Raw genomic sequence first — 52725 nt, forward strand, 5'->3', positions numbered from 1 at the left:
CTATGCCAGCCTGACCTTCAATGTCGGCTGGCGCCTGCGCGGCCTGCCCGCCGACCTCGACCAGAACGGGTTCGGCAACAAGGGCGCTTTCGGCACTCTGTCCCTGACCGTCGGATACTGACGGAGAGCATGGCCCCTGGACCGTGCGCCGCAAGAGAGCGCCGCGATCCGGGCCACCCCGCTCTCTTGAACGGCAGGGACCGGGCGGCATAAACCGCCCAGTCCTTGCTTACTTAATCTTCTTACTTCGCCGGCCCGACCACCGCGATCAACCGATCGACGATCGTCGCATCGGCCAGCGTCGACAGGTCGCCCAACCCGTCCAGTTCATGGCAGGCGATCTTGCGCAGCAGCCGCCGCACGATCTTGCCCGATCGCGTCTTCGGCAGGTCGGGCACCAGATAGACCCGCTCGGGCACCGCATAGCGCCCGATCCCTTTCGTCACCGCCAGCGACGCGGCGTCGGCCAGGTCCGGCACGGACGCATCGCGCGCCACCGCGAACACAATCAGCCCCTGCCCCTTGATATCGTGCGGCACACCGACCGCCGCACATTCGACGAAGCGATGGTCGGTCGCCACCACATCCTCGACCTCGGCGGTGCCGATCCGATGGCCCGAGACGTTGATCACGTCGTCAATGCGCCCCGTGATCCAGTAATAGCCATCGGCATCGCGCCGCGCCCCGTCACCCGAGAAATAATAGCCGGGACTGAAGCTGAAATAGGTCTGGCGAAAGCGTTCATGCCCGCCCCAGATTGTACGCGCCTGCCCTGGCCAGGAGCGGGCGATGCACAGGCAGCCCTCCCCTTCGCCTTCGATCACCTCGCCCTTGTCCGTCAGCAGCGTGGCGGCCACGCCGGGCAACGGCAGGGTGGCGGAACCGGGCTTCTGCGGCACCGCACCGGGGATCGGTGCGATCAGGATGCCGCCAGTCTCGGTCTGCCACCAGGTATCGACCACCGGGCAGCGCCCCCGGCCGACCGCCTCATGGAACCAGATCCACGCATCGGGGCTGATCGGCTCGCCCACGCTGCCCAGCAGGCGCAGGCTGTCCAGCGCGTAGCCCTTCACCACCGAATCGTCGTCACGCATCAGCGAGCGGATGGCCGTCGGCGCGGTATAGAAAGTGGTCACCTTGTGGGTGTCGATCACCTCCCACCACCGCCCCGGCGCGGGATAGGACGGCAGGCCCTCGAACAGCAGGATCGTGCCGCCATTGGCCAGCGGCCCGTAGACCACATAGGTGTGCCCGGTGATCCAACTGATATCGGCCGTGCACCAGAACACGTCCCCTTCTCGATGGTCAAAGACCATCTCATGCGTGAACGAGGCCCAGACCATATAGCCGCCGGTGGAATGGACCATGCCCTTCGGCTTGCCGGTGCTGCCCGAGGTATAGAGCAGGAACAGCGGGTCCTCGGCCTCCATCTCGGCGGGCGGACAGTCCGGCGATGCCTGCGCCAGCAGCGGTGCCAGTGCCAGATCACGCCCCTCCTGCATCGGCAGGTCGATGCCCGTCACCGACAGCACCAGCATATGCCGCACGCTGGGCACGCCGCGCGCCAGCGCCTCGTCCATGACGGTCTTCAGCGCGATCCGCTTGGGGCCGCGCCGCGCCTCGTCGGCGGTGATGATCGCCACCGCCCCGCTGTCGTTCAGCCGGTCGGCCAGCCCCTCGGCCGAAAACCCGCCGAACAGCACCACATGCAGGGCGCCAATCCGCGCGCAGGCCAGCATCGCCACCACGCCCTCGATCACCATCGGCAAATGAATCGCCACCCGGTCGCCGCGCTCGACCCCCAGCCCGCGCAGCACGTTGGCCATGCGACACACGCGCTCATGCAATGCGCGATAGGTCAGGCGCTCGACCTGCGACGCCTCCTGCCCCTGCCAGATCAGGGCGATCTGCTCGCCCCGTTCGGCCAGATGGCGGTCCAGGCAGTTGACGCTGGCATTCAGTTTTCCATCCGCGAACCAGCGGATCGACACGTCATCCGCGAAGGACGAGCCCGAGGCCAGCGTGGGTCGCCGCGTCCAATCCACACGTCCGGCCTGGTCGAGCCAGAACCGTTCCGGATCATGCGCGGCATCGGCGGTCATCCGCCGCAGGTGGGCACCATCAACGCCGGCCTGCGCGGCGAAGGAGGGCGGAATCTGGAAAATTTCTTTGTTTGACACTGTATTTTCAATCCGCCTATGCGACCGGTTCTAATGCCGATTTCTTGGTTGGGGGGATGTACATCTCTCAATATAAGAGCTTTGTCTCCATGACACGAGCCCAATTTCAGATCCGGGTGCCCTGTTGCTGAAACATCCGAGACCCCCGTTGGTTCATGGCTCCCATCGCGAGCTTCCATTCGATCATCCGCCGCCACCCAGCCGCTCCGACCCGGTTTCGAGCGTAAAGGGCAGCGCATCCCGCCGGTTGATATCCAGCGCCAGACGATGATGCAGCGGCGGATGCGCGCGCGACCGGCATTCGGTCCAGTCGCACAGATGGCAGGAAATACCGACGGGAATGGCCGGCGCCTGAAGATTCAACCGGTCGGAATAAACGATTTCCGAGGCGCGGGTGATGTCACACCCCATGGCGATGGCATGGACCGGTTGCAGGTCGTTCCAGCCGGTCGAAATGCCCGATACCGTCCGCGAGAAGCACAGGAACGTCCGCCCGTCGGTAAACTGGGCGACCTGCGCCTGCACCACGCCGGGGGTGGCGAAACAGGTATTGGCATTCCATTGCGGGCAGGAATGCCCTTGCCGGGGCACCGGAAAACCGCAGGCAGAGAAACTCTTTGTCATGTTGCCCGCCGGGTCGGTGCGCACGAAGAAGAACGGCACCCCCCGCTCGCCCGGCTTCTGCAAGGTCGAAAGCCGCTGCGCCGCCTGCTGGTACGACACACCGAACCGCGCCGAGAGGATATCCAGATCATAGCGCAGCGCCGTCGCCGCCGCGAGAAACGGCGAATACGGCATCAGCAGCGCGGCGGCGGCATAATTCACCAGCCCGATCTGGATCACGATGCGGGCATCCTCGGTGCTGGGCGCGATCTCCTGCAACAGTGCCTCGATGACCTCCCGCCCTTCCAGCAGCATCAGTTGAAAGGCAAGCTGGAATCCCCGGCTTTCCCGCGGCAGCAGGTCCGACAGCAGCAAGAGCCGACTGTCGGGATCGTAGCGGCGGAACGCCCCGTCCAGAGCGGTAATGCGCACCACGATGCCGTGATGCTGGCGCAACCGGGTCGCGATCATGTGGTTGCTTTCCGAGGGCGCCGCCGCCTCGCCATCGGGCAGGCGGGCCGTCCGCGCCATCTCCGCGCGCACCTGCTCGGCGATCTCTTCCAGGGGGGAGAAATGGTTCAGCCGCTCGTCATAGAGCAGCCGCGCCTCGTCCTGCGGCAGGATGACCCGCGTGCCCGTCGGCAGCATCAACCGGGTCGCGTCATGATGGGCCGCACGGAAGGCCTGATGCAGCGTCAGCACCGCCCGCGCGGCCTCGGGCTGGGCCGCCAGCGCCGCGATTTCCTGCGCCGGCACGCCATGCGCCCCCAGCAGCGGGTCGGAGAGCGCCTGATGCAGCAGCCCCTCCATCCGCTGCTCGTCCACGCCCGACAGTGCCTCGATCGAGACATCCAGCGCCCGCGTCAGCTTGATCAGCAGCGACGCCGTCACGCTGCGCTGGTCATGCTCGATCAGGTTGAGATAGCTGGGCGAAATGCCCAGCCTGACGGCCAACGCCTGCTGCGACAGAGACCGTTCGGTCCGAAGCCTGCGGATAATGCGGCCGATGCGGGTCGGGGACATGCTTATTTACCCGTTTTTACAAATATACAGATCAGTATGTAAATGGTTTTACACCATTCATGATTTAACGTCTTCTTTTGTATGGCATCAACTTCGTGGCTCTCCTTAACTGATCGCACAGGATCATCGAAGAGGAAGGTTCGTCAATGCCCGTCGAATCCATCGCCATCCACAAGGCCGTTCCGCACCTTGCCCGCCACCCCGCCGGCGTGGATGCACGCCTTGCCCGACGCATGATCATGGACAGCCACCGGACCCGGTTCTGAACCCGGCCCCAGCCTGTCCGCTCGACAGACCTGCCACCACATACATTCCGGACCCGAACCTGGTCCGCACCATCCTATCAAGGGGAACCGCCATGTCCCGCCGCACGATTGGTCAGATTCAAGTCGATCACGCTCTCGATGCCTTCGTCACGAACGAGGTCCTGCCCGGAACCGGCATCGCCGCCGACCGCTTCTGGGCCGGCCTGTCCGACATCGTGTCGCAGTTCGCGCCCAAGGTTCTGAGCGCGCTGGCGCGGCGTCGGCTGATGCAACAGGCCGTGGACCAGTTGCTGACTGCGCCGGGCTTCGACGCGGCCGATGTCGAGGGCCAGATCCGGGTGCTGCGCACCACCGGCTATCTCGAACCCCAGCCGTCGCATTTCGAGATCACGACCCGCGATGTGGATGCCGAGATCGCTCATGTCGCCGGCCCGCAACTGGTGGTCCCCGTCACCAATGCCCGCTACGCGCTCAACGCCGCCAATGCGCGCTGGGGCAGCCTGTACGATGCGTTCTACGGCACGGATGCCGAGCCCTATGGCCCTTCCGGCGCACCGGCGCGCGGCTATGACGAACAGCGCGGCGCGCAGGTGATCCGCCGCGTGCGCCTGCTGCTGGACGAAATCACCCCCCTGACACAGGGCAGCCACGCCGACGCCACCCGCTATCACATCGCGGACGGGCGGCTGTTCGCGACGCTGGAAGGTGTCGCCGAACCGGTCGAGCTGCGCCGCCCCGCCCAGTTCGCGGGCTTCCAGGGCACCGGCGACGCGCCGGAGGCGATCGTGCTGCGCAATCACGGCCTGCATATCGAGTTGCGCTTCGACCCCACCGCGCCGATCGGCAGCCGTGACAAGGCCGGCATCGCAGACGTGATCGCGGAATCTGCGCTGACCACCATCATGGATTGCGAGGACAGCGTCTCGGCGGTCGATGTCGAGGACAAGATTCTGGTCTATCGCAACTGGCTGGGTCTGATGAAGGGCACGCTCGCGGCCTCCTTCCCCAAGGGCGGCCGGATGGTGGAGCGCCAACTGGCGCCCGACCGCCGCTACACCGCGCCCGACGGCTCGTCGCTGGTGCTGTCGGGGCGCAGCCTGATGCTGGTGCGCAATGTCGGGCACCATATGTTCACCGACGCGGTGACGGACAGCACCGGCCACGCCATCCCCGAGGGCGTGCTGGATGCCGCGATTACCGCCGCCATCGCGCTGCACGACCTGCGCGGCAATTCACCCACCGTCAACAGCCGCACCGGTTCGATCTATATCGTCAAGCCGAAGATGCATGGCGGCGAGGAAGTCGCCCTGTCCAACGCGCTGTTCGACCGCGTGGAGCAGATGCTGGACCTGCCGCCCAACACGATCAAGATGGGCATCATGGACGAGGAACGGCGCACCAGCGCTAACCTGGCTTCCTGCATCCATGCCGCGCGCAACCGCGTGGTGTTCATCAATACCGGTTTCCTCGACCGCACGGGCGACGAGATCCATTACTGCATGCAGGCCGGTCCGGTGGTCCGCAAGGGCGAGATGCGCGCCGAGCCGTGGATGAGCGCCTACGAACAGCGCAATGTCGCCATCGGCCTGGCCTGCGGCCTGAAAGGCCGCGCGCAGATCGGCAAGGGCATGTGGGCGATGCCCGACCGCATGGCCGACATGATGGAACAGAAGATCGCCCACCCCCGGGCGGGCGCGAACACGGCATGGGTGCCCTCCCCCACGGCGGCGACATTGCATGTCCTGCACTATCATTATGTTGACGTCCGCGCCGTGCAGACCCGCCTGGAGACCACGCCGCCGGCAGCGCTGGAATCGCTGCTCACCCTGCCGCTGGCCCGGCAGATCACCTGGTCGGCGGCCGAACGCCGGGCGGAACTGGACAACAACCTGCAAGGCATCCTGGGCTATGTCGTGCGCTGGGTGGATATGGGGATCGGCTGCTCCAAGGTGCCGGACATCAACGATGTCGGCCTGATGGAAGACCGTGCGACCCTACGTATCTCCTCGCAGCATGTCGCCAACTGGCTGCGCCACGGCGTGATCTCGGAAGAGGACGTCCGGACCTCGATGACGCGGATGGCCGCGATCGTCGATGCGCAGAACCAGGGCGAGGAAGGCTACCGTCCGCTGGCCGAAAACCCCGACGGCCCTGCCTACCGCGCGGCGGCCGAACTGGTCTTCACCGGTGCTACCCAGCCCAACGGCTACACGGAGCCGACCCTGCATCGCTGGCGCCGCGTCGCCAAGGCCCAGGCGGCACAGGGCCAGGGCACCCCCGTGCTGGAACAGACGGGCGCCTGAACCACCATACCTTCCCTGCCCCGCCCCGGATCTGTCACCGGGCGGGGCAGGCCATCGGATGTCGGGTCTTTTTCAAAAAGATCTGATTGCCGGCGCCCCTGGCCCATCCAGGGCCGCCAGAAGCGATGCTGAAGACGCCTGGCGATTATCCGCCTGCGCCGCAGGATGTCGCCCGGATGGCCGTCTCGTCAGATGTTGCCATATGTCGGCATCGCGATTGTAGAAATCCGGCTGAAACTGCAACACCCCGTCAGCATCCAGAAACGCCGTCAGATAGACCACGAATACCGGCACGGGCACGGGCAACACATTGCGCGTGGTCGCGCCCTGCGCGATCCCCTGATTGATCACGTCGATCGGTTGGCGCATCAGCAGGGCGGCAAAGTCGCGGGGATGCTGTACCCGAATGCATCCATGGCTGATGCGCCGATTATCGCGTTTGAAAAGACCCTGGTCCGGCGTATCGTGCAGATAGACATCGAACCGGTTCGGCATGTCGAACATGATCAGCCCGAGCCCCGCATCGGGCCCCGCCTGCTGCTGTATCTCGCCATCCGCCAGCACGACCATCCTGTTCCGCGCCAGATAACCGGGGTCACGACGGATCTTCGGCACAATCTCCCGCTCCGCGATATCCTTGGGAATAACCCATGGCGGATTGTACAGACTTGCCTCGATCTCGGCGCGGAATTCAGGGCTCTGGTTCCGCTCCACATCCTGGCCGACAACCACCCGTGTGGAAAAGACCGGACGATCGGCACGATACAGCACCAGCCTCTCCTCGGCGACATTGACCACCACCCGATCAGGCGGCAGCGATCGCGGCAACCAGCGTTGACGTTCGAGATTCACCGCGAGCCTGCGCACACATGCCGGCTCGCCGCGCTCGCGGCCCGCGGGCAATTGGCGGCATGTGCGCAACGCCCGACGCAACGCCTGGTAGGTCGGCGTCGATGGTGCCAGCGCTTCGATGACCGCCGCCGGGTCTGAACTGTCGATCGCGGCATCGAGCCTGGCGGCCACATCGACCGGTTCGGGCGTCAGCGCCTCGTCGTCCCTCCGGTGTTCCACGGGCACGGCCCCTCGGGCCAGCGCATCGCCGTAAGACAGAAAAGCGTCGGACAGTAACAATTCGCGATCCAGCGGCGACAGATTTGTCCCCCGTCGCAGCAGAGCGGCATGGAACAATTCCGGGTCGAGACCGTTCTCTCCGGCAAGCAGCACGGCCTTGAGGAGTGCATTCGCCTCTGTCTGCCGCGTTGTCCATACGGGCTCGAAACCATGACGCGCATAGAAACGCCGCAGCAATGCGCCATTCACCGGCTCTCCGGAAACGGTCAGTTCCGGCGTGCTATCGATCAGATTACCAAGTTCAGTATTGGCATGTTCCGAATTCGTACCACATGCGGCGAGCACGCATGTGATGGCTAAAACCATCAGGCTGCGTGCGGCTGTGCTGCGGGTGGCAACCTGTGACCGAATGACGGGCGTTGCGTTCTGCCGACCTGACCTGACCACACACCATGATACCCGCACGAAACATGACTCCCGGATTGTCACGGATCACGCAAATAGTAGTTTGACTTTTTGTCAAGAGATGCGCCTAATTACCCGCTATCTTCTGAAATTCCAATTAGGGGGTGCCTGATGTTCTCGGTTTCTGAAACATTGTCCCGTTATAAGCGCCTGCGTGTGGTCACGCTGGTTGCCGCGGCGGTGCCTGTCATGCTTCTGGCGGCCTGTGCTGAGGACAAGCCCCCGCCGCCACCGCCCGCGCCGGTCGAGGCTCCGCCGCCTCCCCCGCCGCCGCCGCCTGTTACGGTTCCGCCGGCACGCGGCTAAGACTTTCATTTTCAACGATCTGATTGATCCAGGCTTCCGCCTCTCCACGGAGAGGCGGAAGTTTTTCCTGTCCATCGACAAGTCGTAATATGTAGCCACAAATCCTTAACAGGGCTGCGGCATCCTGACCCGCGCGCCCTTGGAATATGCTGACGCCATCGGGTGAACACCTCCCTCGCCGGCAATTCTGGCAAACCTGATCGTCATGCGTCAGCCTTGCTCAAATCCGGCGGGACACCCGACGGCACCTCCCCATGTCGTGAAAAATGACCTCCTTCACGATGACAGGGCGCACCCCACTTCCAATGGCGTCGCGCGATTCCGCACATGCCGGGCGCGCGTATTGCAGTGGGGACAACAGCCATGATTGCCGTATCGTCCTTTCACACGCCAGGCCGCTTCGCGGCACGCTCGCTCGGCAGGCCGCCTTTGCAAGCGGCCTCCAGGACCTTCCGCGCGCTTACCCAGAGCGCCTCCTGAAACATGCCTATTCAGCCTGATGGAACATGAAACCAGTTACCAATGGGAGGGTAACATGCCGTCGGATCGCTCCATACGCTTCGGCAACAGGCAGGAAGCCGGTCAGGCACTGGCTGCCACCCTTTTACCATTTGCCGCGTCCCATCCCCTGATTCTCGCCCTTCCGCGCGGCGGGGTGCCGGTCGCATTCGAGGTTGCAAAGGCGCTGGGCGCGGACATGGATCTGCTGTTCGTACGCAAGATCGGCAGCCCCGGTGATGAGGAATATGGTTTCGGCGCGGTCGTGGACGGCGCCATGCCACAAATCGTTCTCGATGAGGCTTATGTACGAGATTTTGGAATAGATGAAGAGACGATCAAAGGAATCGTGACCCGCCAACTCGCCGAGATCGACCGGCAGCGCCGCCTGTATGCAAAGGATCGCCGACCCGTTCCAGTCACCGGCCGTGTCGTAATCGTGGTCGATGACGGGGTCGCCACAGGCGGAACAATGCGCGCAGCCCTGCGCGCACTGCGGAAGAACCGCCCCGCCCGCCTCGTACTGGCCGTGCCCGTCGCAGCACCGGAAAGCGTCGCAACACTCGGTGCCGAGTGCGATCAGGTCGTCTGCCTGTCGCAACCGCAGCCGCTTCATGCCGTCGGTGCCTATTATCGCGACTTCTCACCAGTCGAGGATGCCGAGGTCATCCGGTTGGTCGCGGAAGCCCATGATTTGCGTCGCCACCGCACGACTGGCGGCATCAACTGGTATTCCGAGGCTATCTGATTTTTCGGCCGCGCCCCGTCCCGGTCACGTCGTCCGACGCGCGGCCGGAAGGGTGGATGGCATGCGTCCTTTGTCACGCAGAATATGAATCGTCATGATTTCCCCGATATTCGTCTGGGAAATCAGGCCGATGAATCGTCCCTGGTCATCATTCACCCCGACCGCCGGCACCTGGCTTCCCTCCAGCAGGCGCAGGGCCTCATCCACGCTCTGATAGGGATGCAGGCCGGGAATATCCGGCGTCATCACGTCGGCGGCCATCGTGTCCGTCCGGCCGGCATGCATCGCCTGCAGGATGGCCGCGTGGGTCAGCAGGCCACATAACCTGCCCTGTCCGTCCACGACCGGAAATTCCTGCTGCGGCGTATGGATCATCCTAAGAACGACCTCGTCGATCCGGCTGTCGGGTGATACGCTTTCCAGATGAGTGGTCATGACGTCGGCCACGATCATGCCATGCGCCAATTGCCGAAAAAGCGCACCCTGCGCTTCGCCCGTGGCCCCCAGATAGACGAAAAGGGCGATGAACAGCAGCAGCGGATTGCCGATCAGACCGAGGAATCCAAAGACAAAAGCAATCCCCTGCCCGATTGATGCGGCAATGCGCGTCGCCTGGGCATATCCCATCCGATAGGCCAGCAAGGCCCGCAGCACCCGCCCGCCATCCATCGGAAAAGCCGGGATCAGATTGAAGACCGCCAGAAACAGATTGATGTTTGACAGTCTCGACATCGGACCTGCGCCAGGCCCCTGGATATCGACGGCGGACAGATGCGGCACGGTCCGCGTGATGCCATACAGGATCGCGGCAATCATGAGGTTCACCGCAGGCCCCGCCAGCGCGATCACCAGTTCCTGCGTCGGCTGTTCGGGAATGCGCGCCATCCGGGCGACCCCGCCGATCGGCAGCAGCGTGATATCCTGCGTGCGCACCCCATAATGCCGCGCGGCGATCACATGGCCGAATTCATGCAGCACGACGCAAGCGAACACGGCCACGACAAGCAGAACGCCGTCAATCGCCGCCTGCGTGCCGGACCGCATGCCATAAGCCGCACCGATCCAGATCAGAAAGAACAGGAAGGTGAGGTGAAGGCGAACCGTCGTGCCGCCAAATCTGCCGATCGGGATGGACCAGGTCATTGCCGTGCCCTCGATGAACGATGGCCTGCCGCGCGAGCACGGTTAACAGAATTGCACGGCATAAGTTCACCGACGCCCGCACATCCCGCACGACAGCGTGCCGCCTTGCCCGATCACAGAGTCCGGAGGCGTATTGTGTCTCGCCGCACCGCACGCATCTCCACAGGAAAGCGAGACAGATCCATTTACAATAAGGATCAGGAACAATGAGTGCCCGAGACCGCATTCTGATCGTCGTTGCGGACGGAGAGCATGCCCGCTTTGTGCAGCCGGCCGAAAATCGCACGCTGCACACCATCGAATCCTTCGATGCCATATCCGCCCATCAACGAACGTCCGACCTCGGAGACGACGCACCAGGAGCGACCTACCACACCGGCTCCACCGCCCATCATGCCCTCAACCCACGTCATGACCGCCACAGGCTGGAGATAGCCTCATTCTGCAAATTCGTCGCCGAACAGATCAATGAACAGAACCATGAATACGAAAAGCTTCTCGTCATTGCGCCATCGTCCAGCAATGCGGGCATCGTCAGTCATCTCAGGCCCGAAGCCAGAACGAAGATGATCGGCAGCATCCGGAAAGATCTTACGAAAACGCCAGACCATTTCCTGAAAGATCACATTGAATACGTGATCTGACCGTACAGACCCGAAGATCGTGCCTCATCTCGCAATAGCCAGGCGGCCGTATCAACGCAGAAGAAAGCCGGTCAGGATATCGGTCAGCCGGCCGAAGGGCGGGCGCAGCAGCGTCGCGGCATTCCAGCGTCCCTGCCGATAGATGCCCCTGGGATGGGTCAGCGCCATGAAGCCTTCCCGCCCGTGATAGGCACCCATCCCGCTGGCCCCCACCCCGCCAAACGGCAGGTCGTCCTGTGCATAATGCAGCAAGGTGCCATTGATCGTAACGTCACCGGATATCGTCCGCTCCAGTACCCTGTCCTGCAAGGACGACTGCGTTCCGAAATAATAGAGCGCCAGCGGCCGGGGACGATCATTGATGAACGCAATGGCCTCATCAATCGTGCGATAGGTCAGCACCGGCAGCACCGGCCCGAAGATCTCTTCCTGCATCACCGCCATCTGCGGCGTGACATCCAGCAGCAGAACGGGCGCCATGACGCGCGCCCCCGCGGCTCGGCCACATTGCCCGCGCCCAGGCTCCTCGCGCCCCAACCGGACGATCCGCGCCCCCCGTTCGCCGGCATCCCGCACCAGACCGGCCAGACGATCGTAATGATGCGCGTTCACCACCCCGGTATAATCGGCCGAGCCGCTGAAGCCGCAGGGATAGCGTTTCGCCACCACTCTGCCGCAGGCCTCCACGAAGGCATCCCGGTCATCCTCATGGATCAGCACGTAATCCGGCGCGATGCAGGTCTGCCCGCCATTGGTCAGCTTGCCGAACACGATCTGCTCCGCCGCCCGCAGGGGCAAAAAGCCGGGCTCGATGACGGCCGGTGACTTGCCGCCCAGTTCCAGCGTCACCGGCGTCAGATTATGCCCTGCCGCAACCGCGACCTTCCGGCCCACCGCCGTACTGCCGGTGAACAGCAGATGATCGAACGGCAGGGCCGCGAACAGCGCCCCCACATCGGCATCCCCCGTCACGACAGCGGCCTGATCGGCCGGAAAGACCGCCTCCACGATCGTCCGGATCACAGCCGACGTGGCCGGTGTCAATTCCGAGGGCTTGATCATCGCCCGGTTGCCGGCCGCGATAGCCGTCGCCAGCGGCACCAGCGCCAGCGACACAGGGTAGTTCCACGGCGCGACGATCCCGACCACGCCCACCGGCTGGCGCACCACCCATGCCCGCCCGAACAGGAAATAGGGCGAAACCCGCCGCCGCTCCGGCTTCATCCACCCAGGCAGGTGCCGCGACAGGTAATTGATGGCCCGCACCAGCGGGACCAGTTCCACGATCGCCGTCTCCCGCGCCGAGCGCTGCCCGAAATCGGCATTCAGGGCGCGGGCGATATCCTGGCGCCGCCGCAGGATCTCGCCCTTCAGGCGCCGCAGGTCCTCCCGCCGCTGCCGCACGCCGGGCGGCCCGTCGCGCAGAAACGCATGGTGCTGACGCGCCAATATCCGGGACAGTTCGGCCTGCCGGTCTTCCAGCGATGCGATGACGGCCATCACGGCCTCCATGTTTACAAAAGAAACTTCCTCATGCCAGATACGCTTCACGCCTCTCCGGCGTCAATAAATGTTTCTTCTGTCCACATGGAGCGCACGCATGCGTGAAACCACGGCCCGTTCGTATCACCACGGCGATCTGCGCCGGGTGCTGATCGAAACGGCCCTGACCATGCTGGCGGCGGACCAGAACTGGAACTTCACCCTGCGGGAGGTCGCACGCCAGGCCGGCGTCAGCCACGGCGCGCCTTACAAGCATTTTCGCGACAAGGACGCGCTGCTGCGCCATCTGGCGAAAATCGGCTTCGAACGGCTTGCCGCGATCATGACCGACGCGATCGCTCCCCCTGATCGCCCCGCCCGGACGAAATTCCTGCACACGGCCGAGGCCTATATCGCATTCGCACAGGACCAGCCCGGCCTCTATCGCCTGATGTTTAGTTCGGACGCCGACAAGAGCGTCGATCCGGACCTGAATGAAACGGCGTTGAAAGCCTTCGATATCCTGCTGCGCCTTCTCGAAGAGGGCCAGCGCGCTGGCTCTTTCCGCACCGCCCCCATCACCGCGCAGGCCGCCGCAAGCTGGGCCCAGGTGCATGGGCTGGCCCTGCTGCTGCTGAATGGACAGTTGACGGAAGAGAAAGTCGGCCCCGCGCCGGTACCGGCGGCACTGCATATCTTGCTGGAGGGCCTGTCTTCCTGAACAATGATGACATCTTGAAAAAATGCGCCGCTCCGATGGCGCGTGCTCTCCTCCAGGAAGGCAGTTCCTCATGCACCGGCGTCGCTTCTGCTCATCCCTGGGGGCGACGTTGGCCCTCACCGCCTCCCCCGCCCTCGCCGCTGCCGATGACGGACCGCTGGTCGGGCCGATCCAACTGGTCGGCAGCCGTGTGGTCATGCCGGTCAGCATCGGCAACGCAGGCACCTTCCTGTTCGCCATCGACACGGGGGGCGCCTTCAGCCTGATTCGCGAAGACCTGGCACGGCAACTGTCCCTCCCGGACGGCGGCACGCTCAATGTCGGAGTCGGAGGGGTAACCGGCTTCCGCAATACGTTCGTGATCAGCGACGCATCCTTCGCCGGAATCATACGCCAGCAGAATATCCTGCTGATCGGCGTCGGGCCGCATGTGCTGGGCGACCAGATCGCGGGGGCGCTGGCCTCCGGCATTCTCGCAACGGTCTTCAGCGAACTGGATTTCGACGCCCTGCAATGGCGGGTCTGGCCGAATGGCCGTCCGAAGCTGGAAGGCTTCACCAGACTGAATTCCACAATCACGCGCCCGGAAGGCGACCGATGGTCTCCTTTCCTGACCGCCTCGGGCATCGTCAACGGCACGCGCCTGCGCTTTCTGCTCGATACCGGCGGATTGTCGCTGGTGCGACTGAACCATCATACCGCCCGCATGCTCGGCCTGTGGTCGGACGACCGCCCGTTCGCGCCGGGGCGAAACGGCGCGCGGATCATCAGGCTTGAGAAGATGGAGTTCGCGGGATACGCCTTCGAAGGGCTGCTGGCCCTGCTGCTGCCCGACAATCAGGAGGTCGACATTTCCGACGGCCTGATCGGCCTGCCCCTGCTGCGGTGCTTCAATCTGGCCTGCGATCCGGTGCAACGGGTACTCTGGACCCGCCGCAACAGCCTGTCGCCAGGCCCCTTCACCTACGCGCTCTCCGGTCTCGCCGTCACCCAGGCGGGGGATGCGGCGCGTGTCACGGCCGTCGGCAGAGGGAGCCCCGGAGAACAGGCCGGCATCCATCCCGGCGATACCATCCTGAGCCCGCCCCCGCAGGCGCTCCAGCAGGCCCTGAACGGCCCGCCGGGCTCGGCGGTATCACTGACGATCGGCCGCGACTCCGGACGATCCTCCGCAACGCTCACGCTCCGCCCCTATCTCTGAAAGCCTGACCAAAAATACGCGCAGGCGGCGATCCGACGCGCGCATTTTCGGCCAGGCCCCGGAATCAGGGCCGCGTCAGTCGATCCCAAACAAAAAAAGCCGGCCCTTTCGGGCCGGCTTTCCTGTTCGTGCAATCCGGTCGGGATCAGGCCGATTTGGCCACGATCTCGTCGGCCACATTGCGCGGCACCGGGTCGTAGTGATGGAACTGCATCGTGAAGGACGCACGGCCCTTCGTGATCGAACGCAGATGCGAGATGTAGCCGAACATTTCTTTCAGCGGCACCAGCGCACGCACCATGACGGTCGAGCCCGAGCTTTCCTGGTTCTGGATCATGCCGCGACGACGGTTCAGGTCGCCCACCACGTCACCGACATGGTCGTTCGGCGTCGTGACTTCCACGTCCATGATCGGCTCCAGGATCACCGGGCCGGCGCGCTTCATGCCTTCGCGGAAGCAGGCCTTGGCGGCGATTTCGAACGCCAGCGCCGAGGAGTCGACGTCATGGTACTTGCCGTCCAGCAGCGTGAACTTGAAGTCCACGGTCGGGAAGCCCGCCAGCACGCCCGTCGTGGACTGCATGCGGATGCCCTTTTCGACCGCCGGAATATATTCCTTCGGCACGGTGCCGCCGACGACCTTGTTCTCGAACTGAATCTCCTGGTTCCGCTCCAGAGGCGCGAACTCGATCTTCACTTCGGCGAACTGGCCCGAACCACCCGACTGCTTCTTGTGGGTGTAGGTCTCGACATGCGGCTGGGTGATCGTCTCGCGATAGGCCACCTGCGGCGCGCCGATGTTCGCATCCACGCCATACTCACGACGCAGACGGTCGATGATGATGTCCAGATGCAGCTCGCCCATGCCCGACAGAATGGTCTGGCCGGTTTCCTGGTCGGTCTTCAGACGCAGCGAGGGGTCTTCGCCCGCCAGCTTCTGCAGTGCCAGGGTCATCTTCTCGACCCCGTCCTTCGTCTTCGGCTCGACCGAGATGTCGATCACCGGCACCGGGAAGCTCATGCGCTCCAGCACCACCGGATCGGCGGCGTCGGCCAGCGTATCACCCGTCTGCGTGTCCTTCAGGCCCACGAAGGCGGCGATATCGCCGGCATGCACTTCCTTCACTTCCTGGCGCTTGTCGGCATGCATCTGGAAGATACGGCCGATGCGCTCCTTGTGGCCCTTCGTGGTGTTCAGGACGCTGTCGCCCGAACGCAGCACGCCACGATAGACGCGCACGAAGGTCAGGGTGCCGTATTTGTCGTTGATGATCTTGAACGCCAGGCCGGCGAACTTGCCGTCCGGGTCAACCGGGATGATCGGCAGCGCGTTCTCGTCGACTTCCTCGTCCTCGGGCGGCGCAATGCGGATGCCCTCAACGTCGTCGGGCGCCGGCAGGTAGTCGATCACCGCGTCCAGCAGCGGCTGCACGCCCTTGTTCTTGAAGGCGGTGCCGCACAGCACGGGGCGGAACTCGCCCGAGATCGCGCCTTTCTTGATGCAGCGCTTCAGGGTGGCGACGTCGACGTCACCCTTCTCGAAATATTCTTCCATCGCCGCGTTGTCGACGGCCAGCGCCGTGTCCAGCAGTTCCTGGCGGGCCTCGGCGGCCTTTTCCTTCAGGTCGTCCGGGATCTCGGCGTAATGGAACTTCGCGCCCAGTTCGCCGCCTTCCCAGATGATCGCGCGCATCTCGACCAGATCGACGACACCGATGAAGTTTTCCTCGGCGCCGATCGGCAGCTGCAGCGGCACCGCGACGATGTCCAGCTTCTCCTTCAGCGTGTCGAACGCGCGGTAGAAGTCGGCGCCGGTGCGGTCCAGCTTGTTGATGAAGATGATGCGCGGCACGTTGTAACGGTCGGCCAGGCGCCAGTTGGTCTCGGACTGCGGCTGCACGCCGGCCACGCCCTCGATGATGAACACCGCGCCGTCGAGCACGCGCAGCGAGCGGTTCACTTCGATGTTGAAGTCGATGTGGCCCGGGGTGTCGATGATGTTGATCCGACGCCCGTCCCATTCGCAGGTGACGGCGGCCGAGGTGATCGTGATGCCGCGCTCACGCTCCTGGTCCATGTAATCGGTCGTGGTGTTGCCCTCGTGGACCTCACCGATCTTGTGCGACACGCCGGTGTAATACAGGATCCGCTCGGTGGTCGTGGTCTTGCCGGCATCGATATGCGCGGTGATGCCGATATTACGGATCAGTGAAAGATCGGACTTTTCAGACACGGGGGAACCTCCACAAAACAATTCAGGCGCGAACGGAACCTTTCCCCTCGCGCCCGTCGGAGCCGGAAGCCCCCCACCTCATCACCAGGATCGAGGAAGATGCAGACCGGCTGAATAGACAGATGGCCCTGACATGCGTCAGGCACCTGAGACATGCAAGCCCGGCCCTGCCGAAAAACGGCAGGGCCGGCGCAGGGTCTTCAGGCTGCCGCCGCGGCCTTCTTTTCCTGGGCGCGCAGGATGCGGCGCTTCAGCGCCTGCGCCTCGACCGGCAGCTTGCGGTTCGGCGTCGACAGCAGGAACGCATCGAGGCCACCATTGTGCTCGACCGTGCGGATGCCGTTGGTGCTCAGGCGCAGGCGCACCGCGCTGCCGAGGATATCGGACAGCAGGGACGTCTCCTGCAGGTTCGGCAGGTAGCGGCGGCGGCTCTTGTTGTTGGCGTGGCTGACGTTATTTCCCGTCAGCACGCCCTTGCCCGTGATCTGGCAACGGCGAGACATAGTATCATCCTCGGATAACTGGGGCCGAGGCATAATGCCCGGCAACGATCGTCAAGATTAGGCGCGGCTTATGGCCAAGCTACCGCGCCCCGTCAAGCCGAAAGGCACGATTCGGGGCGTTTTCGCCCGAATCCCCTTCCGGCCCTTCCCCTTACTCGGGGCGCGTGACCTTGTCACGGTCGGGATGCAGGTCGCCCGAACGCACGCTGTGAATGGCGTTTTCCAGCATCGCCAGCATGGTGCCCTGGTCCATGGTACGCGACAGCAGGCCCAGCGAGCCACCCAGCAGCGCCGAGGCAATGGCGATCGGCGGCAGGTCCTCGCCCAGCATGTATTCGATGGCCTTGTCGACCACGGCGCCGCAATGGCTCAGTTCCTCGGGGACCGATCCATCCTGGCCCAGCGCGGGTCCCTCGCCTTCCGTCTCCGCCATGTCATCCTCTCCTCGCTGTGCGCGTCTCTCAAGACGGCATTCTGTCCCTGCGCCCCATGGACGCGGCGGGCGCACCGTGCCCCCGTTCAGGCCGGAAGACCAGCCCCCACCGCCGCGTGGCCGGCATCCTCTCCACGCTCCTCGGCCTGGGCGGCCCACATGCCGGCATACAGTCCGTCGCGGGCCAGAAGGCTGCGATGGGTGCCGCGCTCCTTGATCACGCCATCCCCCATCACAAGGATTTCATCCGCGTCGATCACGGTAGAGAGCCGATGGGCGATGATCACGGTCGTCCGCTCCGCCGAAACGGTGCGCAGCGCCACCTGGATCTCCTGCTCGGTATGCGTATCCAGCGCGCTGGTCGCCTCGTCGAGGATCAGGATGCGCGGATTCTTCAGGATTGTCCGGGCGATGGCCACGCGCTGCTTCTCGCCACCCGAGAGCTTCAGCCCCCGCTCGCCCACCCGGGTCGCATAGCCGTCGGGCAGGCTGGCGATGAAATCATGGATCTGCGCCAGCCGCGCCGCATGCTCGATCTCGTCCTGCGACGCGCCCAGCCGGCCATAGGCGATGTTGTAGCCGATCGTGTCATTGAACAGCACCGTATCCTGCGGCACCACGCCGATCGCCGCCCGCAGCGCCGCCTGATGGTAGTCGCGCACGTCATGCCCGTCGATCACGACCCGTCCCGAGGTCACGTCATAAAAACGGAACAGCAGCCGGCTGATGGTGGACTTGCCGGCCCCGGTCGGCCCGACGATCGCCACCCGGCCGCCGGCCGGCACGCTGAAGCTGACATCATGCAGGATCTCGCGGTCGGGCCGATAGCCGAAGCGCACATGCTCGAAGCGGATCGCCGCCGCCGGCGCCTCGTCCAGCCGCGCCGGCAGGTCGATGGCATCCGGCCGGTCCTTCACGTCCGGCGCTTCCTCCATCAGGCGGAACATCTGCTCCAGATCCACCAGCGAGGTGCGCAGCGACGAATAGATGCTGCCAAGGAAATTGAGCGGCAGGTAAAGCTGCATCAGATAGGTATTGACCAGCACGAACCGCCCCACCGTCAGGCGCCCCTGCCCCACATCATGGGCCGCCAGCAGCATCACCACCGTCAGCGTCACGGCGATGATCGCCGCCTGGCCGAAATTCAGCCCGTTGAGCGAAAGCTGCGTCTTGATCGCCGCGCGCTCGTACCGGCGCTGCGTCTCCTCATATCGCCGGCTCTCATGCTCCTCATTGCCGAAATACTTCACCGTCTCGTAGTTCAGCAGGCTGTCCAGCGCCTTCCAGCTCGCCTCACTGTTGATCTCGTTCATCTCGCGACGAATGCCGATCCGCCAGGAGGTGAAGCTGATCGTGAAGGCGACATAAGCCGCCACCGCCAGCAGCATGATCGCGGCATAGCGCCAGTCGAACAGGCGCCAGATCACGACGATCACCAGCAGCGCCTCGATCAGCGTCGGCACGATGTTGAACACGCCCACCCGCAGGATGGTCTCGATCGCCTCGGTCCCCCGCGCGATCGCCCGCGTCACGCCGCCCGACTGGCGGTCGAGGTGAAAGCGCAGCGACAGCGCATGCATGTGGCGGAAACTGCGCATCGCCGCCACGCTGCTGATATGAAAGCGCACGGGGGCAAACAGCGCATCGCGCCATTCCCCCATGCCCGCCGATAGCAGGCGCAGCGTGCCGTATCCGACGATCAGCGCCATCGGCACCGTCATTTCACGCATGGGGCCGGAAACGCCGCCCCCCTGCCCGCCATGCAGCGCATCGACCACCAGGCTGTATACATACGGCACGGCGATGGTCGCGATCTTGGCCGCGACCAGCAGCAGGCAGGCTCCCACCACCCGCGCGCGGGTGCCGAGGTCGTGACGGGGCCAGAGATAGGGCAGCAGGGCGCGCAGGGTCACAAGCACGGGGCGCTCGCGCGCGGGCCGGGCGGAAGATGAGGGCGGTGTCATGCCTGTGGATGTGGCATGCGAGGGCGCATTTGCAAACCGTCATCCCCTGTCCGGCGACAGGCGCGGCAGGATTGTCACACCTTCCCCCACCCGGTATGCCAAGCCCACGCATAAGGAGCAGACGCGCATGTCAGCGGACGCCGCCCCCTTTCTCCGGCATCTCGATTCCTGCAACACCGCACGCCTGCCCGGCGACCGTACTGCCTTCCGCCTGGGAACGTCCCCGGCCGGCTGGGTCGCCCCCACCCTGGAGCCCGAACTGGAACGACGCGGCCTGCGCCGGCAGGACGGCGCGCTGGTGCTGGACGACCCGACCCGGCTGGAGGCACTCGGCGAGGCCCTGGCCGCCGAGGGGGTCTACCGCTCCCACCACGAACTGTTCGATGTCGCCCCCACGGCCGACGCGCCGCCCCTCGCACGCATCGACCGGGGCGCGCTGCCGCTCTTCGGACTGATCGCCCACGGCGTGCATATGAACGGGCTGGTCCGCCGTCCGGACGGGCTGCATCTGTGGATCGGTCGCCGCGCCATGAACAAGCGCCTGGACCCCGGCAAGCTCGACCACCTCGTCGCCGGCGGCATCCCCGCCGGCCACACGCCCCGGCAGGCGCTGGAGAAGGAAGCGGCCGAGGAGGCCGGCATCCCCCCTGCCCTGATCGCCCAGGCCACACCCACTGGCCGCATCCGCTACGCCATGGAGCGCCCCGAGGGCCTGCGCCGCGACGTGCTCCATTGCTACGACCTCGATCTGCCGCCCGATTTCGTGCCCGTCCCAACCGATGGCGAGGTCGAGTCCTTCTCGCTGATCCCCCTGGACGAGGCCTGGCGGATCGTGCGGGCGGGCGACGATTTCAAATTCAACGTCAATCTGGTGCTGATCGACCTGTTCCTCCGTCATGGCTTCATCGACCCCGACAGTCCCGACGGCCGTCGCCTGCGCACGGGCCTGTCCGGGCTGGACAATCCGGCCTTCGCCTGATGCGCATGGCAGCACATGTTCTGGCGGCGGCATGCCTGCTGGCCGCCTGCACCCCGGCCTCGCCTGATCGCACTGCGCCCGCAAGCCTGGCCTGCGAACGATTCGGCGCCCATCGCGGCATCGAGATCTCGCTGCTGTTCGGCCTGACGCGCCCGGACGGCCGGCCGATCACCGACGCGGAGTGGCAGTCTTTCCTGGGCCGCGCGGTCACCCCGCGCTTCCCAGACGGGCTCAGCGTGTTCCAGGCCAGCGGCCAGTGGCGCGACCGCGCCAGCCTGCAGGTCACCGCCGAACCTTCGCGCATCGTCTGGATCGCCACCGAACCCGACGCCCCGGACCTGACTACCCGGCTGGACGCCATCCGCGCGGAATACCGCCGCGACTTCCAGCAGCAATCCGTCGGGCTGGTCATTCGGACAGGCTGCCAGGCCTTCTGAAAACTGCCCGTCAGGTGCGGTCACGCCCTGTGTCGCTCCCCCTCTGTCCCTTCCACAGGCGGTCTTGTATGCTCACGGCTGGTCCCGGCTTCCGGTCGGACAGCGATGGAGAGAGACGATGACCACCGCCCCGGTCGCCCGCAAGGAGCCGCACACGATCATCCAGTTCGGCCGCACCCGCGTGGACGAATATGGCTGGATGAAGGACGAGAACTGGCAGGCCGTCCTGCGCGACCCATCGGTGCTGCGCGCGGACATCGCCGCCCATCTGCGGGCCGAAAACGCCTATACCGCCGCCACCCTGGCGCCGACCGAAGCCTTGCAGGCCATCATCGTCGCCGAGATGCGCGGCCGCATCCGCGAGGACGAAACCTACCCCGCCCTGCCGCACGGCCCCTGGCGCTATTACATGCGCTACAATACCGGCGCCCAGCACCCCATCCACGCCCGCCATCCGGCCGGCCGGCCGGATGAGGAGACCATCCTGCTGGATGTCGAACATGCGGCACAGGGCCACGACTATTTCGCGGTCGCCACCGCGACCCACAGCCCCGACCACCGCCTGTTCGCCCACGCGGAAGACAGCCAGGGCTCGGAAGTCTATCGCGTCATCATCCGCGACATCGCCAGCGGTGCGCCGGTCGGGCCGGCTGTCGAGAATTGCAGCGGCAATTTCACCTTCTCGCCCGACGCGCAGTACCTGTTCTGGACCTGGCGCGATAGCCACGGCCGCCCGACGCAGATCTTTCGTCGTCGCATCGGCACCGCCGACGATTTGCTGGTCTATCAGGAAGCCGACCCCGGTTTCTTCATCGGGGTCGAGGCCAGCCGCTCCGGGCACTGGATCGTCATTTCCGCCAGCAATCAGGACACCTCGGAATCCTGGCTGATCCCCGGCAGCAGCCCTGAAGCCGAACCCGTCTGCGTCGAGCCGCGCCGCAGCGGCGTGCTCTACACGCTCAGCCATTGGGGCAGCCGGTTCGCGATTCTCACCAACGCCGACGACGCGGTCGATTTCAAGCTGATGGAAACGCCCGACTCCGCCCTGTCACGAGAGAACTGGCGCGACCTGGTGCCCCATGAGCCCGGCCGCTATATCACCGAGTGCGTGGCCTTCGCCGGGCATCTGGTCTGGCGCGAACGCCGCGACGCCAACACGGCCCTGGTGATCCGCCCCGCCGACGGGGTGGACCATGTGCTGTCCTCCGACGAGGAGGCCTACGTGCTGTCCTTCTCGTGCTCCTACGAATACGACACGACCGAACTGCGCTACGTCTACCAGTCCCCGACCACGCCCCGGCAATGGTACGCCTACGACATGCAGGCACGGACCCGCCATCTGGTGAAAAGCCAGGAGGTCCCGTCGGGGCACGACCCCGCGCAGTATCGCTGCTGGCGCCTCACCGCCCTCGCCCCTGACGGAACCGAGGTGCCGGTCACCGTGCTGGGGCGGCACGACACGCCGCTCGACGGCTCCGCCCCCCTGCTGCTCTACGGCTACGGGTCCTACGGCCACACCATCGAACCTGCCTTCTCCACCGGCGTTTTCAGTCTGGTGGATCGGGGCTGGTTCTACGCCATCGCCCATGTGCGCGGCGGGTCGGAAAAAGGCTGGAACTGGTTCCTCGGCGGGCGCGGACGCAACAAGCCCAATAGCTTTACCGATTTCATCGCCTGCGCCGAACATCTGGTCGCCACCGGCTTCACCCGTGCCGGCAGAATCGTCAGCGACGGGCGCTCGGCCGGCGGCATGGTCATGGGAGCGATCGCCAACATGCGCCCCGACCTGTTCGCGGGCATCGTGGCGGTGGTGCCATTCGTGGACGAACTCAACACCATGTCCGACACCAGCCTGCCCCTGACACCGCCCGAATGGCCGGAATGGGGCAACCCGCTGGAAGACCCGGACGCCTACGACCTGATCGCCAGCTACGCCGCCTACGAACAGGTTGGCCCGCGCCCTTATCCCGCCATCCTCGCCATCGGCGGCCTGTCGGACCCGCGCGTCACCTATTGGGAACCGGCGAAATGGGTCGCCCGCCTGCGCGAACACACGCTGTCGGACCGACCGATCATGCTGCGCATCAACATGGAAGCCGGCCATGGCGGCGCTTCGGGCCGTTTCGATGCCCTGAAGGAAGCCGCACTGATTCAGGCCTTCGCCATCTGGGCCGCGGATGGCACGAACCTGCTGTGACGCCCGAGCAAAGGATCATGATGACGGACAACGGCAGCCCCGCGATCGTCCCCCCCATGGACCGGTCGCCGTTCCGCCAGATGCGCGAGCGCCACAAGGTGCAGCGCATCGCACGCGGCCTGCTGGCCACCTCCTTCGTCCTGCTGGGGCTCTATACGGTCCGGGGGTTCCTGCCGTCGCTGATCTGGGGCGCCATCTTCGCCATCGCGGCCTGGCCGCCCTATGTCGCAGTCCGCGACCGCTGGAAGATCCGACCCGGCAACGTCCTTTTGCCGCTGCTGTTCACTACCGCGATCGCCCTGATCTTCCTGATTCCGATGGCGCTTTTCGCACTCGAGGCGGGGCGTGAGGCCCAGGGCGTCCTGAGTTGGGCCGACATCGCGCGCCATACCGGCGTGCCGGTACCGGGCTGGCTCCGCCGCCTGCCCGCCGGTGCCTCGGCCATCACCAACTGGTGGCAACAACACCTGCAGGACCCTGACGACGTGTCGGAACTGCTGCATTCCTTCAATATCGGCCGCAGCGTGCGCATGACGCAGCAGGTCGGGACACAGGTCTTCCATCGCGGCCTGCTGTTCATCTTCACCATCCTCACCCTGTTCTTCCTGCTGAAGGATGGCGACACCATCACCCGGCAATGCCTGGTGGTGTCCCGCCGGGCCTTCGGCAAGCGGGGTGAGACCATTGCCGAACAGATCGTGGCCTCGATCCACGGCACGGTCGCCGGCCTGGTGCTGGTGGGGCTTGGCGAAGGCGCGCTGATGGGCGTCGCCTACCTGATCGCGGGCGCGCAGCACCCGTTCCTGTTCGGCGTCTTCACCGCAGTGGCGGCCATGATCCCGTTCTGCGCCGTCGTGGCGGTCACGCTGGTGGCGCTGGCACTGCTGGTGAAGGGCACCGTCATCGCAGCCCTGGTCATCTTCTGCCTGGGCATGGCCGTGATCTTCATCGCCGACCATTTCGTGCGCCCCGCACTGATCGGCGGATCGACCCAGATGCCCTTCCTATGGGTCCTGGTCAGCATCCTCGGCGGGGTGGAAAGCTGGAGCCTGCTGGGCCTGTTCATCGGGCCGGCCATTATGTCCGTCCTGCACCTGATCTGGCGCAACTGGACCCGCGACCGCATCCAGGACCCCACGCGCACCGAGCGCGAGGAGATGGACGACCTGCCGGACAGAAGCCCCGTCTGACAGCGGCCTCGTCGACACTCCGGAGCCGGGTAAACCGGCCCGAGATAGTCTCTTTAAATTTTCAAGGGAATTGGTCGCAGACGGGAATATCGGGCAGGCGGGATTCGAACCCACGACCCCCAGTCCCCCAGACTGATGCGCTACCAGGCTGCGCTACTGCCCGACCGTCTGCGACGACACGCCGTGTAGCAGCGTGTGCCATCCTCCGCAACCCATGAGTGCCATCAATCTGACACCAAATCCGGTTCAGACCGGAATCAACCGCCTCAGGGCCTGCAATTCGACCAGAATCCCACGCAGACTATCCTTCAGGATCAGGTTCTCGCGATGGATTCGCGCGATTTCCGAGGCGGCTGCATCCGTTTCCTCATCCGAAATCGCAGGAACGGGCGCCGGCGATTCGGCTTCGACCGTCATCACGGTCACGGATTCGACCACGCTTTCCACCACGATCTCACCATCGACCGGCTCGACCGACGCGGGTGCGACCATCACGGGCTCGGGCAGTTCAGGCTCTGTTACCGCAGGCCCGGCTTCCTGAAGCACCGTGTCATCCACCGTTTCGACCGGAACAGGCGAATCGGGCACGACCAGCTCGGATTCTTCTACTTCGACCGGGTTCTCGGCAGCATGCGCGCCGGAATCCCCACCTTCACGCAGCATGCGCTGCACGCCCTTGATGGTATAACCCTGCACATAAAGCAGGTCCGAAATCCGCCGCAGCAATTCGATATCGTCGGGGCGATAATAGCGCCGGCCGCCGCCCCGCTTCAGCGGGCGGACTTGGCTGAACCGCGTCTCCCAGAAACGCAGCACATGCTGCGGAACATGCAGTTCGTCCGCGACCTCGCTGATGGTGCGGAACGCATTGGGCGCCTTTTTCAGGCGACCGGCACCGGCTGCGTCATCAAGCACGTGGGGATCGGCAGCCTCGCCCGCCTCCGGCATGCCGGCATCCGGCCAGTCTCCCTGCTCCGCGTTGAGCGTGTTCATTCACCGTCGTCCTCGATGCCCTCGACCTGCCGCCCATTGACCCGCGCCCGCAGAAGCTGGCTGGGCCGGAAGACCAGGACCGATCGTGGCAGGATCGGCACCTCGACGCCCGTCTTGGGGTTACGCCCGGTCCGACGCCCCTTCTGACGGACGGAGAACGTCCCGAATCCACTGATTTTAACGGTATTCCCGCCCTCAAGCTCCTTCGCGACGCGCTCAAGCACGTGTTCGAGAAGGTCAGCCGACTCGTTTCGGGAGAGTCCGACCTGACTGTAAATATGCTCTGCCAGACTGGCGCGGGTCACGGTGCTCATAGTGCAAAGCTATGGCATGCGACGAGGACACGTCAATTCAATGCGTTAACCCGCACTCTTTTTTCACGTTCGATGTCCTACAAGTCACCGCAAGCCCCCGAAAAACCGTCTTCGAAGGCCCGGCGCCCGCGCTTATATGCGCGCCAGGGCCGATCCCCAAGTCAGTCCGCCGCCCAGCGCCTCCATCAGCACAAGGTCGCCCTTGCGGATGCGACCATCACGCACGGCCTCGTTCATCGCCAGCGGGATCGACGCGGCCGAGGTATTGGCATGCTTGTCGACGGTCACCACCACACGCTCGGGCGGCAGCTCCAGCTTGCGCGCCACCGCCTCGATGATCCGCAGATTGGCCTGATGCGGCACCAGCCACGAGACATCGGCATAGGTCAGCCCGTTGGCCTGCAGCACCTCGTCCACCGAAGAGGAAAGCTTGGCCACCGCATGGCGAAACACGTCACGCCCCTGCATGCGCAGGAAGCCGGACTGCTCGCGCAGCCCCACCGCCCCATCGACATACAGCAGGTCACCCGTCGTGCCGTCCGAATGCAGATGCGTGGAGAGAATGCCGGCCGGCTGCGCGGCATCGCCCGCCTTCAGCAGTACGGCCCCGGCGCCATCGCCGAACAGCACGCAGGTGCCGCGATCCGACCAGTCGAGAATGCGCGAATAGACTTCGCTGCCGATCACGAGCGCCGAATCCGTCTGGCCGCTACGAATCAGCGAGTCGGCCACGGTCAGAGCATAAACGAAGCCCGAACAGGCGGCGGCGATATCGAAGCCGAAGCCACCCCGCATCCCAAGCTCGGCCTGCACGCGAACAGCGGTGGCCGGAAAAGCCTGGTCCGGCGTGCTTGTCGCGACAATGACCGCGCCCACATCGGCCGGCGCTACGCCGGCATACTCCAGCGCCCGCGCCGCCGCCGCCGCCGCCATGCTCACGGCGGTGTCGCCAGGCCCGGCGATGTGCCGCTGGCCGATCCCGGTACGGGCTCGGATCCATTCGTCCGAAGTTTCGAGGCGAGCCGCCAGCTCGTCATTGGTCACGATCCGATCCGGCAGGTACCCGCCAAACCCGACCATCAGCGAACGTCTCGCCATCATTCCCATCATTCCAAGCCCGGCTTCGCCCCCATGGAGACGCACCGCCCCTGCGGAGCGGGTCAGCTTACGGCTGCGACCGCCGGCTGTTCCTTTTCCACGCCCGGACGCATGACGGACAGCGTCTCCAGTCGGGAGATCTGTTCCCTTATGCTTTCATTGAACCGGTGCGATACCATATCCATGGCAACATCCACCGCCGATGCAAAGCCTTCCGCATCGGTCCCGCCATGCGATTTGACCACAACACCATTGAGGCCGACGAATACGGCGCCATTATAGCGTCGCGGGTCCAACCATTCGCGCATGCGTTCCAGGCCGGGCCGCACCAACAGGTAACCCAGCTTGGCCAACAGGCCCGAACGGAAAACCTGCCGCAGCAGCACGAACGCCATCTTCAGCGCGCCCTCGCCGGTCTTCAGCGCGACATTGCCGGTGAAGCCGTCGGTCACCACCACATCGGTCGTGCCGGCGGTAATATCATGCCCTTCGACAAATCCATGGAACTGCGCGCTCAGAGCGCTGTTGCGCAGAATCTCGGCCGCCTGGCGCAGCTTTTCGTCACCCTTCACTTCCTCCGACCCGACATTCAGCAGGCCGATGGTCGGCGCGGGCAAACCCAGCACCGCCTTGGCGAAGGCTTCGCCCATCACCGCAAATTCAACGAGGTTGCGCGCGTCGCAGGCGACATTGGCGCCCAGATCCAGCATCACGACATCGCCCTTCAATGTCGGGCTGATCGCCGCCATGGCGGGACGGGAGACGCCGGGAAGGGTCTTGATGACGATCTTGGCCAGCGCCAGCATCGCACCGCTGTTGCCGGCCGACACCACGCCCAGGGCCTCGCCCTGCGCCACGGCATCCATCGCCAGCCGCATCGACGAATCGCGCACGCGCAATGCGGCCGTCGGCTTCATGTCCATGGAAATGGCGCTGCCCGCCGGGCGCACCGTGCAGATCGCGGCCGCCTTCGGGTGGCGGGCCAGCGTCTCGGTCAAGCGGCGCTCGTCCCCGATCAGCAGAACCCGTGTGCCGGGGTGCCTGTCGGCAGCAATCGCCAGGCCGGCCACCACAACTTCCGGACCACCGTCCCCCCCCATGCCGTCAACCGCCAGCGTGAAGGGCTCAGCCCCGGAAAAAGAGGAACCTGTCTCGCTCATGCCTGCCTTCTGCCGGGTGAACACCAAATTCGCAAGGTCGTCACGGAATCGTGTCGCAAAAAAGCATGGCCCGCCACCTGACGGGCCATGTCATCGCGTCCGTGCAGCCATGCGCCGCCGGTCAGGCCCGGACGGCGGTCTTCAGCGTCTTGCCAGCCGCAACGACCTCACGGCCGTCATAATGGCCGCAATGGCTGCAAACATGGTGCGGACGCTTCAGTTCGCCGCAATTCGCGCATTCGGCATGTGCCTGCACGCTCAGCGCCTCGTGGCTGCGGCGCATGCCGCGACGGGACGGTGAGGTTTTTCTTTTGGGTACAGCCATGGGCCCGGGCCCCTCCGATCTGAGATCTTAACCGGGCCCTGCTGGAGCCCGATCAGTTATCAATAATGAGGGGGCGCCTCTAGCAGGAAGAAAGCCCATTCGCAAGGCATCTTCTCACCGCCCCGCCCCCGGCACGCCTCTATGTATCATCCTTCCGCAGCGCCGCCAGCCCCGCGAACGGCGACGGACGGCCCTCTTCCGCGTCCTCCGCTCCTTCCGGATTCGTCGGCGGCACATCCACATGCCCGATCTCGTCGGGCAGCATGGCCCCCGGTCGACGCGGGTAGAGATCGAGCGCCAGCGACAATTCCTCGGCCGTCAGTTCGCCCAGGTCGATCGTATCGTTCTCATACGGGATCTCGTCCACCGCCTCGGGGTCCAGTTCCTCATCCTCGCGAAACCGTTCCGCCGGCACCAGGCGCGCGACGATCTCCGCGGTCAGTACGCTCACGAACGGCTCGGCCGTCAGCACGCATTCCTGCTCCACCTCGGCCGTCATCCAGCCTTCGGCTAGAACCTCATCCCGCCGGCCCAGCGTCAGGCGATAACGGCAGGAGAGCGCATGGATCGCCGGCAGGCCGAAACGGCGCGCCAGGGCGGCACGCTCGGCGGCGTCGGCCTCGATCTCCATCTCCCGGCCCGCCGCTCCGATTCGTCCAACCGCGAGCCTGCGGGAAAATTCCGTCTTCATCCTGTCCTGCTCCCGCCCGGCGGCGACCCGGCAAATCCGCCCGCCTCATGCTGATAATGCTCCCTGTATGGCGATGAAGAATTGACTTCGCCACCCCAATCGGGCACCCGACGGAAGAGTTTTCCCCGGATCAGGACGCCCCACAGGCCATGCGGTCATCTTCGGACACGACCATCCGCCCCATCGGGCGTCTTCTTCCTTGCGCGATCGTAGGATTCAGCCTGCTGCTGTCCGGCTGCTCGATCTTCTCGCCCCGCCCCGGACAGCGCGGCTCGCTGATCGAGGCGGATGATTACAAGCAGCTCAAGCCCGGTGTCAGCACGCGCGCCGAAGCGATGGACCTGCTGGGCTCGCCCACCACCCACGCCACGTTCGACGACAACACATGGATCTACATCTCCATGCGCACCGTACCGGCGCCCATGGACTTCCCGAGCATCCGCTCCCAGAACGTCGTCGTGCTGAATTTCGACGACAAGGGCGTGCTGCGGACCCTACAGACCCTCGACAAGAACGACGCACGGCCCACCAACATGGCCCCCGGCGCAACGCCGACTCCGGGCACCAAGATCAACGTCCTGCAACAGATCCTGGGCAATGTCGGCCGCTACAACCCGCTGAGCAACATGAACAGCACATTCGGCGGCAGCAGCGGCCCGATGAGTTCCAACAGCGGTCCGGGTCATGCCGGCTCGGGCAACACCCTCCCGTAAAAGGGCAGCCTGCAAGGCGGCCCTGCCTGCGTCATCAGGGCCGCAACGCCTACGCGCGCTCTTTCTACGCCTATGCCGGCAATACGATCCGGACCTGCAGACCGCCCAGCCGGCTCTGCCGCAGCGCGATGTCCCCGCCATGCGCGCGCACGATATCGCGCGCGATGGTCAGGCCCAGCCCGGTCCCCCCGTCCTGCCCACTCTCGAACGGCCGGAAGACCGCCTCCATCCGGTCTTGCGGAATGCCCGGCCCGTCATCGTCGACGCAGATCACCACCCCCCGCTCGTCATGGCTGGCGCTCAGGGCCACCCGTGCGCCCTGTCGCCGCGCGTTCTGCAACAGGTTATCCATCACGCGGCGGATCGCGCCCGGCCGCAGAACGGCTTCGACCGGTCGCGGCACCGAGATGGACAGCACGGTTCCACCCGCCCGCCGAAAGGCGGATGCCACCTCGTCCAGCATCTGTCCCATATCGACCAGGACCGGCGTCTCCGCCCCCTCTCCTCTGGCGAAGGAGAGGTAGCTTTCGATCATGCCCTCCATTTCCGCCACGTCGCCAACCATGTCGTTCACCTCGGCATGAAGCTGCGTGGCGTCGATGGTGCCCTGTGGCGGGATCATCGCCAGTGATAGGCGCAGGCGGGTCAGCGGCGTCCGCAGATCGTGCGAGACGCCCGCCAGCATCGCCGTGCGCTGCGCCACGAACCGGAAAATACGCTCCTGCATACGGTTGAACGCAATGGCCGCCTTGCGCACCTCCTGCGCGCCCTCGGGGTGGATGGGCCCGGTATCGCGCCCCAGCCCGAACAGTTCGGCCGCCCGCGCCAGACGGCGGATCGCGCGGATCTGGTTGCGCATGAACAGGCTGGCGATCAGGAACAGCAGGAACGTGCTGCCCACCACCCAGGCCACGAACAGCCAGATGGGCGCCACCGCCAGCCGCTTGCGTGGCGCGCCCACATCGAGCACCCCATCGGGCATCTGGATCCGGATATGCACGGTCTGCGGATCGCCGACCCAGTCGACGAAAAACGGACGGCCGATCGAACCATCCAGCGCATCGGCCAGATCTTCATCCATCGGGCCAAGCACATGGGTCGAGCCCGTGCGCGACAGGCTCTGTCCGGGGGCCCAATCCATGTCCAACTGCGTGCGCACCCTGGCCTGGTTCATGATCCAGACCCTGTCGCCAGGCGCGTGATACCGCTTCAGCAGGTCCAGCGTCAGGACGATATCCGCCGCCACGGCGCCCGACATGCGGCGCGACACGACCTTGAGATAATTGCCGTAGAACAGCTCCAGCGAAATCCCCTGCGTGACCAGCAGCGGGATCAGCACGATCAGCAGCATCCGCCCCAGCAGCGAGCGCGGCAGGACCCGGCGCACGGGCCGATCCATCCGGCGATAGAACCCCGCCATGGCGCGTGGCCGCGTCGACGCGCCCGGCCCCTCACCCTCCGCCATGGCTGGTCCCTCTCCCGCCCGCCGTCACATGCCCGGTTTCAGCACATAGCCCTTGCCCCGCACGGTCTGGAGAAAACGCGGCTCGCGCGGATCGGGCTCGATCCGGCGACGCAGACGCGTCACCTGAACGTCCACCGCGCGTTCGCCGATTTCCTCCATGTCCAGCAGGCGGGCGATTTCGTCACGGGCCAGGATCTCGTTGGGGCGGCGCGCCAGCGCGTTCAGCAGCGCGACTTCCCCGCCAGTCAGGTGAACGCTGCCATCAGGTCCGGACAGCAGGCCGCGCGCCGGGTCGAACTCCAGCCCACCCAGCCGTACGACCCGCAGGTTGTCCGAGGGCGCGGGCGGGGCGAAACGCCGCAGATGCGCCTTCAGCCGCAGCAGCAGTTCGCGCGGCTCGAACGGCTTGCCGAGATAATCGTCCGCCCCAGCCTCCAGCCCGTCGATCCGGTCCTCCGGCTCGCCGCGCGCGGTCAGCAGCAGGATCGGCAGGTCCTGCCCCTCCTGCCGCAGGGCGCGGGTCAGCACCAGCCCGTTCTCGCCCGGCATGGTCACGTCCAGCACCATCGCGTCGGGCTGCATGAAGCCCAGCACCTGCCGCGCCTCGGCGGCCGACGACGCCGCGCTGATGCGAAAGCCATGTTCGGTCAGGTAGCGTTGCAGCAGGCGACGCAGGCGCGGGTCGTCATCCACCACCAGGATGTGCGCCCCCACCACCGATCCGTCACGCACGCCGTTGTCTCGCCCGTCTAGTCCCATCATCGTCCGTCCCGGCTCAAAGGCTGTTTGAAAAGCCCCGCGGGCGGCGGCCTGCGCTCACCATCGGCGTTTTCCAAACGGCCTCTCATGCGCCGCCACGATGCGCCCGTTCCGCCGCCGTGGCCATGTCCTCAAGCACACAGCGCGTCCGGTCGTCCATCAGTCCCAGCACGACACGCCGGAATCCGTCGATCGCGGCGGCGCCCACATCGCGGTATACCCCCATCAGCTTCTCGCGCTGCAGGTCGAAAAGCTGCCGCTCCACCGCCGCCCCGCTCTCGGTCAGTGACAACAGGCGCAGCCGTCGGTCCTGCCGCCCCACCTCCTGCACCACATAGCCCCGTGCCTGCAGGTCGGTCAGCGCCCGGCCCAGGCTCTGCTTGGTAATGCCCAACAGGTCGATCAGCACACCGACGGCGATACCGGGATGATGGCCCACAAGCTGCAATATCCGGTGGTGGGCCCGCCCCAGCCCCAGCGATTCCAGCACCGGATCGACCACCCCGCCGAAATCCCGCCAGGCCAGCATCATCAGTTCCTGCGCCTGCCGCATCTCCTCCTCGCGGAGAAACAGCAGCCCGGCGCCCGCCCCCTGCCATCGGCCCGGCGCTTTCTGTTCGCTCACGCGGCCTGCGCCCGTCCGGGCCGCAGGCGCGTCAGCAGCGCCTGCTTCGCCCGCCCCAGACGCACCACGCCGGCCAGTCGCCGATCCAGGAAAGCCGCCACCGCCGCGCTGTCATCCCCCCGCGCCAGCCAGAACAGCAGCACCTGCGCATAGATCGTGCCCAGGCTCATCCGCTTGGTCTGCCGGGTGATCCCGGTCGCATGATCCCCCGCCGCTTCCCAGATCGCATCCACCGTCCGGGCCATGACCCGCGCCAGCAGCCCCGCATGGCCGGGCGAGAGCAGAACCGCCAGCGCCCGACGCACCGCGTCCCGATCCGGCGTCACTGCACCCAGCCGCAACAGGATGACCGCCCGCACCCGCTGCCCCAGACGCGGCTCGTCCGGCCCCCGCGCGGCATCGATCATGATCCGGTCGGCCAGGTCGAACCACGCCTCGACCAGTTCGGCGGAGCCACCCGGAAACAGCAGGTCGGCATCCGGGCCGGCGACATCGCGCAGCACGTCCACCCCCCATCCGCGCTCACCGGCCACAGCCCCCAGCCGACATACCGCCTCGTCCCGCGCCAGGCTACGCTCCGGCCGCGCCGCCACGCCACAGGCGAGAGCGCACCCGGCCAGCCGGCCCGCGAGCCCCGCGACCGCCCCAATCCCGTTCATGTCCGCACTCCGTAGCGCCCGATTTCCTCGTCGAATCCCATCTGGCCCAGATCCTTCATCCGCATCGGATAAAGAATGCCATCCAGGTGATCGTACTCATGTTGCAACACGTTAGCCAGAAAACCCGTCGCCACGCCTTCCACCGGCGCACCATCCCGATCCAGACCCGAATAGGCAACGCGCACATGGCGCGGCACCATGCCCCGCAGGCCGGGAATCGATAGGCACCCCTCGGGCCGCAACACCATCTCGTCACCGACCGGCCGCAGCACGGGGTTGATCAGCACGCTGGCCGCGCGCGGCGGGTCGTCCTCCCCCGCACTGCGCTCAGCCGGCACGCGATAGACGAACAGCCGCAGCGAGACATGCACCTGCGGCGCGGCCAGCCCGGCTCCGCGTGCATCCTCCATCGTCTCGATCATATCGTCGATCAGCCGGCCGATCTCCGGCCCGGTGGGGTCCGGCACGTCGTCAGCGCGACGCAACAGCACGGGATGGCCCATCCGGGCGATCTTGAGCAAGGTCACGATATCTAATCCTTCGTCCTGCCGGCGTGGCCGCCCGAAATCATCCACCCCCGCGCCTGACGCGCGGCGGGCCTGTAAAATAGTCCGCCCAAAGCCGGCAGAAAACGGGCGGAATGATTTGTATTTCGCGCAGAGCCCATGTTATAGCTCCGCGCCATTCGGGAATCGCATGCAGGGCCGGGCCTTGGGCGGTAACCCATCCATGGTTTTCGTGGTTCACCCCAAGGCAGCCACAAACAGGAGTAAGCGACCCAGTGCAGGTTCTCGTTCGCGACAACAATGTCGACCAGGCTCTCAAGGCACTCAAGAAGAAGATGCAGCGTGAAGGCATCTTCCGTGAGATGAAGCTGCGTCGCCACTACGAAAAGCCCTCCGAGCGCAAGGCGCGCGAGGCTGCCGAGGCCGTGCGCCGCGCCCGCAAGATGGAGCGCAAGCGTCTGGAGCGCGAAGGGTTCTGATCCGCCCTCGGGCGTCGATCCCCGCAAAAAAGCCGGCCTCCCTCGGGAGGCCGGCTTTTTTCATGCCCGGAACCATGGGCGTGTGTCTCATGGACCCGCCCAGCGCAGCCCGAAACTGCCCCCTCAGCCGCCCGACGTCATGAGACGACTCAGATACACCGCCTCCAGCGCACGCTCGCGCGCGATCTCGTTTGCATTCACCGTCCCGGAATGCCCGCCTTCGGTATCCTCGTAATACAGGAACGGCACCCCCAGCGTCTGCAATCGCGCGGCGAACAGGCGCGCATGCACCGGCCCCACCCGGTCATCGAGCGTCGAGGTGAAGATAAACGGCTCGGGGTAGCGCACACCGGGGCGCAGCGCCCGCAGCGGCGAGATCCTCTGCAGGAATGCCCGCTGCGCCGGCACGCTCATGCTGCCATACTCCCCGACCCACGAGGCCCCGGCGGCCATCGTCTCGAAATGCTCCATGTCCAGCAGCGGCACGCCGACGATCACCGCTCCCCACAGATCGGGGTGCTGGGTCAGTTCCACCCCCATCAGCAGGCCGCCATTCGAACGCCCGCGAATCCCCAGATGCGCGGGCGCGGTCACCTTCCGGGCGATCAGGTCCCGCGCCACGGCGGCGAAATCGTCGAAGACATGCTGCCGTCCGGTCATCCGTCCGGCCTCGTGCCAGGCCGGTCCGAACTCGCCACCACCCCGGATATTGGCCACCACATAAACCCCGCCGCGATCCAGCCACAGCCGCCCCGCCACCGGGTCATAGTCGGGCAGTGAGGAAGCCTGGAACCCGCCATAGGCGGTGAGCAGCGTCGGATTCCTGCCATCACGGCGCATATCCGCCCGATGCACGATGAAATAGGGAATGCGCGTCCCGTCGGTCGAAATCGCCCATTCCTGCCCGACCACCAGCCCGGCGGTGTCGAACTGGGGCGGCAGTTCCATGATCTTCCGCGCGCTGCCATCAGTGCTGTCGGCCAGCCAGAGTTGCTGGGGCGTCAGGAAGCCCGAAACCGAAAGAAACGCCCGCCCAGAGCGGCGGTCGGCATCCATGACATGGACCGACATCATATCGGGCAGCGCCAGCCGCACACCATGCCAGCCGCCGGCCGCATCGGGCCGATAGACCCACCCCTGACCACGTACCGAGTCGAGCACCGTCATCACCACACCGGTCCCGGTTACCGCGACCTCGTCGACCGCCTGACGCGCACCGGGCGCAAACAGCACCCGCACCGGCTTGCGCCCGTCCGGATCGACGGCGATGACGCTGCCGGCCGCAACCCTCACGCCGCCCGACACCCAATCCTCATTGGCCGACAAGATCAGCCGCCCCGCCAGCAGGCCACGCAGATCCATGCGCGCGGGCAGATCGAGCGCCCGCACCCCCTGCCCGGTGACCAGACTGTACCGATCCTCGAAGAACGTGACCGCACGACGGATCAGCACCAGCCGGTGCCCGTCCCCGTCAGACAACGCCACCGGCGACACCGACACATCATCGTGCTGGCCGCGCATCACCTCCACGGCCTGGTCCAGCGCCTGCCCCCGGCGCAGGCGCCGCACCACGAACGGATAACCCGAACGGGTCATCGCCCCGCCCATCACGCCGGTCGCGCCGTCGCCCCAGTCACGCGCCACCAGCAGCGTGTCGCGATCCTGCCAGGCCACATCCTGCTTGGAATGGGGCAACAGGAATCCACCGGGCACGAACCCGCCGGACAGGGGCGCGAATTCCCTCAGGGTCGTCGCGTCCTCGCCCCCTTCCGAAAGCTGGATCAAACAGGGCGAATCGTCGGGCGCCAGACAGTCGGCCCCCTGAAACACCCAGTCCCGATGCTCCCGCCGGGCCAGATCGTCCACATCCAGCCGCGTGGTCCACGCCGGCTGCCCGGCCAGGAAGCTTTCCGGCGTGGCATCGCGCCAGATCCCGCGCGGATGCGCCGCATCCTGCCACAGATTGAAGATCGCCCCGCCAAGGAACGCCGGCACCGGGATGCGATGGGCATCCTGACGGATTCGCAGCACCGAATCCTGAAACCCGCGATAACGCGGATCGGCCTCCAGCGCGGCGAAGGTGCGCCGGTTCTGCTGGTCCACCCACGACAGCGCCGCCGCACCGCGCACCTGGGACAGCAACGCCGCCGATAGCGGCTCGGAAGGATCGGCCGAAGCCATCGCGGCGACCGGAACGGAACCAACGCCGGCCAGCAGCGCGGCACCGGCAAGGGCATGACGAAACAGTTTCATGACCGAAAGCATTCCAGAGCTTTCGCCCCGAGGGAAGCACGAAACGAAACCCGACACGGAATGCCCGAAAACGGCCGGCCCGCCTTCTATCCCAGGTTCGCGAGGCGCATATTGGCGACGTTGGCCAGCGCCTGTGCCCGCCGCGCCTCCTGCTGTCCCTGGCTCAAATGGCGTTCGGCCAGAGAGAACGCATCATCGATACCGGCATCGAAATCCTTCGCCGCACTCATCTGTCGGATCGTCTGGTCCATCTCCAGCGTCGCCGCCTGGCAGCGCCCCGCGACAGTCCTGTTCGATGTCGCAAGAGCGTCCGCGATTCCCAGATGCTCTTTCAATACGTCTTCGTATGGGTCGAACCTGCCGTGAAAAAGCGATTGCGCCGCCCGGTCCCGCCATTTCTGGCGGCTCTCTTCGGTCGTCTCCAGCCATCGCGTCACGCTGAAGCCGGTCGCGGCACGCTCGTCTTCCGCATGTTTCAGAAGCGTCAGCAGATAGGCAGCCTGATCGCCAAAACTCACAATCCCGCTCCCCGATCAAACGCTCTCAGGATCTCGATCCTCTCCACCAGCCCACGCTGTGCCGCGCGCAGGATATCGCCGGCCTTCTCGCAAAGCGCCTTCAGATCAGAGACCATCGGCTTGACCGCATCGATGTCCGCGATCGCGGCGGCCATCCCGACCCGTGCCGTCTCGATGGCCTCGTCCGCCATCCGCGCATGCGACAGCCTGGAACTTGCCAGATGATGCGCCTTTCTCGCGGCGGTCGCCGCCTGCTCTCCTTCCCGCAATCCACCAAGCGCGATCTGCTCGGATTGCACGGCCTCCCCCCTGGCCTGCTCGGCCACTTCCAGCCGATTCAGGCAACGCTGTTCATGCGCTCTCGCCTGCACGAGCCGGTCCTGCGCCAGTTGCATGCGGGCGAACGCTGCATCGCAGGCATTCCGCGCGGCAGCACACTCGCCAGACGCACGGCTTACGGCGCCGGCTTCCCAGGAACAGTTCGGATAAATCCTGTTCCCTTCGGAATCCGTCCTGATCTGGGCACGGCAGCTACTCAAGGCGGCTTCCGCGCGTCTCAGCGCATCCGACGCCCGGTCATAGGCGGTCTGGGCTGCCCTGTATTGGCCCTGTGCCGCGTCATACGCCACTTCGGCATGATTACGCTCGGCCCGCGCGGCATTCAGTTCCACGGTGCATTGGCTGACAGCCCCCACGGCTCTGGCCAGCACGCCACGCGAAAAATCCAGTCCACGTCGGAAGCCGTTCACGGCCTCGTCGCTGCGCGCGATATCCCTGTTGCCGCGATCGACGCCCACACGCGCCTCCTGCACCAGCAGCGCCACGTCGCCCGACAAGCCCGCAATGACGGCCGCCAGATTTTCAAACGTCGACCTCAGCGCAAGATGCGCCTTGGCCTCGCTAGCCTGAAGACTGACAATCTGATTATAAGGACGCCGGATTTCATGATCCAGGTCCTCCATCAATATGATCAGGCCTCTCGGATCAAGCATCGCATCGCTCCCGGATCAGGCAACGGGCCAGACATCGTGTCAGGCCCTGCCCAGCCATGTACGGCGGCGGCGAACCCGACGCGCGCCTCCTGCGCTTCACGGCGGGCGGGCGTCACGACCGCTCCACTCCGACGCTCGGACACACATGACGGGCGCGCGCCCCGAAGGGCGGCTTTGCCTCACCCGCTCGCATTTTCAAACAGGCTCTCAGGAGATCGACCCCGGCCGATCGAACGCCCGCAGGAACTCGATCTGGCGGCGCAGCACGTTCTGAAGATGCCGTGTTTCATGCTCGTATTGCCGCATTCTCGTGGTAGCGGCCAGAAAGGCAGCGCGAAACTCCTCGGCGGCAGCGCCCTGATAGACATCCGACAGGCCATGCCAGGCGCGCTCCAGATCCTGGAACTCCTCCTGCAGAACCCCGAGGTGAATATCGAGCGCCCGGTCGTATTCAACCAGTTTCCCGATCAGGCGTGTCGCGTCGGTCACCAGTCGCCATCCAGATAGCGCTGAAGAAGCCGCGCCTTCTCCTCCATGACTGCCAGATACTGGGGGCCTTCCTTCGTGCACCACTGGCGCAGCCCGCTTTCCAGCGGTGCCCACGCGGCCTCGTAGTCGCGCGCGAACTTGTCCTGCCAGTCGTCGCGAGCGGCATCATGGCGCTCGGCAAGAAAACGATAGGTTTCGGCCAGCCGGTCGTTGAACCTGCCGAGCGACTGCTCGAACAGCTTCATCCGCTCGAAGGTGGTATCGAGTGACTCCATGGCAACTCAGTCCTCGGCTACGTCAGACATGTCCCAGGGCAGGAAACGGGTATAGCGATTGGCGTTGATGTCGGCCAGAAGCGCGGGCCGCGGGCCACCGCCACTGGCCTGCAACATGGCGGCATTGCGATTGCCCAGCAGGTTCTGGCTGTCTTCCAGCGACATCTGTGTGCAGGCACGCCAGGCGAAATTCTCCACGCGCCCACGCCGACCGAACGCATTTTCGACCATGCGGAATGTCGAGAAGAGAGCAATCGTATGCCGTCCCTTGCCCGGCCCTTCGCGCAGCCTGGCGTCCAGCGCATCCGGCCCCGGATTACGACTCAACGGATCAGTCGAACGCAGCAGCCCGCTCACGCGCTCCGGTTCGAACAGAACCAGCACGCCTTCGCCGCTGTCGGATGCCGCCAGATAGGACAGAATCTCGTCCTCTTCCCGCAGCGCCACGATCGCATCCCCGACATCGTCAAGAATCCGCGTGATTTCCGGCGCCGACGATCCGTCGATGACGACGATCGTACCCCGCACCTCGGGCGCCAGTTGCAGCAGCGAGGCCAGCACCGCCCCCAGCATGGCGACGCGGGCCGAAAAGACATCGCTCACGACCAGCAGGTTCTGCCCCTGTACGCGCCCCAGCACGCACAATGCCTCGCCATGGACGGCGAAAGCCCGCCCCAGAGACACCGGCACGGCGCGGTCCGAAACGCGCCATTCGCGCATTTCGAAGCCGCCCTCCGCCGCCGGACGGGTCGCGAGGGCAGCCAGATCCTGCGCATCGAGCGCCCCCCCCTTGCTGGCAAAGGTCCGCGACAGACTCATCTGGTCCATATGCGGCGGCGTATTGCCGTCAAAAAGCTGGGTGCGCGGGAAACGGGCACGCCGCTCCGCCGGCCATTGCGCGGCAAGCGCCTGCAGATCATCCAGCAGAGCATCACGGTCCTGGGGCGACACCAGAACGGCGCGTCCGAGATGGTTGAAGCCGTTGCGACCGCCATTGGTGTTCACGACCACCTTGCCGGGCATGTCGCATTTGCCGATCAGGTCTTTCCCTTCCCGCTCGAACTCGGTCATCCCCATCACGGTCGACGCCGGCAGGTTCATCGCCATGCGCAGATTGATGTTGTTGATGATCGAATCCGCATCCTGCATGCCGCTGACACGATAATTCTGCGAAACAAGCAGCATATGTACGCCCGCGGCTCGTCCCTGCTTCGAAAGATCCTTCAGGTTCTCCGAAACGGCGGTGCCATCATTATCCTGAAACAGCGCCTGGTATTCATCGATGATCAGCAGAATTCTGGGCAGCGTGCCCCTGGGCGATCCGCTCTCGCGATATTGCTGCAGGTTCTGGCAGCCGGCCGGCCGGAAATACATGCTGTACCGGCGGTCGGCTTCCGCCTTCAGTTCCGCCAGAACCGCCTGCGCGAGTGCCGGATCGGAATTGAACGCCACGACCGCCGCATGCGGCAGCCGCGCATAAGGCTGGAATTCCACCCCCTGCTTCAGGTCCAGCAGATAGAGCTGCAGATCGTCGGGCGCATAATGCGTCGCCAGCCCCATGATCAGGGCGTGCAGCAGGTTGGATTTGCCCGAGCCCGCGCTCGCGGCCAGCATGCCATGCACGATCGAGGCCTCACCCGGCGGCTCGCCGAACATGACCGCCACCCCGTCATCACGCCCGCTCAGCGAGGTCTGGATATGGGTATCGACATTGCCCTGCCACCGCTGGCCCGCCGGGCTGAGAATATCGCCGAACTGCGCGGAAGGCTGCTGCGAACGGGCATTCTGGATCTGCGCCAGGATCCGCATCTGCTGCGCCCCGGCCGGCGGAGAATCCGCATGCGGATTGGCGCCTTTCGTCAGGTCAATCACATAATGATCGCCCAGCGCGCCGAAATCGACGCTGTGCGGCATGGGCGCATCGATATTGTGGTGCAGGATGATATAGCGGCCCGCCGCCGGCCCCGAATGGCTGATCGCCATCAGTCGGTTCAGAACGTCATAATTATACTGCGCCCCCTGCGGGCAATCCGCCGCCACGATAATCTCGTAACGCTCATTCGCACGCTGTTCGGCCGGGATCGACTCGAAATCACCATGAAACGCGACGATCCGCGTGATGATCCGCTGGATATCCGCCTGAATGTCCTTCAGGGCACCGGCATAATCTTCCCCCACCTCGCGCACCAGGGGCAGATAGCTCATCATCGGGAAATTGCCACCCGAACGCAGCGGATCGAGCAACGTAAAGCGTACCAGATGCGGCAGCAGGCAGGACAGGCGCACGACAAGCGCCTGCATCAACTGATGCGCCCGCTCCGCATTGGCGTTATCCGACCGGATCACCCAACACCGGTCCCCCAGGAGCGGCAGAGAGGAAAAAGGCAGCAACGAAGCACCGGCGGCATCATGCCCGCCCCAGCGCAACTGCTGGCCGGCATTATCTCCCAGCGTGAAGGACAGCGTGCCGGCCGGGGCCCACTGCGCCCACTCCGCCGACCGGTCATATGTCCCCCCGCCCGGCCCGAAAGGCTCGTCCGCCTGAAAGGAGGCAACGAGCGGCAGAGGAAGACCGAAGAATTTATCGAGGAATTTCTTCTTCTTGTCACGCTCCGGGTCAAGGACGCTCTCAGGCTTGGCCGCTTCCTCAAGAAAGGCAACGCCATCGGCCAGAACCTGTGCGGCGGCCTTGATGGCAGCACCGTCGGCCGCATGGCTCTCCCGGACCGCCTTCATCACGTCGATCATGGCTTTGCTGATGGCCGCGACCGCCTGCGTTTGCGGCAACGCCTGCAAGGTTGCAATCAGGTCATTGGTCAACACCGCGATTTTGGTCGTCGCGGCAGCGGCTGTCATGACCGCCTGGGCCTTTTGATAATTGGCCGCCGATACCGCCGTGTCGCGCGCCCGGGACGCGGCGAACACGGCCTCCTGCGCGGCAATCAGACGATCTGCCATTTTCTCCGGATCGAAACCGTTCCCCGCCGAAAATTTCCTCAGCGCGGCGGCAATCGCAGCCGTTCCCTCCGGAGACTGGAAACGATTTTCCTTTACGAGCTTGAGCGCACCCATGAAATCGGCATCGGCATGCAGTGCCGCAACCATCGCCTGCGCATGTTCGAGTTGCTGTTCGCTCTGCGTCATCGTCAGCAACAGCGCCTTGCCGTCGGGCGTTTCCGGCAGCTTTTCCACCGCCGCGCGGGCCTGCCGGACCTGGGCGAGCAGTTCGTCGGACTTTGATGTATCAGCCAAGAAAATATCTCCATACACCAAAAGCGATGAGGCCGATCAGGCCGAGTTTCACGATCATGCCGCCACACCCGCTCGCGGGTGCCTTGAAAGCGCCGACAAGAGTTTGGGCACGCACCACTACCAATTGCAGGTCCTGCTGGCTGGATGCGAGTCCCTGGCCGGTTGCGCCATCCATTCCCAGCAGAAAATCTTTCCCCGCGTTGCGCTCTCTTTGCAGGGTGCCGGTCGCGGTATCGACCGCGTTCTGCGGCGCGGCGAGAAATTGAGCAATGAGGGTCTTCGCCTGCTCTTCCGTGGGGCTGATCGGCTTGATAGCGTTCATAAAGTCCTGACGGCTCTTTATCAGCACGTTCAATGCCGTCGTAAGCGCAGTAAAGATCTGCGATGAATCGCGAATAACCGGTTCGCAATCCGGCCAGGATTGCGTATCCTTGCCCTTCATCTCTATCAGCTTGTCGACGAGGTCTCCAATCCGGGACTGAACCTCAGCAAAATCCTCTTTGGCTCCACGCAGAGCCGCCAAATCATGGGACACCCAGTCAAGGTCAAATCTTTGGCCAGCCGCCATATCCGTTCCCATTCCAAATAATCATCTCTACAAGGCACCGGAAATTGGCGTCAGACCAGCAGAGACCGCACGCTGGCCATAGAAGTCGCACATTTTTCTTGAGCGTGCAATTCGCGATCCATTCTCCCATTCAGGGCAACACGCCCCCGCCCGCCGCCGACATATGGGCATCATGCGCCCTCCCCCGGACCTCGACACGCCTCCATTTTCAATATATTTCTACTTTCCGGTCAATAAGATACTCCTTCAAACGCCGTCGCCGCACGGAAACCCGACCCTCCGGGCTTCAAGAGATCATTCCATAATGGGGGCATCCCCTGTCTTGTGTTTTTTCTGATAAAATGGGATCGGTGCCATCATGAATACAATGCAGTTGTCTCCACAAACGCTTTCGATTGCGCGACAATGGCGCAAATGGAAAGCCGGACCGGTCCTGTTTTTTATTTCAGCCCTATTTTTAGCCGCGAACCTTCTGTACCTGGTTGCGCTATCCTATCCGCAGCCATTCAATGAAATAGCCGTCTATCGCATCATTTTCGGCATGGTGCTCACCGGGTTCAGCGGGGCGGCTCTCTGGTACGGCTGGCGTTTTTTCAGTCGTTTCTTTGACGGGGACAGCCAGTCGAAACGTGGCGTCTTCGGCGGATTATTCCGCTTCCTGGCGCTGGGCGTGCTGCTCAGTATCGTCTGTTTCGGCATTCAGGCTCTTCTGGTCAGCCAGATGACACGCTCCATGGCGACCAGGGCCGTCGGCAACCCGTCAATGCGCGGAACGGTCTCCGCCTATATAACGCCAGGCTTGGAAGACCCCCAGAACCCCCATGTCTCCCCGCCATCGGATATTGCGGTCCGCTCGCTGGCGAACCTGCTCTCGGTTACGAATTTTCCGTTGCCGTTCAACGCATCTCCCGATGAGCCCTGGACTGCATTGCTGTCAGGCCCGCGCTCCGACATCAATATCGGGCCGTTCATTGCGTTCTGTACGGCGCAGGCAGCGCAAAGGCATGACCGCCACGGATCATGCCTGACCAATGGCTACAACAACGTGCTGGGCGGGATGATTGTCAGTTTCTTTTTTATACAGGTTGCATGGGTCTGTGCCCTCGCCTGCCTTTTCAGCCTCGTGCGCGCCTGCTTCCTCTGGTTCCGCCCGGTCACCCGCCTGCCCGGCATCACGTCGGCTTTGATCGTCTTTGCTATTGGTCTGGCTTTTTACGAAATCCCTGCCCACTCCAACTCTGGCAGCACGATTGACGGCATTCTCGCATCCAGCGTTTCGGGTGATCATGCTCCGTTTGTCTCACTATTCGTTACGACAATCGGCAGGGCCGAAATTCACGTCATCTCATGGCTGGCACCCCTGGCATCACTGCTGCCGGGACTGACGTAGGCACCCCGCCGGCAAAGCCGCAGGGCGTTACGCACCCCAATAAAAAACGCTCTGTGCAAGTCATAAGACTCACACAGAGCGCAATCGGGACATGACCTTGCGTGCCGCGCCCCAGAGCGGCACGGCCATTCTCAACCGTTCAGCTTGTCCAGTTCGCGCACCACGGCCTCGCCCATCACGGACGTACCGACCTGGGCCATGCCCGGGCTCATGATGTCGGCGGTCCGCAGCCCGCTGGCCAGCACGTTGGCCACCGCCTGCTCGATCAGCGCGGCTTCCGCTTCCATCGCGAAGGAATAGCGCAGCAGCATCGCGAACGAGAGGATCTGCGCCAGCGGATTGGCGATCCCCTTGCCGGCGATATCCGGCGCACTGCCATGGATCGGCTCATACAGCGCCGGACGTCGCCCTTCGCCGTCCACCGCACCCAGCGTGGCCGAAGGCAGCATGCCCAGGCTGCCGGTCAGCATCGATGCCAGGTCAGAGAGCAGGTCGCCGAACAGGTTGCCGGTCACGATCACGTCGAACTGGCGCGGATTGCGCACAAGCTGCATGGCGCAATTATCGGCCAGCATGTGGGTCAGTTCCACATCGGCATACTCGCGGGCATGCAGCGCGGTCACGACCTCCTTCCACAGCAGGCCGCTTTCCATCACGTTGCATTTCTCGACCGAGCAGACGCGCTTGCCGCGCTGGCGTGCCAGGTCGAAGGCCACCCGCGCCACACGCTCGATCTCGGACGTGGTGTAGATTTCGGTATTGATGCCGCGCTTCGTGCCGTCCGGCAGCGTCTCGATGCCGCGCGGCGTGCCGAAATAGATGCCGCCCACCGATTCGCGGACGATCATGATATCCAGCCCGGCGACAACTTCGGGCTTCAGCGTGCTGGCCTCGGCCAGGGCATCGAACACCTTGGCGGGGCGCAGGTTGGCGAACAGCCCCAGTTCCTGCCGCAATTTCAGGATCGCGACCTCCGGCCGGAGGTCGAAGCCGACCGACGCCCATTTCGGATCGCCGACCGAGCCGAACAGTACCGCATCCGCCGCGCGGGCTGCCACGATCACCTCATCACGGATCGGCACGCCATGCACAGCCAGCGACGCACCACCGACCAGATCCTCGGAAATATCGAAGGCAATCCCACGCGCCCGGCCCATCCACGCCACGACGCGCGCGACCTCGGTCATCACCTCGGGGCCGATCCCGTCGCCGGGCAGGACAAGGAGCTTTTTGGTAACGGTCATTTCTCGTTTTCCTGTCGTGACAAATAGGCGGCGCGTGCAGCGGTCAGTCTATGACGATCCGCGTCTGCCATGGCTGGGCCTGCCCGCGCGCGGCCTCGAACGTGCTGATCGCCCCTTCGTGCTGCAAGGTCTGGCCGATATCGTCCAGCCCCTCCAGCAGCAGATGCTTACGCAGCGGGTCGATCTCGAACGCGATCTCCTCGCCATCGGGGCGCACGACCACCTGACGCTCCAGGTCGACCGTCAGCCGGCCATTCGCCCCCAGCCGCGCATCGTCCATCAGCGCATCGCAGATTTCGCGCGGCAGACGGATCGGCAGGATCCCGTTCTTGAAGCAGTTATTGAAGAAGATATCGGCGAAGGACGGCGCGATCACGCAGCGGATACCGAAATCCAGCAGCGCCCAGGGCGCATGCTCGCGCGACGAGCCACAGCCCAGATTGTCATGGGTAATCAGAATGCCGGCCTTGCGGTACGGCTCCCGATTCAGCACGAAATCCGGCTTTTCCGACCCGTCGGGATTGTAGCGCATGCCGTCGAAGGCATGCACGCCCAGGCCCGAGCGCTTGGTGGTCTTGAGAAACCGCGCCGGAATGATCTTGTCGGTGTCGATATTCGCTTCGGGCAGCGGTGCCGCAATCGCGGTCAGGACAGTGAATTTATCCATGGCTCAGATCAGCTCCCGCACGTCCGTCAGATGTCCCGTCACCGCAGCCGCCGCCGCCATCGCGGGCGAGAGCAGATGGGTGCGCCCACCCGGCCCCTGGCGACCCTCGAAATTGCGGTTAGAGGTCGAGGCACAGCGCTGCCCCGGCGTCAGCCGGTCGGGATTCATGCCCAGGCACATCGAGCACCCGGCCTCGCGCCACTCGAAACCGGCATCGAGAAAAACCCGGTCCAGCCCCTCATGCTCGGCCTGCGCCTTCACGATGCCCGACCCCGGCACCACCATGGCGCGCACGCCCGGTGCCACATGCCGTCCGGCCACGATCCCAGCCGCCGAGCGCAGGTCCTCGATCCGGCTGTTGGTGCAGGAACCGATGAACACGACATCGACCGGTACCCCGGCGATCTTCTGTCCCGCTTCCAGCCCCATATAGTCGAGCATGCGCTGCATCTGCGCGCGCTTCGCTTCGTCGCTCTCAGCCGACGGGTCGGGCACCGTGCCCGACACCGGGATCACCGTCTCGGGACTGGTGCCCCAGGTCAGGACCGGCGGAATATCCTCGGCCCGCAATTCCACGATCTTGTCGTAATGGGCACCTGCGTCGGCGGCCAGCGTCTTCCAGTAAGCTACCGCCTGCTCGAACGCCTCGCCCTGCGGAGCGAAGGGGCGGCCGCGCACGTAGTCGAACGTCGTCTCGTCCGGTGCCACCAGCCCGGCGCGCGCACCAGCCTCGATCGACATGTTGCAGATCGTCATCCGGCCGGCCATGTCCAGCCCGCGAATGGTCGAGCCAGCGAATTCGATCACATAGCCAGTGCCACCGGCGGTGCCGATGGTGCCGATGATCGCCAGCATCACGTCCTTGGCGGTCACGCCCGCGCCCAGCGTCCCCTCGACCACTACTTTCATGTTCATGGCGGGCTTCTGCAACAGCGTCTGCGTCGCCATCACATGCTCGACTTCGGACGTGCCGATGCCGAATGCCAGCGCGCCCATGGCGCCGTGGGTCGAGGTGTGGCTGTCACCGCACACGATGGTCATGCCGGGCAGCGAAATCCCCTGTTCCGGCCCCACGACATGCACGATGCCCTGGCGTTCGGACAGAAGCGGGAAATACGGCACGCCGAATTCGCGCACATTGCGCTCCAGCGTCTCGATCTGGTTGCGGCTTTCCGGTTCCTCGATCGGCAGGGTGCGGTCGGAGGTCGGCACGTTATGGTCCACCACCGCGATGGTGGCATCGGGCCGGCGCAGGCGGCGGCCGCTGATGCGCAGCCCCTCGAACGCCTGCGGGCTCGTCACCTCATGCACAAGGTGCCGGTCGATATAGAGAATGGCCGTGCCGTCCTCGAGCCGTTCCACGACATGACTGTCCCAGATCTTGTCGAACAGCGTACGTGCGGCCATCGGTCTTCCCCCTTCGGAACGGCATGGCAGGGTACGGCCCCGCCGCCCGCGAAACCACGCGGACGGCGAAGGAACGAAACCCGTAGAATCAGAACGATGCGCCGACCCGCGGCCGTGGCCGTGGGCGGCGCATCGGTATCAGATGGTGATCAGGCCGTAGCCGTCACCGTCTCGCGGGCGCGCTCGGCGATACGCGCCGACTTGCCGCGACGGCCGCGCAGATAATACAGCTTCGCACGACGCACGGCGCCGCGACGCACGACCTTGATCTCGGCGATCGTGGGCGCATACAGCGGGAACACACGCTCCACGCCTTCGCCGTTCGAAATCTTGCGCACGGTGAAGTTGCTGTTCAGGCCCTTGTTCGAACGGGCGATCACCACGCCCTCATAGGCCTGGACGCGCTTGCGCTCGCCTTCGACGACGCGGACCGACACGCGGACCGTGTCGCCGGGACCGAATTCGGGGACCGCACGCTCGGCGGAGAGGCGGGCAATCTCACCGGCCTCGTACTGCTGGATAATGTTCATGGTCGGGTTCCTCGTTTCAAACAGTCTAATCAGTGCAGCCGGTCGGGATCAGCCGCAGGGCTGACCGGATCGGACGTGTCTTGGCCGGTGCGGCGGCGATACGCGGCCCAGAGATCGGGCCGGCGGACCTGGGTCGCCGTCTCGGATTCAGTCTGCCGCCAGCGTGCGATGGCGGCGTGATGACCGGACAGCAGGATGTCGGGCACATCGCGCCCTTCCCAGCTCGCCGGCTTGGTGTAATGCGGATATTCCAGCAACCCGTCGGAGAAACTCTCCTCCGCACCGCTGGCGTCCGAGCCCATGACGCCGGGGATCAGCCGGACGCAGGAATCCAGCAGCACCAGGGCCGCCATTTCCCCGCCGGAGAGCACATAATCGCCGATCGAGACCTGCTCGACGGCACATGCCTCCAGCACGCGCTCATCCACCCCCTCGTAGCGCCCGCACAGCACCACCACGCCGGGGCCGCTGCTCAGGCGACGAACGTCCTCCTGACGCAGTTGCCGCCCGCGCGGCGTCGGATAGATCACCGGCCGCCCACCGGCCGCCACGTCGCGGATCGCGGCAGACACCACATCCGGACGCATGACCATGCCGGCCCCGCCTCCGAAAGGCGTGTCGTCCACCGTACGGTGCCGCCCCAGGCCATATTCCCGCAGGTCGCGCAGATCGAGCGACCACAGCCCGTCCTCCAGCGCCCGTCCGGCCAGCGACTGGCCGAGCGGACCGGGAAACATGCCGGGAAACAGCGTCAGGACGGTCGCCTGCCAGGTCATGACGCCTCTCCGACGGCAGGGGAAACCTCCCCGGCCTCCGGCGACAGATCGCCCTGAACCTCGACCTCGTCCGGCAGAACCACTTCGATCCGGCCGGCGGCGATGTCGATCACCGGGAAACAGGCCTGGGTAAAGGGCAGGATCAGGGACGCATGCCCCTGCCCGCCGATCTCCAGGCTGACCCCGGCACCGTAATCATGGACGACCAGCACCGTCCCCAGGGCGTTGCCGCCCTGTTCGTGGACGGCCAGGCCGATCAGGTCGGCGAAGTAGAACTCGTCCTGATCCGGCTCCGGCAGGCTGGCCCGCGCGATATACAGACGGCGGTTGACCAGCGCCTGCGCAGCCTCCCGCGAAGCCACGGCCTGACCCGCCGCGTCGCGCAGTTCGGCAATGCCGTCCCCACGCCAGCGCAGGGTCCAGACCTGCCCCCGGTCGTCGGTCAGCGTTCCATAGGCCGTCAGGTCTTCCGGCACGGTGGCGTAGCTGTGCACGCGCACCAGCCCCCGCACGCCATGCGGCCGCCCCACCACACCCATCAGGATACGATCGCGATCCACCGGTTCAGTCCGCCCGTGTCTCTATCCGTCCGTTGGCTCAGGCCGTGGCGGCAGCGGCGGCAGCGGCAGCGGCAGCACGCTCCTGCGCACGCTTCTTCGGCGCGGACTGCTTCGGCTGCTCGGTGTAGACCGGCTTCGCGATCAGGCCGGCATTGCCCAGGAAGCGCGCAACGCGGTCGGTCGGCAGGGCACCCTGCGACAGCCAGTACGTGATGCGCTCGCTGGTCAGGCGGATGCGGTCGGCATGGTCGGACGGCAGCATCGGGTTGTAGGCGCCCACCTTCTCGACGAAACGGCCGTCGCGCGGCGAACGGCTGTCGGCCACCACGATGTGGTAGTAGGGGCGCTTCTTCGCGCCGGCGCGGGCGAGGCGGATCTTCAGGCTCATTGAGGCAATTCTCCGAAATGAAAACGTGCGGAATGCGGTAGAGGGACGAAACGGTCTGCGCGATCGCGTCAGCCGAACGGACGGCCGCCGGGCGGTTTCGGCCCCTTGGGCATGAGAGCGGACATCCCCTGGCGCATGAGACCTTTCATGCCCAGCTTGTTGATCCGCTTCATCATCGTGGACATGTCATCGAACTGCTTCAGCAGCCGGTTGACGTCCTGAACAGTGCTGCCCGACCCGGCGGCGATGCGCTTCTTGCGCGACGCCTTGATGATGGCGGGCGTCTTGCGCTCCGCCCGGGTCATGGACGAAATGATGGCCTGATGGCGCTTCAGGACCGAAGTATCCAGGTCCTTGTCGCCCAGCGCCTGCTTGACCTTGCCCATGCCGGGCAGCATGTCGAGAATCCCCGACAGCGAGCCCATCTTCGCGATCTGGCGAATCTGCGCGGCATAGTCGTCCAGGTCGAACTTGCCCTGCATCATCTTGAGGGCGAGTTTCTCGCTCTCTTCATGGTCCAGGGTGTCGGCGGCCTTCTCCACCAGGCCGGCGATGTCGCCCAGCCCGAGGATACGGCCGGCCACGCGCTCGGGATGGAACTCCTCCAGCGCGTCCAGCTTCTCGCCCGACCCGGTCAGCTTGATCGGCGCGCCGGTCACGGCGCGCATCGACAGCGCGGCACCGCCGCGGGCGTCGCCGTCCATCCGGGTCATGACCACGCCGGTCACGCCCACGGCCTCGTTGAAGGCGCGGGCGGTGTTCACGGCATCCTGGCCGGTCATCGCATCGACGACCAGCAGGGTTTCGGCCGGCGACGTCTCGGCGCGGATCTCCCGCACCTCGTTCATCAGCGCCTCGTCGATCGACAGGCGGCCGGCGGTATCGAGAATGACGACGTCGAAACCTTCGCGCCGTCCGGTATCCATCGCCCGCCGCGCGATCTCGACCGGCGTCTGGCCGGGCACGATCGGCAGCGAGGGCACGCCGGCGCGTTCGGCAAGCTGCTGCAACTGCAACTGGGCGGCGGGGCGCTGGGTATCCAGGCTGGCCAGCAGCACCTTCTTGCGCTCGCGGGTCGCCAGTCGCAGGGCGATCTTGCCCGAGGTCGTGGTCTTGCCCGAACCCTGGAGACCGACCATCAGGATCGGCACCGGCGGCACCGCATTCAGGTTCAGCGGAACCGCGCCCGCACCGCCCAGCGCGTCGATCAGCGCGTCATTGACGATCTTGGCGACGGCCTGGCCGGGCGAGATGCTGTCCAGCACCTCATGCCCCACCGCACGCTCGCGCACCTTGTTGACGAAATCCTTGACGACCGACAAGGCCACGTCGGCGTCCAGCATCGCCAGGCGCACTTCGCGCATCGCCTCGGCGACATCGGCCTCGGACAGCGCACCGCGCTTGGCGAGGCCGTCGAATACACCGGAAAGCTTACCTGACAGCGCCTCGAACAAAGGACGTTCACCCCAAAAGATATCGCGCCACTGCGCGAACACTCGCGAGGCGGCGGTCCTGATTTCGGGGGAGGCTTACCCCTCTCCCCTCCCGATGTCAACGATTCCGGTCCGGGGCCGCCGTCAGCCGGCCACCCCGGGGGAATCGCCGCGACAGAGGTCCTTATTCCGCGTCGTCATCCTTGGGCGCGCCCTTGCCCGGCGGCGGCGGGGGCGGCGCGGTCAGTTCGTCCAGCTGATCGCGCAGCGAACGGATCTTGTCCTCGCGTACCTTCGCATCGGCGAGCTGCGCCGGGGTCAGGACGTCGTGGATCTTGACCGCCACATCCAGTCGGCTGTCGATATCGGCCTGGTGCAGGGTCTCGATCTGCTGGGTCAGCGACGTCAGCTTCGCCCGATCGACCGGGCCCGGCGCCAGCAGCAGGTCGCGGATCTGTTGATGCAGCGCTCCTTCCTGCTTCCAGTCGTCGCGCTTGCCCTTGCGCGCAGCCTGCAGGATCGCATGGATCTGCTTGTGCTGTGCCGGGGTCAGCTTCAGCCCGGCCAGCACCTCCATGCCGCCGCGCGCGCCCCAGCCACCGTGCATGCCAGGACCAGCCGGCGGCGGCATGTCATGCGCCTGGGCCACGGTCGCCGACAGGCCCGCCATGACCGTCACCGCCAGGATCGTCTTCTTGAACATATGTTGAGCCTCTATTTCCGTAACCGGCACGGGGCCTCCCCCGGTCCAACCAGGAAATCTAACCATGCAAAGCCGGTTCGAAATCAGGCCTTTGTGCTACGAAATGTAAGCATGCCGGCCACCACCGGCCGGCATGCCTGCGGGGCATCCATCAGCGGACGGAAGCGCCCCCGCGCGGCCTCTCCGTCGGCAGCATCTCGCCCGTGGCGGCGTAATAGACCCGCTCGGCGATGTTGGTGGCATGATCGCCGATCCGCTCCAGGTTCTTGGCGATGAACAGCAGATGGGTGCAGGACCGGATGGTGCGCGGGTCTTCCATCATGTAGGTCACCAGTTCGCGGAACATGGCGGTATAAAGCTCGTCCACCGCCGCGTCCGACTGCCAGACCTCGACCGCGCGCGCGCTGTCGCGCTGGTCCAGCGCATCGATCGCCCGGCGCAGGTTTTCCTGCACCAGCCGCCCCATGCTGCGCAGGGCTCCGGCTGGAACATCGGTCGGCACGGCCTCGACCTTGAGCGCGCGCTTGGCGACGCTGGCGGCGCAATCGCCGATGCGCTCCAGATCACCCGAGATCTTCATCGCCGCCACGATCTCGCGCAGGTCGCCCGCCATCGGCGCCCGCAATGCCAGCACGCGAATCGCCAGCGTCTCGATATCGCGCTCCAGCTGGTCCACCTGCGGATCGAGCGCCTGCGCCATACGCCCGGCCTCGGTATCGCCGTCCACGACGGCCGCAACCGCCTGTTCGGTCTGCCGGGTGACCAGCCGCCCCATGGCAACCATCATCCCGCGCAACTGCGAAAGCTGCTGCTCGTAGCTGCTGACGGTGTGCGCCTGTTCCTTCACCATGCTGCCTTTCCCCCTGCCCGCCGAACTCAGCCGAACCGGCCGGTGATGTAATC

The 52725-nt window shown here is 65.2% G+C and carries 50 protein-coding genes and 1 tRNA gene; 13 read left to right on the forward strand and 38 right to left on the reverse strand.

What is annotated here, in order from left to right; all coding sequences use genetic code 11:
- Positions 1–242: 242 nt before the first annotated feature.
- Positions 243–2180 carry an acetate--CoA ligase gene (gene acs / locus C7453_RS17365; protein WP_114729351.1) on the reverse strand — a complete coding sequence of 646 codons (1938 nt, stop codon included), beginning with the start codon at positions 2178–2180 and terminating at the stop codon, positions 243–245.
- Between the two features lie 183 nt (positions 2181–2363).
- Positions 2364–3806, reverse strand: a complete 1443-nt coding sequence (locus C7453_RS17370; RefSeq protein WP_114729352.1) for a helix-turn-helix domain-containing protein — start codon at positions 3804–3806, stop codon at positions 2364–2366.
- Positions 3807–4164: 358 nt separating this feature from the next.
- Between C7453_RS17370 and C7453_RS17375 the strand changes: the two genes are divergently transcribed.
- Positions 4165–6375, forward strand: coding sequence for a malate synthase G (locus tag C7453_RS17375; protein WP_114729354.1), 2211 nt, complete (start codon positions 4165–4167; stop codon positions 6373–6375).
- Between the two features lie 72 nt (positions 6376–6447).
- Here the strand turns inward: C7453_RS17375 and C7453_RS17380 are convergent, their stop codons facing one another.
- Entirely contained in the window at positions 6448–7812 is a 1365-nt protein-coding gene (locus C7453_RS17380) for a L,D-transpeptidase scaffold domain-containing protein (protein ID WP_114729356.1), read from the reverse strand.
- A gap of 210 nt (positions 7813–8022) precedes the next feature.
- Between C7453_RS17380 and C7453_RS17385 the strand changes: the two genes are divergently transcribed.
- Both C7453_RS17385 and C7453_RS17390 read left to right on the forward strand, forming a co-directional pair.
- A complete protein-coding gene (locus tag C7453_RS17385) occupies positions 8023–8217 on the forward strand; it encodes a hypothetical protein (RefSeq protein ID WP_114729358.1) in 195 nt (64 codons plus the stop codon).
- A 535-nt stretch (positions 8218–8752) separates the two neighbouring features.
- Positions 8753–9463 carry a phosphoribosyltransferase gene (locus tag C7453_RS17390; RefSeq protein WP_114729427.1) on the forward strand — a complete coding sequence of 237 codons (711 nt, stop codon included), beginning with the start codon at positions 8753–8755 and terminating at the stop codon, positions 9461–9463.
- 24 nt (positions 9464–9487) lie between these two features.
- On the opposite strand, the gene C7453_RS17395 is transcribed toward C7453_RS17390, so the two are convergent.
- On the reverse strand, positions 9488–10606 hold the full coding sequence (locus C7453_RS17395; RefSeq protein ID WP_114729360.1) for a site-2 protease family protein: 1119 nt from the start codon (positions 10604–10606) through the stop codon (positions 9488–9490).
- A gap of 206 nt (positions 10607–10812) precedes the next feature.
- Here C7453_RS17395 and C7453_RS17400 point away from each other — a divergent pair, with 206 nt between their 5' ends.
- Entirely contained in the window at positions 10813–11250 is a 438-nt protein-coding gene (locus C7453_RS17400) for a host attachment protein (RefSeq protein ID WP_114729362.1), read from the forward strand.
- A 51-nt stretch (positions 11251–11301) separates the two neighbouring features.
- Here C7453_RS17400 and C7453_RS17405 read toward each other — a convergent pair whose 3' ends face one another.
- The gene (locus C7453_RS17405; RefSeq protein ID WP_114729364.1) at positions 11302–12762 is read right to left on the reverse strand and encodes a coniferyl aldehyde dehydrogenase; all 1461 of its coding nucleotides are present in this window, start codon (positions 12760–12762) and stop codon (positions 11302–11304) included.
- A gap of 88 nt (positions 12763–12850) precedes the next feature.
- Between C7453_RS17405 and C7453_RS17410 the strand changes: the two genes are divergently transcribed.
- The gene (locus tag C7453_RS17410; protein ID WP_114729366.1) at positions 12851–13453 is read left to right on the forward strand and encodes a TetR/AcrR family transcriptional regulator; all 603 of its coding nucleotides are present in this window, start codon (positions 12851–12853) and stop codon (positions 13451–13453) included.
- Positions 13454–13523: 70 nt separating this feature from the next.
- Entirely contained in the window at positions 13524–14654 is a 1131-nt protein-coding gene (locus C7453_RS17415) for an aspartyl protease family protein (protein WP_170143274.1), read from the forward strand.
- 145 nt (positions 14655–14799) lie between these two features.
- Here C7453_RS17415 and fusA read toward each other — a convergent pair whose 3' ends face one another.
- The 4 genes from fusA to C7453_RS17435 form a co-directional block, all read right to left on the reverse strand.
- The gene (gene fusA, locus C7453_RS17420; RefSeq protein WP_114729370.1) at positions 14800–16887 is read right to left on the reverse strand and encodes an elongation factor G; all 2088 of its coding nucleotides are present in this window, start codon (positions 16885–16887) and stop codon (positions 14800–14802) included.
- Positions 16888–17087: 200 nt separating this feature from the next.
- Entirely contained in the window at positions 17088–17390 is a 303-nt protein-coding gene (rpmB, locus tag C7453_RS17425) for a 50S ribosomal protein L28 (RefSeq protein ID WP_114729372.1), read from the reverse strand.
- Positions 17391–17541: 151 nt separating this feature from the next.
- Positions 17542–17823, reverse strand: a complete 282-nt coding sequence (locus tag C7453_RS17430) for a hypothetical protein (RefSeq protein WP_114729374.1) — start codon at positions 17821–17823, stop codon at positions 17542–17544.
- An 86-nt stretch (positions 17824–17909) separates the two neighbouring features.
- Entirely contained in the window at positions 17910–19787 is a 1878-nt protein-coding gene (locus C7453_RS17435; RefSeq protein ID WP_114729376.1) for an ABCB family ABC transporter ATP-binding protein/permease, read from the reverse strand.
- A gap of 127 nt (positions 19788–19914) precedes the next feature.
- Here C7453_RS17435 and C7453_RS17440 point away from each other — a divergent pair, with 127 nt between their 5' ends.
- The 4 genes from C7453_RS17440 to C7453_RS17455 all read left to right on the forward strand — a co-directional run bounded on the left by C7453_RS17440 (position 19915) and on the right by C7453_RS17455 (position 24590).
- Entirely contained in the window at positions 19915–20766 is an 852-nt protein-coding gene (locus tag C7453_RS17440) for an NUDIX hydrolase (RefSeq protein ID WP_114729431.1), read from the forward strand.
- Positions 20767–20771: 5 nt separating this feature from the next.
- Positions 20772–21203, forward strand: coding sequence for a DUF3574 domain-containing protein (locus C7453_RS17445; protein WP_114729429.1), 432 nt, complete (start codon positions 20772–20774; stop codon positions 21201–21203).
- 118 nt (positions 21204–21321) lie between these two features.
- Positions 21322–23400, forward strand: coding sequence for a S9 family peptidase (locus C7453_RS17450; protein ID WP_114729378.1), 2079 nt, complete (start codon positions 21322–21324; stop codon positions 23398–23400).
- Positions 23401–23420: 20 nt separating this feature from the next.
- Complete coding sequence (locus tag C7453_RS17455) at positions 23421–24590, forward strand: AI-2E family transporter (RefSeq protein ID WP_114729433.1); 1170 nt, start codon at positions 23421–23423, stop codon at positions 24588–24590.
- 89 nt (positions 24591–24679) lie between these two features.
- Here the strand turns inward: C7453_RS17455 and C7453_RS17460 are convergent.
- From C7453_RS17460 to C7453_RS17490, 7 genes are all read right to left on the reverse strand, one after another.
- Positions 24680–24753 (reverse strand) — tRNA-Pro (locus C7453_RS17460).
- A gap of 83 nt (positions 24754–24836) precedes the next feature.
- Positions 24837–25583, reverse strand: coding sequence for a MerR family transcriptional regulator (locus tag C7453_RS17465; RefSeq protein WP_170143275.1), 747 nt, complete (start codon positions 25581–25583; stop codon positions 24837–24839).
- Positions 25580–25897, reverse strand: coding sequence for an integration host factor subunit alpha (locus C7453_RS17470; protein WP_114729380.1), 318 nt, complete (start codon positions 25895–25897; stop codon positions 25580–25582). Before C7453_RS17470 ends, C7453_RS17465 begins: the two co-directional genes overlap by 4 nt.
- Before the next feature lie 132 nt (positions 25898–26029).
- The gene (locus tag C7453_RS17475; protein ID WP_114729382.1) at positions 26030–26998 is read right to left on the reverse strand and encodes a beta-ketoacyl-ACP synthase III; all 969 of its coding nucleotides are present in this window, start codon (positions 26996–26998) and stop codon (positions 26030–26032) included.
- A gap of 59 nt (positions 26999–27057) precedes the next feature.
- Positions 27058–28155: a phosphate acyltransferase PlsX gene (gene plsX / locus C7453_RS17480; RefSeq protein ID WP_114729384.1), complete on the reverse strand. Its 1098-nt coding sequence runs from the start codon at positions 28153–28155 to the stop codon at positions 27058–27060.
- A gap of 121 nt (positions 28156–28276) precedes the next feature.
- Positions 28277–28480, reverse strand: a complete 204-nt coding sequence (gene rpmF, locus C7453_RS17485; RefSeq protein ID WP_012554867.1) for a 50S ribosomal protein L32 — start codon at positions 28478–28480, stop codon at positions 28277–28279.
- A gap of 139 nt (positions 28481–28619) precedes the next feature.
- Positions 28620–29171: a YceD family protein gene (locus C7453_RS17490; protein WP_114729386.1), complete on the reverse strand. Its 552-nt coding sequence runs from the start codon at positions 29169–29171 to the stop codon at positions 28620–28622.
- Positions 29172–29320: 149 nt separating this feature from the next.
- Here C7453_RS17490 and C7453_RS17495 point away from each other — a divergent pair, with 149 nt between their 5' ends.
- Positions 29321–29884, forward strand: a complete 564-nt coding sequence (locus C7453_RS17495; RefSeq protein ID WP_114729388.1) for an outer membrane protein assembly factor BamE — start codon at positions 29321–29323, stop codon at positions 29882–29884.
- Positions 29885–29954: 70 nt separating this feature from the next.
- Here C7453_RS17495 and C7453_RS17500 read toward each other — a convergent pair whose 3' ends face one another.
- The 5 genes from C7453_RS17500 to def all read right to left on the reverse strand — a co-directional run bounded on the left by C7453_RS17500 (position 29955) and on the right by def (position 33919).
- Positions 29955–31349: an ATP-binding protein gene (locus C7453_RS17500; RefSeq protein WP_114729389.1), complete on the reverse strand. Its 1395-nt coding sequence runs from the start codon at positions 31347–31349 to the stop codon at positions 29955–29957.
- A gap of 24 nt (positions 31350–31373) precedes the next feature.
- Positions 31374–32108, reverse strand: a complete 735-nt coding sequence (locus C7453_RS17505) for a response regulator (protein ID WP_114729437.1) — start codon at positions 32106–32108, stop codon at positions 31374–31376.
- 85 nt (positions 32109–32193) lie between these two features.
- Positions 32194–32661 (reverse strand): MarR family winged helix-turn-helix transcriptional regulator, encoded by a 468-nt coding sequence (locus C7453_RS17510; protein WP_174787997.1) that lies wholly within the window; start codon positions 32659–32661, stop codon positions 32194–32196.
- Positions 32662–32729: 68 nt separating this feature from the next.
- Positions 32730–33392 (reverse strand): ubiquinone biosynthesis protein COQ9, encoded by a 663-nt coding sequence (locus tag C7453_RS17515; protein WP_114729393.1) that lies wholly within the window; start codon positions 33390–33392, stop codon positions 32730–32732.
- Complete coding sequence (gene def / locus C7453_RS17520; RefSeq protein WP_114729439.1) at positions 33389–33919, reverse strand: peptide deformylase; 531 nt, start codon at positions 33917–33919, stop codon at positions 33389–33391. Before def ends, C7453_RS17515 begins: the two co-directional genes overlap by 4 nt.
- A 254-nt stretch (positions 33920–34173) precedes the next feature.
- Between def and rpsU the strand changes: the two genes are divergently transcribed.
- Positions 34174–34377: a 30S ribosomal protein S21 gene (gene rpsU, locus C7453_RS17525; RefSeq protein ID WP_010506446.1), complete on the forward strand. Its 204-nt coding sequence runs from the start codon at positions 34174–34176 to the stop codon at positions 34375–34377.
- A gap of 123 nt (positions 34378–34500) precedes the next feature.
- Here rpsU and C7453_RS17530 read toward each other — a convergent pair whose 3' ends face one another.
- The 7 genes from C7453_RS17530 to C7453_RS17560 form a co-directional block, all read right to left on the reverse strand.
- A complete protein-coding gene (locus C7453_RS17530) occupies positions 34501–36630 on the reverse strand; it encodes a prolyl oligopeptidase family serine peptidase (RefSeq protein WP_170143276.1) in 2130 nt (709 codons plus the stop codon).
- 86 nt (positions 36631–36716) lie between these two features.
- Entirely contained in the window at positions 36717–37148 is a 432-nt protein-coding gene (locus tag C7453_RS17535; RefSeq protein ID WP_114729395.1) for a hypothetical protein, read from the reverse strand.
- Entirely contained in the window at positions 37145–38140 is a 996-nt protein-coding gene (locus C7453_RS17540) for a hypothetical protein (protein WP_141289076.1), read from the reverse strand. Before C7453_RS17540 ends, C7453_RS17535 begins: the two co-directional genes overlap by 4 nt.
- A gap of 207 nt (positions 38141–38347) precedes the next feature.
- Positions 38348–38629, reverse strand: coding sequence for a hypothetical protein (locus tag C7453_RS17545; RefSeq protein WP_114729399.1), 282 nt, complete (start codon positions 38627–38629; stop codon positions 38348–38350).
- Positions 38626–38904, reverse strand: a complete 279-nt coding sequence (locus C7453_RS17550) for a hypothetical protein (RefSeq protein WP_114729401.1) — start codon at positions 38902–38904, stop codon at positions 38626–38628. Before C7453_RS17550 ends, C7453_RS17545 begins: the two co-directional genes overlap by 4 nt.
- A gap of 6 nt (positions 38905–38910) precedes the next feature.
- Entirely contained in the window at positions 38911–42156 is a 3246-nt protein-coding gene (locus C7453_RS17555) for an FtsK/SpoIIIE domain-containing protein (protein WP_114729403.1), read from the reverse strand.
- The gene (locus tag C7453_RS17560) at positions 42149–42724 is read right to left on the reverse strand and encodes a hypothetical protein (RefSeq protein ID WP_147280879.1); all 576 of its coding nucleotides are present in this window, start codon (positions 42722–42724) and stop codon (positions 42149–42151) included. The genes C7453_RS17555 and C7453_RS17560 overlap by 8 nt, the downstream gene beginning before the upstream one ends.
- Positions 42725–43082: 358 nt before the next feature.
- Here C7453_RS17560 and C7453_RS17565 point away from each other — a divergent pair, with 358 nt between their 5' ends.
- Positions 43083–44114 (forward strand): hypothetical protein, encoded by a 1032-nt coding sequence (locus tag C7453_RS17565; RefSeq protein ID WP_141289074.1) that lies wholly within the window; start codon positions 43083–43085, stop codon positions 44112–44114.
- A 131-nt stretch (positions 44115–44245) separates the two neighbouring features.
- Here the strand turns inward: C7453_RS17565 and leuB are convergent, their stop codons facing one another.
- The 10 genes from leuB to phoU all read right to left on the reverse strand — a co-directional run bounded on the left by leuB (position 44246) and on the right by phoU (position 52672).
- On the reverse strand, positions 44246–45358 hold the full coding sequence (gene leuB / locus C7453_RS17570; RefSeq protein WP_114729409.1) for a 3-isopropylmalate dehydrogenase: 1113 nt from the start codon (positions 45356–45358) through the stop codon (positions 44246–44248).
- 43 nt (positions 45359–45401) lie between these two features.
- The gene (leuD, locus tag C7453_RS17575; RefSeq protein WP_114729411.1) at positions 45402–46025 is read right to left on the reverse strand and encodes a 3-isopropylmalate dehydratase small subunit; all 624 of its coding nucleotides are present in this window, start codon (positions 46023–46025) and stop codon (positions 45402–45404) included.
- Between the two features lie 3 nt (positions 46026–46028).
- A complete protein-coding gene (leuC, locus tag C7453_RS17580; protein WP_114729413.1) occupies positions 46029–47432 on the reverse strand; it encodes a 3-isopropylmalate dehydratase large subunit in 1404 nt (467 codons plus the stop codon).
- 149 nt (positions 47433–47581) lie between these two features.
- Positions 47582–47962: a 50S ribosomal protein L19 gene (rplS, locus tag C7453_RS17585; RefSeq protein WP_114729415.1), complete on the reverse strand. Its 381-nt coding sequence runs from the start codon at positions 47960–47962 to the stop codon at positions 47582–47584.
- A gap of 29 nt (positions 47963–47991) precedes the next feature.
- Positions 47992–48738, reverse strand: a complete 747-nt coding sequence (trmD, locus tag C7453_RS17590; RefSeq protein ID WP_114729417.1) for a tRNA (guanosine(37)-N1)-methyltransferase TrmD — start codon at positions 48736–48738, stop codon at positions 47992–47994.
- Entirely contained in the window at positions 48735–49298 is a 564-nt protein-coding gene (gene rimM, locus C7453_RS17595) for a ribosome maturation factor RimM (RefSeq protein ID WP_114729419.1), read from the reverse strand. The genes trmD and rimM overlap by 4 nt, the downstream gene beginning before the upstream one ends.
- A gap of 37 nt (positions 49299–49335) precedes the next feature.
- Complete coding sequence (gene rpsP / locus C7453_RS17600) at positions 49336–49686, reverse strand: 30S ribosomal protein S16 (RefSeq protein WP_114729421.1); 351 nt, start codon at positions 49684–49686, stop codon at positions 49336–49338.
- Between the two features lie 68 nt (positions 49687–49754).
- The gene (ffh, locus tag C7453_RS17605; protein WP_114729443.1) at positions 49755–51140 is read right to left on the reverse strand and encodes a signal recognition particle protein; all 1386 of its coding nucleotides are present in this window, start codon (positions 51138–51140) and stop codon (positions 49755–49757) included.
- Positions 51141–51303: 163 nt separating this feature from the next.
- Positions 51304–51822: a Spy/CpxP family protein refolding chaperone gene (locus C7453_RS17610; RefSeq protein WP_114729423.1), complete on the reverse strand. Its 519-nt coding sequence runs from the start codon at positions 51820–51822 to the stop codon at positions 51304–51306.
- A gap of 151 nt (positions 51823–51973) precedes the next feature.
- Positions 51974–52672, reverse strand: a complete 699-nt coding sequence (gene phoU, locus C7453_RS17615) for a phosphate signaling complex protein PhoU (RefSeq protein ID WP_114729425.1) — start codon at positions 52670–52672, stop codon at positions 51974–51976.
- Between the last annotated feature and the right edge of the window lie 53 nt (positions 52673–52725).

The sequence above is a fragment of the Gluconacetobacter liquefaciens genome (assembly GCF_003350405.1).
Taxonomy (GTDB): Bacteria; Pseudomonadota; Alphaproteobacteria; order Acetobacterales; family Acetobacteraceae; genus Gluconacetobacter; species Gluconacetobacter liquefaciens.

Excerpts from the sequence above, each read along its gene's own strand:
- C7453_RS17370 (WP_114729352.1), bottom strand. The coding sequence starts at position 3,806 with ATGTCCCCGACCCGCATCGGCCGCATTATCCGCAGGCTTCGGACCGAA.
- C7453_RS17375 (WP_114729354.1), top strand. The coding sequence starts at position 4,165 with ATGTCCCGCCGCACGATTGGTCAGATTCAAGTCGATCACGCTCTCGAT.
- C7453_RS17380 (WP_114729356.1), bottom strand. The coding sequence starts at position 7,812 with ATGGTTTTAGCCATCACATGCGTGCTCGCCGCATGTGGTACGAATTCG.
- C7453_RS17385 (WP_114729358.1), top strand. The coding sequence starts at position 8,023 with ATGTTCTCGGTTTCTGAAACATTGTCCCGTTATAAGCGCCTGCGTGTG.
- C7453_RS17390 (WP_114729427.1), top strand. The coding sequence starts at position 8,753 with ATGCCGTCGGATCGCTCCATACGCTTCGGCAACAGGCAGGAAGCCGGT.
- C7453_RS17395 (WP_114729360.1), bottom strand. The coding sequence starts at position 10,606 with ATGACCTGGTCCATCCCGATCGGCAGATTTGGCGGCACGACGGTTCGC.
- C7453_RS17400 (WP_114729362.1), top strand. The coding sequence starts at position 10,813 with ATGAGTGCCCGAGACCGCATTCTGATCGTCGTTGCGGACGGAGAGCAT.
- C7453_RS17405 (WP_114729364.1), bottom strand. The coding sequence starts at position 12,762 with ATGGAGGCCGTGATGGCCGTCATCGCATCGCTGGAAGACCGGCAGGCC.
- C7453_RS17410 (WP_114729366.1), top strand. The coding sequence starts at position 12,851 with ATGCGTGAAACCACGGCCCGTTCGTATCACCACGGCGATCTGCGCCGG.
- C7453_RS17415 (WP_170143274.1), top strand. The coding sequence starts at position 13,524 with ATGCACCGGCGTCGCTTCTGCTCATCCCTGGGGGCGACGTTGGCCCTC.
- rpmB (WP_114729372.1), bottom strand. The coding sequence starts at position 17,390 with ATGTCTCGCCGTTGCCAGATCACGGGCAAGGGCGTGCTGACGGGAAAT.
- C7453_RS17430 (WP_114729374.1), bottom strand. The coding sequence starts at position 17,823 with ATGGCGGAGACGGAAGGCGAGGGACCCGCGCTGGGCCAGGATGGATCG.
- C7453_RS17435 (WP_114729376.1), bottom strand. The coding sequence starts at position 19,787 with ATGACACCGCCCTCATCTTCCGCCCGGCCCGCGCGCGAGCGCCCCGTG.
- C7453_RS17440 (WP_114729431.1), top strand. The coding sequence starts at position 19,915 with ATGTCAGCGGACGCCGCCCCCTTTCTCCGGCATCTCGATTCCTGCAAC.
- C7453_RS17445 (WP_114729429.1), top strand. The coding sequence starts at position 20,772 with ATGGCAGCACATGTTCTGGCGGCGGCATGCCTGCTGGCCGCCTGCACC.
- C7453_RS17450 (WP_114729378.1), top strand. The coding sequence starts at position 21,322 with ATGACCACCGCCCCGGTCGCCCGCAAGGAGCCGCACACGATCATCCAG.
- C7453_RS17455 (WP_114729433.1), top strand. The coding sequence starts at position 23,421 with ATGACGGACAACGGCAGCCCCGCGATCGTCCCCCCCATGGACCGGTCG.
- C7453_RS17465 (WP_170143275.1), bottom strand. The coding sequence starts at position 25,583 with ATGAACACGCTCAACGCGGAGCAGGGAGACTGGCCGGATGCCGGCATG.
- C7453_RS17470 (WP_114729380.1), bottom strand. The coding sequence starts at position 25,897 with ATGAGCACCGTGACCCGCGCCAGTCTGGCAGAGCATATTTACAGTCAG.
- C7453_RS17475 (WP_114729382.1), bottom strand. The coding sequence starts at position 26,998 with ATGATGGCGAGACGTTCGCTGATGGTCGGGTTTGGCGGGTACCTGCCG.
- plsX (WP_114729384.1), bottom strand. The coding sequence starts at position 28,155 with ATGAGCGAGACAGGTTCCTCTTTTTCCGGGGCTGAGCCCTTCACGCTG.
- rpmF (WP_012554867.1), bottom strand. The coding sequence starts at position 28,480 with ATGGCTGTACCCAAAAGAAAAACCTCACCGTCCCGTCGCGGCATGCGC.
- C7453_RS17490 (WP_114729386.1), bottom strand. The coding sequence starts at position 29,171 with ATGAAGACGGAATTTTCCCGCAGGCTCGCGGTTGGACGAATCGGAGCG.
- C7453_RS17495 (WP_114729388.1), top strand. The coding sequence starts at position 29,321 with ATGCGGTCATCTTCGGACACGACCATCCGCCCCATCGGGCGTCTTCTT.
- C7453_RS17500 (WP_114729389.1), bottom strand. The coding sequence starts at position 31,349 with ATGGCGGAGGGTGAGGGGCCGGGCGCGTCGACGCGGCCACGCGCCATG.
- C7453_RS17505 (WP_114729437.1), bottom strand. The coding sequence starts at position 32,108 with ATGGGACTAGACGGGCGAGACAACGGCGTGCGTGACGGATCGGTGGTG.
- C7453_RS17510 (WP_174787997.1), bottom strand. The coding sequence starts at position 32,661 with ATGCGGCAGGCGCAGGAACTGATGATGCTGGCCTGGCGGGATTTCGGC.
- C7453_RS17515 (WP_114729393.1), bottom strand. The coding sequence starts at position 33,392 with ATGAACGGGATTGGGGCGGTCGCGGGGCTCGCGGGCCGGCTGGCCGGG.
- C7453_RS17530 (WP_170143276.1), bottom strand. The coding sequence starts at position 36,630 with ATGAAACTGTTTCGTCATGCCCTTGCCGGTGCCGCGCTGCTGGCCGGC.
- C7453_RS17540 (WP_141289076.1), bottom strand. The coding sequence starts at position 38,140 with ATGCTTGATCCGAGAGGCCTGATCATATTGATGGAGGACCTGGATCAT.
- C7453_RS17550 (WP_114729401.1), bottom strand. The coding sequence starts at position 38,904 with ATGGAGTCACTCGATACCACCTTCGAGCGGATGAAGCTGTTCGAGCAG.
- C7453_RS17560 (WP_147280879.1), bottom strand. The coding sequence starts at position 42,724 with ATGGCGGCTGGCCAAAGATTTGACCTTGACTGGGTGTCCCATGATTTG.
- C7453_RS17565 (WP_141289074.1), top strand. The coding sequence starts at position 43,083 with ATGAATACAATGCAGTTGTCTCCACAAACGCTTTCGATTGCGCGACAA.
- leuB (WP_114729409.1), bottom strand. The coding sequence starts at position 45,358 with ATGACCGTTACCAAAAAGCTCCTTGTCCTGCCCGGCGACGGGATCGGC.
- leuD (WP_114729411.1), bottom strand. The coding sequence starts at position 46,025 with ATGGATAAATTCACTGTCCTGACCGCGATTGCGGCACCGCTGCCCGAA.
- leuC (WP_114729413.1), bottom strand. The coding sequence starts at position 47,432 with ATGGCCGCACGTACGCTGTTCGACAAGATCTGGGACAGTCATGTCGTG.
- rplS (WP_114729415.1), bottom strand. The coding sequence starts at position 47,962 with ATGAACATTATCCAGCAGTACGAGGCCGGTGAGATTGCCCGCCTCTCC.
- trmD (WP_114729417.1), bottom strand. The coding sequence starts at position 48,738 with ATGACCTGGCAGGCGACCGTCCTGACGCTGTTTCCCGGCATGTTTCCC.
- rpsP (WP_114729421.1), bottom strand. The coding sequence starts at position 49,686 with ATGAGCCTGAAGATCCGCCTCGCCCGCGCCGGCGCGAAGAAGCGCCCC.
- C7453_RS17610 (WP_114729423.1), bottom strand. The coding sequence starts at position 51,822 with ATGTTCAAGAAGACGATCCTGGCGGTGACGGTCATGGCGGGCCTGTCG.
- phoU (WP_114729425.1), bottom strand. The coding sequence starts at position 52,672 with ATGGTGAAGGAACAGGCGCACACCGTCAGCAGCTACGAGCAGCAGCTT.